The sequence below is a fragment of the Arthrobacter sp. E70 genome, assembly GCF_058266945.1.
The window spans coordinates 112,765-168,041 of sequence record NZ_JBYQFR010000004.1 but is presented as its reverse complement, the minus strand read 5'-3'; the positions used below and the strand labels follow the sequence as shown (position 1 = coordinate 168,041).

Sequence of the window (55,277 nt, the reverse complement as noted above, 5' to 3'; positions counted from 1 at the left end):
GCATGGCTGGCAAGGTCGGCGTCGGGATCCACGTCGAGAATTTTGCCGTCGTGGATGAGCAGGCTGGTCGCCGTAGGGCGGGAGGCATCCTGGGTCAGTATGTGGGCATTGCGTATCAGGAGATCGACGGGCATGAATCCTCTTTGATATGGCCCCCGGACCTCACGGCGGGGTTCGGGTCAGGAGCCTGGAAGTGGGGCTGCGATCCATTCAACGCTGTAACATTGCTGCCTTCAAGAGACATCAAACGCGGACTGCGGCCCAAGACTTAGGCGTTTGCATAAAATGGACGCATGACAGCACACGACGATGTGACCGCCCGTCCCTCTAAGGCCACACCCCGCGAGTTCCGTCCGGGGCGCCCCATGGAACCGGAGTGGACAGAGCTGCTGGAAAGCCTCTGGAAGGAACGCTCCCTGCTGGTGAGCGACTTCCTGGAGCGCTTCTCAGCCATTTCCTATGGTGAGGCACTGGTTCCACAAGAGGACGTTTACCGGACCGCCGCGGACACCATGGACATGTTCCTGTACCAGATGGCTGGGCTGGAGCTTCCCCCGGACCTGCAGACCCTTCCGCGTGAGGTGGCCGCCCGCCGCGCCCGCCAGGGCGTCCCCCTGGACGCATTCCTTGAGGCAATCCGCAATGACTTCCGCGTTCTCTGGAAGGGGCTCGAACGGGTCGCCCGGGACAAGGGGATCAGTGTCCTGGTTGCCAACATGGACCGCGTGCTCGACGCCGTCGAGGGCTATGTGAGCAGCATCCAGCAGGCCTATGCGGAGGAAGAGGCCAGGCTGACGCGCAACAAGCAGCTGTACCGGCAGCGCCTGCTGTCCCGGCTGTTCAACGCGGAACTGGGCAGCCCGGCTGAAGTCCAGGACCTTGCCGAGGCGCTCGGGGTGCAGGCAACTGGCACCTTTGAGGTGCTGGCAGTTACCTCAGACGCCATATCCCAGGCCCAGCGGCAGTTCGAGTCCGACCATAACGTTTATCTGTATGAGAACACCGGCGCCCTGTTTCTCTTCCGCCAGCAGCGCCCGGGACGGACGTGGCACCAGGAAGGGCCGGGTTTCCCTGCCGGTTACATGTCCGGCGTCGCCGGCCTGGCCGCCGTCCCGGCTGCCGCCTCGTCCGCCCTGGTGCTCGCGCAGCAGAAGCGCCGCGGCAACGGGCTGGCGACGATGGAGGATGCCTGGATGGGGATTGCCGGCAGGCTCCTCGAACAGAAGTTTCCAGGTTTTTCCGCCCCCGTGAAGGATGCCTTGGACAGGTGCACGCCCCTCGAACGCCAGCGCCTGCTGCAAGTGGCACGCAGCTACGCGCGGACGGGGTCCATCAAGGAAACGTCCGAGGAGCTCTTTTGCCACCGGAACACCGTGGTCAACCGCCTGCACAGCCTGCACGAGGTCATCGGCCTTGACCTCACCGTGCCGGCCGAGGCTGCGCGGGCCCTCGTCGCCCTCAGCCGCTATGGCGAGTTCCTGGACTGATTTTGTGAATATGCCCACTTAAAGGGCGAGAAGTGGGTGGATATTGTCATTGTTTAGGGCTTTATCACTGATCTACTCTCGAATAACCACCGCTGCAGTGCAGGCATGGCCTTTTGACCGCCGCGGGATCCGGGATGCACAACTCAACCCGCTCGAAAGGGCTCAAACCGTGACGACCTCAAATTCACTTACCCCCGCCGCAGGTGCTCCTCCGGTGATCTCCGGCAAGGACGCCGGAAAGATCGCCCGTGCCGCCTTCGTGGGGACGGCACTGGAGTGGTACGACTACTACCTCTTCGGCACGGCCGCGGCGCTTGTCTTCAACAGGCTCTTCTTCACCAACATGGACCCCACCGCCGCACTGCTGGCCTCCTTTGCCACGTTCGGCGTCGGCTTCGCCGCCCGCCCGATCGGTGCTGTGATCTTCGGCTTCGTCGGCGACCGTTACGGACGCCGTCCGGCGCTGCTGATGACCATCGTCATGATCGGCGTGGCCACGGCCCTCATCGGCCTGTTGCCCGACTTCGGCACCATCGGCCTGGCGGCACCCACCATGCTCGCGATTTTGCGGCTGGTCCAGGGCCTGGCCGTCGGCGGCGAGTGGGGCGGTGCGGTGACCATGGCGGTCGAGCACGCACCCGTCGAAAAGCGCGGCCGGTACGCGGCGCTGGTACAGGTCGGCTCGCCGGTGGCCACGCTGCTGGCCTCCGGCGCGTTCTCCCTGGTGCTGCTGTTCCCCTCCGAAGCCTTTGATGCCTGGGGCTGGCGTATCCCGTTCCTGCTGGCCTTCCCGATGCTAGGCGTCGCGCTCTGGATCCGCCTCAAGGTGGAGGAATCCCCCATCTTCAAGGATCTGCTGGCCCAGGGCGAGACTGCGAAGGTCCCCGCCTTCGAGGTCTTCCGCCACGCCGGCGGCCGCCTGCTCATTGCCGTACTCGCCGCGCTGCTCGGCGTCGGCGGCTTCTACATGATCACCACCTTCGCGGTGAGCTACGGCTCCAACACCCTGAAGGTGGACCGGAGCGTCATGGTCAACGCAACGCTGGTTGCCGCAGTGGCCCAGATCGGCGTCACCTTCCTCATGGGCCGCCTTGCCGAGAAGATCGGCCCGGGCAAGGTCACCATGTGGGGCGGCGTCGTCAGCGCCGTCATGGCCTTCCCCCTCTTCGCAATGATCGACACTAAATCCCCGCTGATGATCACCCTGGCCATCACCATCGGCATCATGCTCATTGCCGTCGCCTACGCCGTCAACGGCGCCCTCCTGACCGAGCTCTTCCCACCGAAGCTGCGCTACTCCGGCGTGGCCCTCGGCTACAACATCGCCGGTGCCACCAGCGGCTTCATGCCCCTGCTGGCCACCGCCATGCTGGGCGTCTCCGGCAACCAGTCCTGGGGTGCGGCCCTGATCCTGGCGATCATCTCCCTGCTGACCGCGGTCGGAGGGTTCTTCGGCGAGCGCCTGCGCGTCCAGGACAAGAAGCTCGTCAGCTAGGACCAGCGGCCGCGGGCCCGCGGCGCGACAGATACCAATCACCCAAGGGGAGCCGTCCGGCGGACGGCTCCCCTTCCCGTTAGGAGATCACCATGCTTAATGACGACCAAACCCGCCGCATCCTGGATGCCGTAGATGCCGCCTTCGACGCCCAGCTTTCCTTCACCCAGGACCTGGTCAAGCACCCGTCGCTGCGCACCAGGGAGGGCAGCGCCCAGGACCTGATGTACGGGGCCATGGCAGGCCGCGGCCTGGAGATGGACCGGTGGGAGCTGGACGCCGGGGACCTGTCCGCCCATCCCGGCTTCGGGCCCGTGACGGTTGACTATGACGGGGTGACCAACGTGGTGGGCACCTACCGTCCGGCCGAAGAGCGGGGGCGGTCCCTGATCCTTAACGGCCACATCGATGTGGTCCCCGAAGGGCCGTCCGAGGCATGGTCCCGCTACCCCTGGGACGCGCCGATCATCGACGGCTGGATGTACGGCCGCGGCGCCGGCGACATGAAGGCTGGCCTGGCGGCCAACCTCTTCGCTTTCGACGCCGTCCGCGCCGCAGGGTTCGAGCCGGCGGGACGCATCCACTTCCAGTCCGTCGTCGAGGAGGAGTGCACCGGCAACGGCTCGCTGTCCGCCCTGATGCGCGGCTACCGCGCCGACGCCGTGATCATCCCCGAGCCCGAGGAGGACATGCTGGTGCGCGCCAACGTCGGCGTGATCTGGTTCCGGGTCAGGGTCACCGGCAACCCCACCCATCCGCGCGAGATGGGCGCCGGCTTCAACGCCATCGACGCCGCCTACACGGCGATATCCGCGCTGCGCGAGGTCGAGGAAAAGTGGAACGCGGACCGCGGACAGCACCGCTACTTCGAGGACCTGGACCATCCCATCAACTTCAACTTCGGCGGAATCGCTGGCGGCGACTGGCCCTCCAGCGTCCCGGCCTGGTGCGAGTTCGATGTACGGGCGGCCATCTACCCCGGCACCACCGCCGAGCAGGCCTGGCAGGAACTGCAGGAGTGCCTCGAGTCCCTGGGCCGCGGGCCGGAGCCCATCACCGCCGTCGGCACGCGGACCGGCTTCTTCTCCGAAGGCTACGTGCTGGAGCCAGGGAGCGAGGCCGAAACGCTGCTGGAGCGGACCCACGCGCAGGCGTTCGGCCGCGGGCTGGAAAGCTTCACCACACCGGGCTACCTCGACGGCCGGGTCTTCGCCCTCTACGCGGACACGCCGGCGCTGGTGTACGGCCCGGTTTCCGAGGCGATCCACGGGTTCGACGAGCGGGTCTCGGTCGAATCCATCCGCCGGATCACCAAGAGCATCGCCCTGTTCATCGCCGATTGGTGTGGCGTCGACGAGCTGCCAGGAGACGCTGCGGAGCGCTAACGCACGACGGCGGAAGGGTCGCCTTAGGCGGGGAGCGCACAAAGCTGGCCCCTCCCCGGGGCTGTAACGCGGCAGTAACGCCCGCAGCGGTGTAATGCCCCTGGGGGTCTGGGCTTGGTCGTAAAGGCGTGCGCTTATGGCTGCTTCTCCCCCGGCCGCGTCGGGCCGGATCTTCATCAGTTATCGGCGCGAAGAGACCGCGTACCCTGCCGGCTGGTTGTACGACCGGCTGGCTGACCGCTACGGCGGCGGCCAGGTCTTCAAGGACGTCGACTCCATCCAGCTCGGCGATGACTTTGTGGAGGCGATCACCAGGGCAGTGGGCTCCTGCGACGTGGTGCTGGTGCTGATCGGCGATGAGTGGACAACGATCGCCGACGACGGTGGCCGGCGCCGGCTTGAGGACCCCGACGACTTTGTGCGCCTGGAGGTCCAGGCGGCCCTGACCCGCAATGTGCGGGTCATCCCGATCCTGGTGGATGGCGCGCGGATGCCGCGCACCGACGAACTGCCGGAAAGCATGGCGAAACTGGTGCGCCGGCAGGCCCTGGAGTTCAGTCCGGCCCGCTTTGAGTTTGATACCAGCCGGCTGTTCAAAGTGCTGGACGGGACCCTCGCCGAGATGCGGAGGAGCCAAGACACCGAGGAAGAACAGGACAACGCGGAGGAGCAGGCCCCGACGGCGGTCGCAACGGGACCGGGCGGCACCTCACGGGAGAGCCGGGAGACGCTGCCCCGGGAACGTGGGCGGTTTTCCCGCCGGGCGCTCATCCTGGGCGGGACGGCCGCCGTCGTTCTTCTGATCCTGCTGGTGGTCCTTCTTGTCACCAGCCTGCAGAAACCCTCCCCCAGCGCCAACCCTGCCGACGGGCAGGCTCCGGTCCAGGCCGGGGGCGGCGGCATCGACGTCGATAGTTCCCCGGTCACGAGCGGGGACGGGATCCGCCTGACCGGGCTGCAGGCCACCAGCCGGCGCGATCCCGGCACTCCCCGGGTGGGAGACACGGTCACCGTGAGCTATGCGCTGACGAACACCACTGACCAGCCAGTGCAACTGGAGTACACGTTCGTGGGAGTGCGGGATGCGTCGGGAGCCCATCACGATACCGAGGACATGAATGAAGGCCGGACCCTCGCGCCGGGGGAAACCGTCAACGCGCAGGGCCGGGTGCTGCTCAACAGTTCCGGCAGCTGGGAGCTGTGGCCCTGCTACGTGCTGACCGGAGAACGCTTCTGCCCGGATAAATGGCAGGTGTTCTTCGTCCTGGCCCAGTAGCAAGCTGCAGTGGAAGGGGAAGCCGATGGTGCGCCGCCAGGATGATCCAGGACCGGCACAGCCGATCGCGGCCGTGCCCCAGCCTGCCCCTAAAGACCCCACGTGGGACCGCCTGGAGGACCAGATCCACTGGTACGACAGCAAGAGCAGCGACAACCAGCGCCGGTACAAGTGGCTCAAGCTGCTGGAGCTGGCGGTGGCAGCGGCGCTGCCGGTTGTGGCCGGTGTAGGGGGCCCTGTCCTGGTGACCGGCGGGCTGGCCGCCGTCATCGTGGTCCTCGAGGGCGCCCAGCACCTCTACCAGTTCCAGGAGCGCTGGATCACGTACCGTTCCACCGCCGAGGCGCTCAAGCATGAGCGGTACCTGTACCTGGCCAAGGCGGGGCCCTACCTGCGTGCGGACCGGCACCAGCAGCTGGCCGAGCGGATCGAGGGCCTGATCTCGCAGGAGCACGCCAAGTGGACCAGCAGCCAGCAGCAGGTTCCAGGCCGCTCGGAAGGGCGGTAAGGCCAGGCGGCAACGGGTTACCGGCCAGCATCCTGGTGGCTTTGCGCTGCCGGTTCCCCCTCGGCCAGCGGCTTCAGGCGGATGTCCGGAACCGTAATGGTCCTGGGGCCGTCAAAGCCCTGGACAAAGACCGTGGCGAAGCTCAGCGACACCACTGTTGCGCCTTCGGGCAGCTGGCTTTCGAAGTTGAGGGTTCCCTTGCGCTGGCTGCCGGGCGGTATCTGGGGCTGCCAGTTGCTGCGGAACGAATCCGCGTCATACGTGGTGCCGTCCGGTCCCGTGAGCATCGCGTTCTGGAACAGCGGCAGGGTGATGGTGCTGGTGGTCCCGTTGTTCACCAGGATCTCGGCCCGGGTGAAGTGCGCCGTGCTCTGGACGCCCAGGATGGTCGCCCTGACCCCCTGCGCGTCAGCCACTACCTGGCGCTCCAGGCGCTGCACGCCGCTTTCGTTGCCGGAGAAGTAGCCGACGGCGTAGCTCGCCCCCGCGGTGACCAGCCAGCCGCCGCCGCCGAGCAGCAACAGTAACAACAGCACCGTGGCGGCCAGCGGCCGCCGGTGCTCTGCCTGGGGCACGGGCCGGGGGCCGTATTGGACCTCCGCCCGCGGCCCGGCCTGGGACGCGTGGCCGTGGCCGCCGGGCTGCTGCCTGGCGGCGGCCTGGCCCTTCCGGTAAAACCCGAGCATTTCGATGGCCAGGGCAACCAGCAGGCCGACGAGCGGGGTCAGGAACCAAGTCCAGGTGGGCGTCAGTTCGGTGAGGAAGGAGGTGAGGCTGTTCCCCAGGAGCCCGACGACGTTGATACCCGCGGCGAACATCAGCGCCGTTCCCAGCCGCTCCTTGGGCTGCTGCGGGCCCGGCTTCGCGGCGTCCTTGCCGGCGCCCTCCCGGGGCTGACCGCCGCCCTGCCCGGACGGACCGCCGTCGGCATTCCTGTCGATGAACCGCAAGCTGACCTCGCCGAACTGGACCAGGTCCCCGTGAGCAAGTTCCGTGGGCGAGGTGATGCGGTGCCCGTTCACCCAGCTGCCGTTCCGGGACTGCTGGTCCGTGAGGATGGTGCGGCCATCGACGGAACTCAGGAGGGCATGATGGCGGCTGACACCGTAGGCCGGCAGGCGGAGCCGGGAGCCGTCCTGGCTGCCCACGGTGACCTCACCATGCGGAATCACAAGCCTGTTCCCCGCCGCCTCCCCGCTGACGACGATGAACTCATTCCTGGCACCAGGCCCGTCCATGGCTTCCCGCCCTGCCACGCCCCAAGGATTCCGTAGGCCTAGTTTGCTCCCGGGGGAAATTCCTGACAAGGACGTGGCCACGCCTCATCCCGTGCGGCCCGGAGTCGAGCGCGTGGCCGCGGACGCTCTCCCCCGCGTTGGTGTCAGGCCTGGAGGTTCCGCAAGGTCTGCACGGCGCCGTGCTGGTGCAGGTCGGCGAGGGCGTCGGAGTAGGCGGCAACAAATCGGGCGTCGTCGATGAGGTCGCCGAAAACATCCCGGTTTGAAATGAAGGACAGCGGCTCCTGGCGCTGGCGCGCGGCGGCGGTCATCACGGTGTCCTTGAGCCTGTCCACCACCTCGATCGGGCTGCCCTGCTCGTCCGCCCCTTCCGCATAACGGGCCCAGCTGGCAACGATCGCCGCAGACCGGCGGATCTCTCCGCCGTTCTCGAGGTTGATGCGGACCAAGGGCAGGAGCCACTTGGGGATCCGGTCGGAGCTCTCGGCACAGAGGCGGGCCAAGGTGTCACGGACATATTCGTTGGAGAACCGCTCAATAAGGGTGCGCTTGTAGGTGTCGAGGTCGATTCCCGGCACCGGGTGCAGCGTAGGCGTTGCTTCCTTGTCCATGTAGTCCAGCAGGAACTGTGCGAACACCGGGTCCTGCGCCACTTCATGGGCGTAGCGGTAGCCGGCCAGGTAGCCGAAGTAGCACATGCCCTGATGGCTTGCGTTGAGGAGCCGCAGCTTCATCAGCTCATAGGGTTCCACGTCGTCCACGAGCTGGACGCCCGCCTTTTCGAACGGCGGCCGGCCCAGGCTGAAATTGTCTTCGAGGACCCACTGCTCGAAGGGCTCGCAGACCACGGGCCACCCGTCCTGCACACCAAATTCCGCGGCGATGGCCTCCCGGTCCTCGTCGGTGGTGACGGGGGTGATGCGGTCCACCATACTGTTGGGGAAGGACACGTTGCTGGCCACCCAGGGGCCGAACTCCGGGTCCTTGAGCTCGGCAAAAGCGGTGAACATCCTGCGCGCGACGTCGCCGTTGCCCTGGATGTTGTCGCAGGACATGATGGTGAAGGGCTCCAGTCCGCGTTCACGACGACGGCGCAGGGCTTCGGTGATGAGCCCAAAGGTGGTGCGCGGCGCGGCACCCGGCTGGAGGTCGTGGACCACGTCCGGGTTGTCGGCGTCGAAGTCGCCGGTGACGTGGTGGAAGTTGTACCCGCCCTCCGTGACGGTCAGGGATACGATCCGGACGGCGTCGGACGCCATCTTCTCGATGACTTCCTCGGGGCCGTCCGGGGCGAAGAGGTACTCGATGATTGATCCGATGACCCGGCCCTCCCGCGTACCGTCCGGGTTCTTCACCACCAGCGTGTACAGGCAGTCCTGCTGGTCCATGACCTGCTTCATGCGGGCATCGCCGGGCAGCACACCCACCCCGCAGATTGCCCAGTCGTGCGCCATGCCGGCGTTCATCAGCTGGTCCAGGTACATGGCCTGGTGGGCGCGGTGGAAGCCGCCGACGCCGAAATGGACGATCCCCGCGGTCAGGGCCGAGCGGTCGTAGGATGGCGTGCCCAAGTTTGCCGGGAGTTCTGCCAGTGTTGAAGTGCTGAGCGGTTGCATGTGCTTTTTCCTTTCAGGGCGGACCGTCAGCGGCCCGGGTAGACAATGGCTTTGAGCTGGCCGGGTTGTTTGCCGGCCTTGAGCGCTTCCTCTGCTTCGGCGAGTGCGAACCTGCCGGTGACCAGGACGTCCAGGTCCACCTTTCCGTCCGCGATGAGCTTGATCGCCAGCGGCCAGGTGTTGGTGTAGCGGAACACGCCGGAAAGCCAGATTTCGCGGTTCTGGATGTACGAGACGGGGAGTTCGACGTCGTCCGCACCGAGACCGACGAGGATCACCCGGCCGGCGGGCGCGACGGCTTTGATGCCGGAACGGACAGCCTGCGGTGCGCCGGAAGCGTCAATGAAGGCATCGACGTCGAGCCCTTCCACCCTGTCTGTCCGTGCGTTCAGGGCGTGCGTGGCCCCGTGCTCGAGTGCGAACCCGAGCCGGTCCTCGGAGATGTCGCTGATGTGGATTTCGGTGGCGCCGAACGCACGGGCAGCCTGGGCGGCGATGATGCCGATGGGACCGGCGCCGGCAATCAGGACCCGGCTGCCGGGCTTGATCCCGGCGCGCTCACAGGCCCAGAGGCCTACGGAGAGGGGTTCGATCAGCGCGGCGGCCTCGTCGCTGACGCTGTCCGGGATGTCGTAGGCGAAGTCGGACTGGATGGTGACGTACTCGGCGAAGGCACCATCCACCGGGGGCGTTGCGTAGAACTCGATGTCCGGGCAGAGGTTGTAGCGGCCGGCTTTGCACTGGTTGCACTTGCGGCAGGGACGCTGCGGCTCGATGGCGACCCGCTTGCCGATGCGGGCAGGGTCAACGGCGCTGCCCACGGCAGCGATCCGGCCGGAGAGTTCGTGGCCCAGGATGAGCGGATGGTCCACCACGTAGTCGCCGATCCGGCCGTGGTCGTAGTAGTGGACATCGCTGCCGCAAACGCCGACGGCGGCCACCTGCACCAGGACCTGGTCGGGCTCCAGCCGGGGAACGGGCAGGGTTTCCATTGCCATGTCGCCTTGGCTCCTCAAGACAGCTGCCCGCATGGTGGGTGGCAGGTGCCGCTGTCCGGGCGCGGAATATTGCGTGGTTGATGTTGTCATCGTTGGTGATCCTCAGGAATCGAAGGAGAAGGTGCCGGTGGGGTGGCGGAGCCGGCTATTTCACTGCGCCGAGCGAGAGCCCCTGGACGAGTTTGTCCTGGGCGGCGAAGCCGGCGAACAGCACAGGCAGCGAAATGACGACGGCGGCCGCGCAGACTTTGGCGAGGAACAGACCCTGGCCTGAGACGAAGCCGGTGAGGAACACCGGGGCGGTGCCCGCCACCACGCCCGTGAGGACCCGGGCAAGGAGCAGTTCGTTCCAGCTGAAGATGAAGCAGATCAGGGCCGTCGCGGCGATGCCGGGCATCGCGACCGGAGCGATGATCTTGCGGAGGATCAGCAGGAGCTTGGCGCCGTCGATCTGGGCTGCCTCCAGCATTTCCTCCGGCACTTCGGCGAGGAAGGAGCGCATCATCCACACCGCGATGGGCAGGTTCATCGAGGTGTACATGAGGATCAGGAACCAGATGTTGTCCAGGGCACCCACGGTCCTGGCGAAGAGGTAGAGCGGCAGGATCGCAGCCACCACGGGCATCATCTTGGTGGAGAGGAAGAAGAACATCACGTCCGTCCACTTCTTCACCGGCCGGATGGACAGCGCGTACGCGGCGGGGATGGCCAGGACCAGCACCAGGACGGTGGACAGGACGGAGGCGGTGGCGGAGTTGATCAGGGCGGGCCAGGGGCTGACGCCGGAGGTTTCCCCGAAGAATTCCTTGTAGGCGTCCAGGGTGAGGTCCGCCGCGATCGACGGCGGGTTGGTGGCGGCGTCGGTTTCGGAGTGGAAGGAGGTCAGGATCATCCACAGGACCGGCGCGGCGAAGAGCAGGGCGAGGAGCCAGGCGCCCACACCGGCAGCGGTGTTGTTCCGGGTGGGATCCATGCGTGCCTTGCCCCGGAACCTTCCGGAACGGCGGCGGGAAGCGCCGTCGTGTCCGGCCGTGGTGTGGTGGTGGGCGTTGCGGGGCGCCGTAAGGGTGCTCATCGTGTTGCCTCCTTCTTGAAGAGTGAAAAGACGGTGCGGAGCGCGAACGTGGCCACCAGGATGGTGCCGATGACCACCACGACGCCGGCGGCCGACGCCAGTCCGTATTCGTTGGCGAAGTAGAAGGTCTGGTACACGGCGTAGGGAAGATTGGCCGTCCCAAGTCCACCCGCGGTGAGGGTGAACACTGCGTCGAAGTTCTGCACGATGTAGATCGCTCCCAGCAGGCCACCCAGTTCCAGGTACTGGCGCAGGTGCGGCAGCGTCAGATGCCGGAAGATGGCCCACGGGGTGGCTCCGTCCATCTGGGCCGCTTCCACGGTGTCCATGGGGCGGGACTGCAGGCCCGCCAGCAGGATGAGCATCATGAACGGCGTCCACTGCCAGACCAGCGAGACGATGACTGCCAACAGTGGTGTCTGGGACAGGAGGTCCAGCTGCGGCGGCGTGGCGCTGCCGAAGAGGGACCAGGCCCACGTCAGGGTGCCGTTGACCAGTCCGTACACGGGGTTGAGAAGGGCGTGCTTCCAGATGAGGGCGGCGGCGACGGGAACCACCAGGAACGGTGCGATCAGCAGGGTCCGTGCCAAACCACGACCGATGAATTTCTTATCCAGCAGCAGGGCCAGGCCCAGGCCAACGAGCAGGCTGGCCAGGACCACGGAGACCGTGAGCAGGATGGTCGTGAAGATCGCCTGCCGCAGGTCCGGATCCGAGAGGACCGTGACGTAGTTCTCGACGCCGGCGAAGGCTGTCTTGTTCGGGCTCAGGCTGTTCCAGTTCATGAACGAGATGATCAGCGTCACCACGAACGGAAGCTGGGTGACAACAATGAGGAAGACCAGGGCAGGCAGCAGCGGTGCACGCCTTGCCCAGGCCAGGGCGCGTTCCCGCTGCCGGCTGCTTCGCGGCCGGGTGCTTCGTGAGGGGGTGGCTGCATTGCGTCCCGGGCGGGAGATGCGCGCCGTTGCGGTAGTCATGATGTTCTCCTGCAGTTCTGTTAGGGCTGCTTGTACTTGTTGCCGACTTTTTGCGCGGCTTCCTGGCCCTTTGCCAGCGCTTCGGCCACGGTGCCCTGGCCAGCGATGGCGGAGCTGATGCCCTGGGAGACATTTGTGCCCAGGGCAGCGAACTCGGGGATGCCTACAAACTGGATGCCGACGGCGGGGCGTTCCTGCGCTCCCGGGTTTTTCGGGTCTGCGTTTTCGATGGCGAAGCGTTCGGCCTCGAAGAACGGTGCGGCCTTCTGGAACTCGGTGTTCTCGTAGGTGGAGATGCGCTTTCCGGAGGGAACTTTCGCCCAGCCGAGCTTGGCGGCGACCAGTTCCTCGTAGTCCTTGGAGCTGGCCCAAGCGATGAACTTCCCCGCGGCTTCCTGTTTCTTGGAGGCAGCCTGCATGGCCCAGGACCATGTCCACAGCCAGCCGGAGGATTTGGTTTCCTTGATCGGGGCCTGCGCGTAACCGATCTTTCCCTTCACCGGCGAGGCCTCGGATTCCAGGGCTCCTGCCGCCGAAGTGGCGTCGTACCACATTGCCACCTTGCCCTGGCCCATGTTGTTCAGGCACTCGGTAAAGCCGGCCTGGGCTGCACCGAGTTCGCCATGCTCACGGACCAGCTTGGTGTAGAACTCCACGGCCTCGGTGAATTCAGGGGAGCTGACCTGGCCGTTCCAGTCCTTGTCGAACCAGGTGCCGCCGAACGTGTTCACCACGGTGGTCAGCGGGGCGAAAACCTGGCCCCAGCCTGGCTGGCCGCGCAGGCAGATTCCCTTCATACCCGGGGCCGCGCCGTCCACCTTGGCAGCTACGTCCGCCACCTCGTCCCATGTGGGCTTCTCCGGCATGGTCAGGCCCTTGGCCTCCAGGATGTCCTTCCGGTACATCAGGAAGGAGGACTCCCCATAGAACGGTTCGCCATACAACTTGCCGTCCTCGCCGGTGAGGGAGGCCGTATAGGCCGGCAGGATGTCGGCCTGGTCAAACTTCGGGTCCTTCGCCACGCTGTCCAGCGGTGCAAGCCAGCCGTTGGCCGCGAAGAAGGGGATCTCGTAGTTGGACAGCGACGCGACGTCGTACTGGCCGGCCTGGCTGGAGAACTCCTGGCTAATCTTGGCCCGGACGTCGTTCTCGGGCAGCACAGTGTAGTTGACCTTGATGCCCGTCTTCCGGGTGAAATTCTCCGCGGTCAGCCGCTGCAGGTCCTCCATCTGGGGGTTGTTCACCATCAGGACGTTGATGCTGTCCGGGTCGTTAGCAGCGGATCCTCCGCCGGCACCGGCGCAGGCCGAGGCAGCAAGTGCAATGCACAGGACGCCGGCAGCCATCGAGGCCGCGCGCATCGTGGGACGCATAAGAACTCCTTTGTGCTCAAAAGTCGGGATGAAGCGGACGCTCATATGAGCGCGTCTACTTGCTCATCTGCATTGTGACTCTAGTCATATATACTCGTTTGAGCAAGACGAGGGACTCAAATGATCGACGGAGAAGAGGTGAGCACCATGTCCGAGCATTCCCATGAGGAACTTCTGGCCCGCGTGAGCAGCGAGTATTACCTGGAGAACCGGTCCAAGGTAGAAATTGCGGTGAGTCATGACATTTCGCGATTCCAGGTGGCACGGCTGCTCACCGAAGCCCGTGAGCGCGGCATTGTGGAAATCAAGGTGCACTATCCGTCCCACATCTCGGCCACGGAGATCCGCAGACTGGAATCCTGGCTGGGGATCCGCGAAGTGATCGTGGCAGACTCCACCTCGGGCGATGAGAACCAAGCCCGCGGCATCCTGGCCAAAGCAGCCGCCGCCGAGGTTACGCGGCAGGCTCCCGCGGGCGGGACGCTCGGGATGTCGTGGTCGCGCATCCTGGACGTGGCTTCGATGCTCGTCAGGGAGCTCCCCCGGTGCGACATCGTCCAGCTCGCGGGGGCACTGCCCACAGAAGGGGACAGCAATCCGCTCGAGCTGATCCAGCGGCTGGGGCACCTGAGCGGCGGGCTCACCTGGCCGCTATGGTCGCCGCTGGTAGTGGAAGACCCGACGACGGCGGCCGGCCTCCGGCGCCAGCCGGAGATCGCAGGCGCCCTGGCGAAGGCGGATTCGCTCGACCTGGCGGTGGTGGCCATCGGCGCCTGGAAGAGCGGGAGCTCCACAGTTTGGGACCGGGCCGAAGCGGAGATGCGCGAGGCAGCCGTGGACGCCGGCGCCGTCGCGGAATGCTCGGGCCGGCTGCTCAACGCAGCGGGCGTCCCGGTCGAAACGGGGCTGGATGAACAAATCATCGCCGTCACGGTCAAGCAGTTGCAGCGTACCCCCAAGGTCATCGCGGTCTCGCACGGAACAGCACGCGCAAATGCGGTGCGGGCGGTGGCCAGGGCCGGTTTCGTGACCACGCTGATCGTTGATATCCCGCTGGCCCGGGCCCTTGCTGACCTAATGGATGAGGAGAACAGTCAATGAGCATTGTGGTCGGGGTAGACTCCTCCACACAGTCCTGCAAGGTCCTCGCGGTGGACGCACACAGCGGCGGTGTTGTTGCTTCCGGCGCGGCGGCCCACCCCGACCGGACCGCCGTCGACCCCCGCATCTGGACGTCCGCGTTGCACGAGGCCTGGCATGCCGCCGGCGTTGAGCGCTTGGGCGGTTCCGTTGCCGGGGTGGGCGTCGGCGCGCAGCAACACGGGATGGTGGCGCTCGACAACACGGACACCCCCGTCCACGATGCGCTGCTGTGGAATGACACCCGCAGCGCAGCGGACGCGGAAAGACTCCGGGACGAGCTGGGCCAGGAAGCATGGGTTGACGCCGTCAACCTGGTTCCTGTGGCGTCCTTCACCATCTCCAAACTCGCTTGGCTCGCGCAGAACAAGCCGGAGCTGGCGGACCGCGTAGACCAGGTTGTCCTCCCCCACGACTGGCTGAACGGAACCCTGGGCGGCGAATTCACCACTGACCGCAGCGACGCGTCCGGCACCGGCTATTTCTCTCCGCTTACGGACAGCTACCGGACAGACCTGCTTGAGCGCTTCTTCGGGCGCGTTCCACACCTTCCGCGGGTTGTCGCATCGCATGAGCGGGCAGGAACGGTACGGAACGGATGGGGCATTGACGGCGCCGTGCTCGCCGCCGGCGCCGGCGACAATGCGGCGGCAGCTTTGGGACTGGGCCTTCGTCCTGGAGAGGTGGTGGTTTCCATTGGTACATCCGGAACCGTCTTCAGCACCACGCACTCACCCATCCCGGACCAGAGCGGCACAATCGCTGGATTCGCGGACGCCGCCGGCGGCCACCTGCCCTTGCTTGCCATGCTTAATTCCGCCCGGGTCATGGCTGCAACCGCGTCCATGCTTGGCGTCAGCCTGGCACAACTGGATGCGCTGGCGCTCGATGCAGGTAGCGACGCCGGCGGCCTCACGTTCCTTCCGTATCTCGACGGCGAACGGAGTCCCAACCTCCCGCATGCAAGCGGAAGCCTGGCCGGCCTTACCAGAAGCAACATGACGCCGGAGAACCTTGCCCGCGCCTCGGTGCTTGGCGTACTCAATTCATTGGCCGACGCCATCGACGTCATGAAGCAGTCCGGCGGCACCCCGGACAAGGTCCTCCTCATTGGCGGAGGTTCCAAATCGCAGGCCCTCCGACAAGCGGCGGCGAGCATTTTCAACCTGCCTGTCGAGGTCCCGGCGAGCAGGGAGTACGTCGCACTCGGCGCAGCGAAGCAGGCCGCATGGGCAGCCACGGGAGAGCTTCCGGACTGGAAGCGCGGCATCGAAGCCTCCTACGAGCCAGAAGGCGACTGGGGCATCGGAGTCCGGGAGCGCTACGCTGAGGCGCGCAAGAACTTCTACGGCGTGTGAACGGCTGCCCGCGCGGGGCAACAATGAGCCGAGGCTACTCGGCGATGTCCTCAGCCCACAGGCCGGCGTTGTCGGCCTGGAACGTGCGCATCATGTCCACGCAGCGCTGATCATCCAGGACCACCACCTCAACCCCGCGTGACCGCAGAAGCTCCAGCTCGCCGTCGAACGTGCGTGCCTCCCCCACCACCACGCGGGGGATTTTGAACTGGATAATGGTTCCCGCACACATGGCACAGGGGGCGAGGGTGGTGTAGAGCGTGGTGACCCGGTAACTCTTCTGCCGTCCGGCTGCGCGTAGCGCGGACATCTCCCCGTGCGGGCGAGCGCCAGCCGCTCCGCGCTTAGGCGGGTTTCCGCTGGAAGGTGTGTCCCATTCGGTGGGGCCAGGTCGACCCATCGGATGCCGCTTGTCCAACAAACAAGTGCTACTTGTTCTAGGCTGGAAGTCCAAAACTAGCCACTAATAGAGCGAGGCCAATCGTGCACCAGGACGCCGCCCGGTTCCTGTCCCAACCGGTGGCAGCCCAGCCCGGCTCGCCCTTACGCGTGGCGGTTTATTCGCGCATCGCCGAGGCCATCCGCAATGGCCTTCTCACCCCCGGTTCCATGATCCCCACCGAAACCGAGCTCGGTGCCGACATGAAGGTCAGCCGCACGGTGGTCCGCGAAGCCCTCATGCTCCTTGAGGAGGACGGCCTGATCAGGGCCCGCCGCGGCGTGGGACGCTTCGTCTCGGATACGCTCCCCCGCATAGGCATCGAACGTATCCGGCCGTTCGAGGAAGTCCTCGGCGGCCCCGGGAAGACCCTCGAGGTAAAGCGCACGCAGGCGCTTCGGCAGGCGGCCTCCGAATTCGTCGCCCCCGGCATCGGCGTGGACCCCGGCACTGAATGCTGGCTCTGGGAATCGGTGCTGATCCGGGACGGTGAGGCCATCGCCCACCTGCAGGAGAACGTCACCGCCCAGCCGGTCAGCTTCGGCAAGGGCGCCGCCGCGCCTCTTGAGATCGAGGACGACGGCGGCGCCACCTTGCTTGCCACGCTGAACAACCAGCTGGGCCGGCTGGCCGGACCGGGAGAGTGCCAGATCAGCCTCAGCCAGGTTGGCCCCAGCCGCGCGAAGCTGCTGGACCTCCGCCCATCGGACCCGGTCCTGGTGCTGACGCAGTACGTCCGGCACGGCAACCGGCCGTTCTACCTGGCCAAATGCCTGGTGTCGGCCCGTGCCGGCCACCTCTCCGTGATGCAGCAGTTCCAGTCCTGACTCACACATCGTGCAGGGCTGCCGGCGACCAATGGGAGGGACGGTTCCTTACCGCCCCTCCCCCGAAGATCAACCCGTGATCTGAGGAACTTCCACCCACGATTCTTTGGCAGCAGATTCGACAATCGCGTCGTCGATGAGGGCCGTCTGGTAGCCGTCTGCGAAATTGGGGCTGACACTTCCGCCTTCAGCAATGGCTTTGAAGAAGTCGTAGGCTTCGATGATTTTGGTTTCCCCGTATCCGACGCCGAGAGCAGGGATGGGCCAGAGGCCTTCGCCGTAGGGATGCGCCGGCCCGGTGTAAACGGTGCGGAATCCGCGGCGGTCTCCTTGGTCGGAGGCGAAGCAGACCTGGAGCTCATCGCGTCGTTCGTAATTGAAGACGATGCTCCCTTCGGTTCCGTGGATTTCGAAGGTGATGTAGTTGTTCCGTCCGTACGCGTTGCGCGTCGCCTCAAGGGATCCCACGGCCCCATTGGCGAAGCGGATCATCGTCATCACCTCGTCGTCCACATCAACTTCGCCACGCGGGCCCTCGCCGCCCCGTACGTTGCCGAGTGCGTCGGCCCCGCCGGTCTGCAGCGGGCGCTCCGGGATCCAGGTGGACAGGACGGAATTGACGGCACTGAACTCACCGACGAGGTAACGGGCCATGTCGATGACGTGGGTTGCAATGTCGCCCAGGGCGCCGGAACCTGCGATGGACTTCTGGAACCGCCAGGACAGCGGGGAGTTGGGGTCTGCGCTCCAGTCCTGCAGGTAGGTGCCCCGGAAGTTCAGGACGCGGCCGATGGCGCCTTCTTCGATGTACTTTTTTGCCAGTGCGACGGCGGGGGTGCGGCGGTAGTTGAAGGCAACCATGTGGACGAGGTTCTTGTCCTTGACGGCGTCGTACATGGCCTTGGATTCCTCGCCCGTGCGGGCCAGGGGCTTTTCGCAGATGATGTGCTTGCCCGCTTCTGCGGCGGCGATGGCGATCTCGGCGTGGAGGTGGTTGGGCGTGGCGATGTCCACGACGTGGATGTCCGGGTCGTCGATGATGCTGCGCCAGTCCGAGGTGGAGTTCTCGAAGCCGAAGCGGCGGGCCGCCTCGGCAGCGAGGTCCGGGTTGGCCTCGGCTATGACCTTGCGGACCGGGAGCGCCGGTGCCGGCCAGAAGAACATGGGCATCGCTGCGTATGCCAGGGAGTGGGCCTTGCCCATGAAGCCGCCTCCGATGAGGCCGACGTTGAGGTTCTGCATGTGAATCTTGTTCCTTCCGGAATGTTCGGGCGGCGCCTGGTGCGGCGTCCCGTGGTTCAAAGGGTCAGAGGAGTTTTTCGAGGTACTTTTTGCTGATTTCGGCAGCGGCCTTCGGGTCACCGTCGTAGCCGTCGAGTTCGACCATGAGCCAGCTGTCGTATCCGCTTTCCCGGATGGCGGCGATGATGTCCGGGAAATCGAGTTCGCCTTCGCCGAGGGGAAGGAAGTTGAACGGGTCGTGCTGGAAGTCCTTGAGGTGGACATGCTGGATCCGGTCCGGGTACTTCCGGATGACTGCGGCCGGGTCTGCTCCGCCTGCTGCCAGGTGGGCGGTGTCCGGGCAGAAGCCGATGCGGGTCAGCGGCATGAGCTTGTCCAGCTCCTCCGGGCTTTCGACGATCGTGCTCAGGTGGGGGTGGTAGCTCGCCGACAGCCCGAAGCTTTCGGCAATGTCCGTGACGCTGTCGAGGGCCTTGCCGAGGCGGAGGTAGTCCTCTTCAGTGGTTCCGGCCGCGCGCCGTGCACCACCGCCCACTACAAGCCGCTCCGCGCCGAAGCCCGCAGCAAGTTCCGCGGCCCGGTGGATCCGGTGCAGCTCGTCGGGGAGGATGTCGGCGTAGATGAAGTTCGCACCGGTGTAGACGCTCGTCAGGGATACCCCCGCGGTACTGAGGATTTCCCTGAGCTCATCCGGCTTCTCCGCGTATTCGGCGAGGTTGCCGTCGAACATCTCAACACCCTCGTAGCCCACGGACGCGATGTCCCGGACGGCATTTTTCATGGACCCGTGCGTCAGGTAAAAGAGGTCCTTGACGCTCGTTACGCCCTGGGCGTGGCCCACCACGCCGCCCCAGGTGATGGAACAGTAACCAAGTTTCATTGCTTCCGCCTTTCAAGTGCCGAAGAAGGGTTCAGAGTTTTTGGTGCTATTTCTTCCGGGCCAGGGCGACGGCCAGGATGATGATGGCGCCGCGGACCACCTGCTGTTGGCTGCTGTCGAGTCCGGCAAGGATCAGTCCGTTGTTGATCAGGCCAATCAGCAGGGCGCCGAAGAGGGTGCCGATGATGGAGCCGAATCCTCCGAAGAGGCTGGTTCCGCCCAGGATGACGGCGGCGATGGCGGAGAGTTCGTCTCCCGATCCCCACTGGAACCGGCCGGACTGGAGGCGGCCGGCGTAGAGCATCCCGGCCACGCTTGCCACCATGCCCGAGATGAGCAGGACCTGGAATTTGATGCGCTTGGTGTTGATTCCGGTGAACTCCGCGGCGTTGCGGTTGCCTCCCGTAGCCAGGACCTGGCGGCCGAACCTGGTGCGGTTCAGTACGACGGCGCCGATGGCAACAAAGATGGCACTCCAGACAACCAGTCCTGGAACCGGGCCGAAGTTGCCGGATCCGAACAGCATGTTGAAGGTGTCGTTCAGGATCGGCTGGGGCGCCGAGGCGGTGATCCATTGGGCGACACCAACGGCTATGCCCAGCATGCCGAGCGTCACCAGGAAGGATGGGATGCCGAGGAGGCTGACAAGGGCGCCATTGATTGATCCGACCACGAGCCCGACGGCGAGGCCTGCGAGGATGCCCGGTACCAGGCCCCACTGGGACAGCGCCATCGCAGTGCAGACACTGGAGAGGCCAGCCACGGATCCGACGCTCAGGTCGATCTCCGCGCACGCGATCACGTAGGTCATGCCCACGGCGATGACGGTGATGGTGGCGGTCTGCCGGAAGATGTTCAGCAGGTTGTTCGGCGACAGGAAGCCCTGGTCGCGCAGCAGGATGGCGAAGAAAAGGAAGACGACGACGAAGCCGATGTAGATGACGTAGCGTCGCCAGTCGAGTTCTTTCAGGACGGTGCCGAAATTGCGGGCCGCGGTGTCCCGGGGCGCGATGGTGTTTGCCTTGCTCACTGTTCAGACTCCCTGGACTGCAAGTTGGAGATATTCCTCATCAGCGATCTCGCTGCGGGGAATGTCGCGGATGATGGAGCCGTCCTTGAGGACGAGGACGCGGTCGCTGACCGCGAGTAGTTCGGGGTACTCGGAGGAGATGACGATGACTGCTTTGCCGGCACTTGCCAGATCACGGATCATGTCCAGGATTTCGCTTTTGGTGCCGACGTCCACGCCGGCCGTTGGCTCGTCCAGGATCAGGATGTCCGGGTCGGTGCCCAGCCACTTGGCGATGACCACCTTCTGCTGGTTGCCGCCTGAGAGGAGCCGCACCGGCCGGTGCGGGTGGGCGACCTTCACGGCGAACTTCCGGATCAAAGAAGAGGACAACTCCTTGCCTTTGGCTCCGTCCAGGAGTGGTCCCCGCTGGATCTGGCCGAGCAGTGGCAGCAGAAGGTTGTCCTGGACGGAGTGCTCAAGGACGAGGCCTTGGGCCCTGCGGTCCTCCGGAATAAGGGCCACGCCGGCATCGATGGCCTGCTGTGGCGAGGCTAGGTTGACTTTCTTGCCCCGCAAGAGGACTTCCCCGCTGTCCACTTTGTCGATGCCGAAGAGGGCCCGGGCCAGCTCGGTGCGTCCGCTTCCCATCAGCCCCGCCAGGCCGAGGATTTCGCCGGGCCGCAGCGTGAAGGAAACGTCCCGCACCCGGTTCCCGGCACTAAGCCCGCGGACTTCCAGCAGGGGCGCGCCGTCGTGGGCCACATGGTCCCGCGCACGGTAGGACAGCTGGCCCTCGATCTTCTTGCCGACGATGCCTTCAACGATCTGCTCGGGAGTGACGTCCGTCAGTGGCGCGGTGAGGAGGTGGCGGCCGTCGCGGAGGATGGTGATACGGTCCGCGAGCCTGTACACCTCGTCCATCCGGTGGGAGATGTAGATGATCGAGATGCCGCGCTGCTTGAGGCGGTCGATCAGTTCGAACAGTGCCTCTGACTCGTGCCGCGCCAGGCTGGCCGTGGGTTCGTCCATGATCAGGACCTGGGCGTTCTGGGCCAGGGCCTTGGCAATCTCGGTCAGCTGCCAGTAGGCGGTGCCGAGCCGTGAGACCTGGGCGCGGGGGTCGACGTCGACCTCCATCTCGGAGAAGACTTCCCTGGCCCGCTTCACCGCCTCACGGTCGTCGATGAGCCGTCCCGCCCCCAGCGGTTCCGCCGCAAGGAAGATGTTCTGTGCAACGGTCAGGCTCGGCACCAGGCTGAATTCCTGGAAGACCATTCCAATCCCGGCTGCCTTCGCGTCCTGGATCGAGTTGATGGCGGCCGGCTTGCCTCCAATGCGGATCTCGCCGGCATCTGCCTGGTAGACGCCCTGGAGGATCTTCATGAGCGTGGACTTCCCGGCCCCGTTGCCGCCCGCGAGCGCGTGGACCTCGCCTTTGCGGACGTCGAAGGCGACGTCCTTCAGCACGGAAACGCCGTTGAAGCCCTTGGAGATCGAGCGCATCTCGACAACGTTGTCTGAGGTGTTCATTGTTGCCCTTTCGGAGCGGCGCGGGGGTGGGACCCCCGCGCCGTCGGGTCTGGCTACTTCTTGTAGGAGTCCTGGATGTCCTTGGGGGCGTCCTCGTGGTAGACCTGCTTCCAGGCTTCCAGGACGTTGGAGTGGTCAACCGGGAGGGCACTCAGGGCCACGTAGGCGGGGGCCTGCTTGCCGATAAGCGCGCCGGCAGCGAGCCGTGCCTCTGTAACACCCTGGTCGAACGGAACCTGCGCTCCGAGGCCGACGACGAGTTCGTCCTTGGCCAAGGCGATGGCGACATTCTTGCCGAGGTCCTCCGTGGCGATTTTCAGATCGGGGCGGCCGGCGGCACGGGCCGCAGCCATGACACCCTCTGCGGGAACGTCCCACACCGCCCAGATGCCGGACAGATCGGCGTACTTGCTCAGCATGGCGTTCGCAGCAGCCTGGGCGTCTCCCGCGAAGTCCGGACCGGCAATGCCCTTTTCCTCGACGATTTGGATGTCCGGGTATTCCTTCTTAATCGTTTCCTTGAAACCGTCGTAGCGCTGCTTGGTCACGAAGAAGTCAGCCTGGTGGAAGACAATCCCGATCTTCCCCTTGCCACCGAGCGCTTTGGCCATCTGGTGGGCAGAGACCACGCCGTTGCCATAGTTGTCAGCGGAAACAACAGAGACGTAGTCTTTGCCGGCGGTAAGCCCCTGGGGGATGTTGTCCATGAAGACGAGCTTCGTGCCGGCGTCCGCCGCTTTCTTGTACGCGGAGGCGGTGGCCACAGGATCCGTGGGGATGGAGACGATGATGTCCGGATCCTGCGTCATGACGGTCTCGATGTCCGAGACCTGCTTGTCCGGCTTGAAGTTCGCGTCGGTTGTGGCGATGACCTTGATGCCCAGCTTCTCAAGTTCGCTCTTCAGACCATTTACCTGGGCCGTGGCCCAGTCGTTGCCGCCATAGTGCATCACGATTGCCGCTTTGGCGTTGAGTCCCTTGACCTTCTGGATCTCGTCGGGGGTCAGATCAGCGACGGAAGCTGGTGAGGGCGACTCGCCGTTGGGGCCCTTGCTCAGGACCTGCCCCTTGATCTTGTCCAGGGCCTGCTGGGCCTTTTCGGAAACGCCGGCGTCGGGGGCGTTTGACGAGGCCGTAGTTGAACTGCTGCAGGACGCGACGGAAAGTGACAAGGCTGCGGCCAGGGCCACGATGGGAAGCCTGCGGATCATCATTGTTCTCCAGTGCTTTTGGGTGGATGGATGGGGTGGAGCGTGGGGTGTTTCAGGCGAGCGCTACTGCCAGGGCAGGGGGAACCGGTGAGAGGACGAGTCCGCCGGCGGCCGAGGCTGTGCGTAGAGCGGCGGCTTTGTCTGAAGCTTTCAGGAGCGCCTCTGCATGCACTTTGTCGACGAAAAGGCCCAGGGAACAGGGCCCTTGGTGGGCTTGGAGCCACCGCACCGCTTCGCCCGCGGCTTTGGCCATGTCCCCGCCCGTTTGGGTTGCCGGGCCGTCAAGGGTGGACACGGACGCGGGTGCGCCGGAGGTGTCCACGGAAACAACCAGGCTGGCCCAGAGGAGGTTGCCATCGAAGATTCCCACGACTGCCGAGGAGCCGGCAGAAACGAAGGTGCGGACAGCGGCTGCGAGTTCGTTGGGCGCGGTATCCCTCAGGAGCTCTTCCAGATGTGACCACTGGGCCTCGTCGACATTTCGAAGCCCCGCGCTGGGATCGAGCGCGAGTGCGTGGACGATGCTGTCAGCCATCCCGCTCCTTTCCTCGTTGAATGGATTAACCTCCGTAAGCGTTTACGACCGTATCGTGAACGTTTACGGAGATCATCGTAAACGTTTACGGACGCGGGTGTCAAACATCACACGGCCGGATGGTTCGGGCTCTTCGGGTCGTCCGCCGACGTAAGATTGAAAACGCACGGAACCCATTGGTTCGGTCCGGGAGGTGCAAGACAGGAGAGAACGTGGCAGGCACGGCGGTTCCCCGCGAGGCGAACGAGAAGCTACGGGATGCCCCGGTGCGCCGGAAGCCCACTATCAATGATGTGGCCCAGGTGGCCGGGGTCTCTTTCGGAACAGTCTCGCGGGTACTCAATGACGCACCGGACGTGAGCGCAGCCACGCGCCAGCGGGTTTTGCAGGTCATCAAGGACATCGGGTACCGCCGGAACCGGGCAGCCACCGCGCTGGTCACCAGCCGGTCAACCTCCATCGGCATCCTCTCCGACGGCTCCCCGCGGTTCGGCCCGGTGGGGACACTCATGGCCCTCGAGAACGTCGCCCGCAAGAAGGGCTACGCCACCACCGTCATCAGTGTCGAGAAACCCGACGAAGAGTCCGTGCAGGCAGCCTTGGACACCTTGGACGATACCGGCGTGGGGGGAATCATTGTCATTGCCCCTCTCGTGGAGATGGCAGCGGCCGTCTGGAATGCGTCTTTCCGCGTGCCGGTGGAGATGATCGCGGCCGGAGCATCATCCACCCCGAACGTCTTCACATACTCCGAAAACCAGGAACTCGGGGCACGGCTGGCCACCCAGCACCTCATCGACCTGGGCCACACGGACATCGCCCACCTCGCCGGCTCCATGGACTGGTTCGACGGACGGGTGCGCAAGCGCGGCTGGGAGGCCACGCTCCGCGACGCCGGGCTCAAGCCCGGCCTGTGCCTTGAGGGTGACTGGAGCCCCCGGTGGGCCTACGAGACCGGCCTCCGGCTCGTCCGGGAGAACAAGATCCCCCAGGCCATCTTCGCCGCCAGCGACCACACGGCCCTGGGGGTCATACGCGCCTTCGCCGAAAACGGCATTCGCGTCCCGGACGATGTCAGCATCGTGGGCTTCGACGACATCGAAGGGTCGGACTACTTCCTGCCGCCCCTGACCACCGTGCGCCAGGACTTTAACGCCCTGGCGCTGATGAGCATGGAAGTGCTTCTCGGTGCGATGGAAGGACGGGACGTGGACCGCACGCCCATCCCGCCGACCCTCGTTGTGCGCAACAGCGCCACCCGCGCCAGCTGAGCACAGCTAGCGCCCATGGCAGCAGCTGCCGCATCTGCCCGACTGCTGCTATGCGTGTGCCGGCTGTAGATCCAGCCCCCGTCACAGACCGGCGGCTTGGCTGCTGTCGTACCCCAGTGCACGGCTGGCCTCCAGCCCCGCCCGGGCTACCACCGGCCCCAGCCGCTCAACATCTGCCGGCCCGATCCGCTGGGTAGGGAACCCCAGGCCAATGGCGCATGCAAGCCGTCCCGCGTGGTCGAAGACCGGCGCGCTGATGGAGCCCACGTCCTGGTTGCGCTCCCCGAAGGCTGCGAAATACCCCTGTTCGCGGGCAACGGCAGCCTGCTCCCGCAGCGTCTCCAGGGACACCGGCGTATCGGGCGTGAAGCCCTCGAGCCCCTGCTCGTCCAAGGCATCCCAAGCGCCCGGGTCGAAGGCCAGGAATACCTTGCCGGGGGCGCCGGCGTGCAGCGGCATGACCATGCCCACCATGAACGGCCGCATCACCACATGCCGCGTCTCGGCCACCGCAACGATGGTCCGGAACGCCCCGTCGCGCACATACAGGCAGGCAGTTTCACCAGTTTCGTCCCGCAACTGCTGCAGGACCGGCTTCACCAACCGGACCACGTCCAGTCCGAACGTCCCCGGGGTAGCCCATCGGACCAGCCCGATCCCGATCCGGTACCGGTCGCCGTCGCGGTCCAGGAATCCTTCACGGAGCATGTTCTGAACCAGCCTCTGGCAGGTGCTGGACGGCAGGCCTGTCTTGCGGATGATCTGCTGCAGCGTCGGCTCGGGCTCCTCCACGGAGAAACAGTCCAGGATCTCCGCCACCTTGTGCAGGACCAACAGGGGGGAAGCCCCAGCTCCCGGTTCCTTCGCCACTGTCCAAACGCCCCTTTACTCTTTTTCGCCAGCCTCCAGCTTAGTGACGCCACAGGCGCTGCCCGAACGTGATGCATTTGACATCCTACTCCAGTGACCCACATCATGGGACGCGAACCCACTTTATGGGTTTACTCGCACCCCACCCCCCCATCACAACGACGTGGAGAATCCATGAGCACCCCCGCAGCAACCTGTGAAACCGCCCCCGAGCCCAAGCGCCCCGGGATGAGCCGCGTGGGACTGATCGTCCCCAGCTCCAACACCACCATGGAGACCGAACTACCGGAACTGTTCCGGCGCCAGGCCGAGGCAACCGGCCACAAGTACACCTTCCACTCCGCCCGCGCCGGCATGAAGAAGGTCACCAAGGAAGAACTGCTGGCCATGGTGGGCAAGGCAGCCCAGTGCGCCGAAGCAGTGTCCGACGCCGACGTGGACGTCATTGCCTACGCCTGCCTCGTTGCCGTCATGGCCCAGGGCCCGGAAGCCCACGAGGGCTCCGAAAAGGTCATTGCGGACGCCGCTGCCGGCAACGGACACCCGGCCCCGGTCACCAGCAGCGCCGGCGCCCTGGTCCGCACCCTCCACGAAATCGGCGCCCGCAAGGTGGCCATGATCACCCCCTACATGAGGTCGCTGACCAAGATGGTGGTGGACTACATCGAAGGATCGGGCATCACGGTGCTGGATGCCATCAGCCTCGAAGTAGCGGACAACCTCGAAGTCGGCTGCCTTGACCCGCAGAACCTGCCCGCGCTGGCCCGCAGCCTGCGGCGCGAAGGCGCTGACGCCGTCGTGCTGTCCGCCTGTGTCCAGATGCCGTCACTCGCCGCCGTCCAGGCAGTGGAGGACGAACTGGGCCTCCCGGTCATCACGGCTGCCACGGCCACCACCTACGAGATCCTCAAGGCCCTGGGCCACAAACCCGCCATTACCGGCGCGGGCAGCCTGCTGTCCGGCGCCGGCGTCCTGGCCGCGGCGAACGCGTAGGCGGCGGGCACCATGTCGCTTTCACTCATCGCGTTCCTGGTGCTGGTGGCGGCCTTCGCCGTCGGCTCCTTCACCAAGATCAACGCCGGACTGCTGGCCACGGTCGCCGCGTTCGGCGTGGGCACCCTCCTGGCCGGGATGTCCATCAAGGATGTCATCGGGCAGTTCCCGGCCGGACTGTTCTTCATCCTGGTGGGCGCCACCCTGCTCTTCGCCATTGTGCGGATCAACGGCACCATCGACCTGCTGGCGTACTGGGCTGAACGGCTCGCCGGCGACCGGAAGATCCTGGTCCCCATCCTGATGTTCCTGCTGACGGCGGCCCTGGCCTCCGCCGGTGCCTTCACCCCCGCCGCCATCGCCATCGTCGCCCCGGTGGGCCTGGCGCTGGGCACCCGGTTCGGCATCAGCACCCTGGCCATGGGCCTGGTCATCGTCCAGGGCGCCAATGCCGGCGCCTTCTCCCCCGTCAACCCCTTCGGCGTCCTCGGCAACAAGATGCTGGACGGCGCCGGCGCCGCGGACGATTCGTTCAAGCTCTACGCGTACTGCTTCATCTTCAACGCCATACTCGCCGCGATCGCCTATGTCCTGGTGCAGGCCATCATGAAGCGCCGGGAAGCCAAGGCGGACGCAGGTCACGCGGACGCCGGCAATGCCATTAAGAACGACGGCGACGCTGCCGCACCCGAAGGGGGCCGCGTTTCAGGTTCCGGCGGCACCGGAACGGCCGTACTCACCGCACCGGCACCGACTTCCGTGACCGCCCGGACCAGGACCCGCCCGGAGAAGGTGGCCGCAACCCCCATGCGTATCCTCACGCTGGTGGGCATCGCCTCCCTGCTGGTGCTCACCACCGTCCTGGGACTGGATGTGGGAGTCGCCTCGCTGGTCATCGCCGCGGTCCTGATCGTCCTGGACTCCAACGTGCAGAAGCCGGCGGTGGACAGCATGCCGTGGTCGGCCATCATCCTGGTCACTGGCATCGTCACCTACGTGGGCATGCTGGAGAAAATGGGTGCGCTGAAGGAACTCCAGGAAGGCATCGAGGGCCTGGGCAACAGCTCCCTCGCCGCCCTGATCGCCAGCTACGTGGTGGCCATCGTTTCGGCCTTCGCCTCCACGACCGGAACCCTGGGCGTCATCAGCCCCGTGGTCGTGCCGATCGCCATGGACCCCCTGCTCACGCCTGTGGGTGTGGTGACGGCCATCGCCATCAGCTCCTCAGTGGTTGACGTCAGCCCCATGTCCACCAGCGGCGCCCTGCTGATGGCCAGCGCCCAGCCCAAGGACGAGCGGATGTTCTTCCGTGCACTGCTGCTGTGGGCCATCGCGATGATCGGCGTGGTGCCGCTTCTGGTCTGGTTCCTGTTCGTCCAGCTCGGCCTCGGCTAAGCGGCCCCGCTGCAGGGAAGGGACGTCCATGCCGGGCGTCCCTTCCCTATTCTCGTTCCCACGCAGTTCGGGTTTGCCAGCCCCTACGCCTTCGGCCGGAAATCGCCCGGCCAGTCCTTGAGCCGTATCCGGCCGAGGTCCTGGATTTCGCCGAGAGTGCCCCACTCGTCCAGGCCGAGACGGGCCAGCGGCTCCAGCAGGTCGATCCGCGGATGGCTGCCATCCAGCACGGCATCGCTCACGGCGGCATGCGTCACTTCGCCGAAAACAAGCGTGGAGTCCCCTATCGGCAGCACGGAATGGAGGCGGCATTCGAGCACTGCCGGTGATTCCTTGACGCGGGGCGCGGCCACGGTGAGGCTCGGTTCCCGGGTCAGGCCGGCGGCGTCGAACTCGCTGACATGAGGCGGGAAATTGGTTCCGGTGGCATTGACCTCCTCCAAAAGTGCAGCCGGGGCAAGGTTGACCACGAATTCTCCGGACGCGGTGATGTTGCGCAGCGAATCCTTCTCGCCCACTGAGGTGAACTGCACGATGGGCGGATTGGTAGAAGCCACGGTGAAGAAAGAGTGGGGGGCCACATTGTCAGCACCCTCCGGGGAAACGCTCGACACCCATGCGATGGGCCGGGGCACCACTACCGCAGTGAGCAGCCGGTAGAAATCGCGGGCGGACGTCGCCGTGGGACTGAAATCGGTTCGCATGCTGCCAGACTAACGGTCAGGGCAGCCAGGAAGGAGACAGCTCATGGAATTCCAGCCGTACCGTTCACCATCAACCGGAGGGCCGGTGCGGGCCGTCCTCTTCGACACCTTCGGGACGGTGGTGGACTGGCGCACCGGCGTGGCAAGGGAAGTGGCAGCTTTCGCCACGGAACACGGGCAGGACCTTGACGCGGAGGCCTTCGCCGACCACTGGCGGGCCCTCTACCAGCCGGCCATGGACGCCATCCGCTCCGGACACCGCAGCTTCACGAAGCTGGACACCCTCCACCGCGAAAACCTGGATCAGGCGCTCCGCCACTGCGGCGTGAATCCGGACGGGCTGCCACGGCAGAGGCTGGAGGAGCTGAACAAATCCTGGCACCGGCTGCCGCCCTGGCCGGACAGTGTGGAGGGCCTGGCCAGGATCCGCCGCCGGTACATCGTGGGGCCGCTGTCCAATGGCAACACCTCGCTGCTGCTGGACATGGCAAAGAACGCTGGCCTGCCGTGGGATGTGATCATCGGTTCGGACATGACGGGCACGTACAAGCCCTTGCCCCAGGCCTATCTCCGCACGGCGGAGTTCCTGGACCTCGAGCCCGGCGAAGTGATGCTCGCGGCGGCCCACAACAATGACCTGCAGGCGGCCAGGGAGTCCGGGCTGGCCACGGCGTTCGTGGCCCGCCCCACCGAATACGGCCCCGACCAGGTGGCGGACCTGGCCCCGGAAGGCGACTGGGACCTCGTGGCGTCAAGCATCACTGAACTGGCGGACCAGCTCGGAGCCTGACCCGCAGGTCGCGAGCCGAAGCCGGTCCGCCGGTCTGATTGATGAGCTAGAGGCAGACGGGCTGGTAGGCAGGGTCTGCGGGACCCGATGGCTGGGCCAGGGCGTTGCCGACGAACTGGTGCACCACGGGATCGTTCGGTGTCTGGTCGTGCTCGAAGACGTCGGCCGGGCACTTGTCCTGGATGGTGATGTTGGTGACCTGCCGCGCGGAGCCGTTGAGGAACTGGCTGTTGTACGGGATGACCACCTCGTCATACTTGGTGGAGATGACGGTGTAGGACGGGCCGGCGACCGTGTCGCCGATGGAGTTGAGCTCCTGCATGAAGGCCGAGCCGGCCTGCTGGTCCGCGCAGGCGGCACAGCCCGCGGCAGTGTAGTCGGGCGTGGGCACCAGGTCTGGTGGCGGGAGGATCAGCCCTTCGGTTCCGTGGTTGGAAGGCGCGATGCCGACGAGGTGGTGGACATTTTTCGCGCCGCCCAGGAAGCCCATGTAGTACCGGGGCATCATGCCGCCCTGGCTGTGGCCCACCAGGTCCACCTGCCGGGAGCCCGTGGCGGAGCGGACGGCATCAACGAATGGAGCGAGCTCCTTGGCGGACTCTGCCACCGGAGCCGTGGCATAGACGCCGTTGGTCTGGCCATAGTTGAGGGCGAAGACGCAGTACCCCTGGCTCTTGAGATATGGCGAGAGGGTGGACCAGTTCTTCTCCATGCTCTCGAACGTTCCCGGAACCAGGACCACCGGATACGGGTGTGCAGCTGATGGTTTGCAGGACCAGTCGTTGGCCCCCGGCGGGGAGATATCGACGGCTTGGGCGGGAACTGCAACCAGGGAGGAAGCAAGGACCGCAGCAGCGGCAACGGACAGGGCGCGGCTAAGGAATGACATGGAAACCTCTTTGTTCGTCTGTCTGGGGACGGCCGGAGTTGATGGTCTTGGGGGGTGTCCATCAGTTCCGGCCGCGGGTTTCCATGCTGGCAAAGTTGCCGTGCCTCCGCAGCGGATCTGAACAAACGTGCGGCCAATTTCAAGGCCCGGATCTGGTCATCGTCCTGCCGCTGTGACCAAGGGACATAGCGCGTTGTTACTGGCGAGTAGCCATTTTGGGCCTGTGGACTGCATGGGAGCACGCGCAGGGGCTCCTGCACAAACGTGCAACTTCGCTGAAGACGCCGGAACGGTGCCAGATCGCCGGTCCGTTCCGGCGTCCCGGCAGCGTTCCGGCGATTCGAGTGCTGGTGTCAGAGGGAGGCACCGCCGCAGATCACATAGTTCTGGCCGGTGATCGACTTGCCGTGCGGGCCCAGGAGGAACGCGGCCAGGGCGGCCACGTCCTCCGGGTCCACCAGCGCACCGAGGGCCGGCAGCTTCACAGGGGTGGCGGCGCGGCCGGGGTCGTTCAGCATCGGAGTGTCGGTGGGTCCCGGGGAGAGGACGTTCACCGTGATCCCGCGCGGCGCCAGCTCCTGCGCCCACGTCCGGCCGAGCCCCATCAGCGCAGCCTTGGTGGCGGCATAGTGGCTCTTTCCCGGCATCCCTGTAGAGGTGCGGCTGCCCAGCAGGACGATCCGGCCGCCGTCGGGCATGGACGGCACCAAGGCATTCGCCAGCACCGACGCCGCTGCCACGTGGACGGTGAACATCCCCGCCAGGGCCGCCGGGTCCAGGGAACCCAAGTGCGCCGTCCGCTGGAACCCCGCGGCGTGCACCAAGGCATCCGCCGGCTCCAGCGAAGAGACCGCGGAAGCCAGGGACTCGGGCTCGGACAGGTCAGCCTGCAGCCACTCGAACTTCCCGTCCAGGGCGGACTCGGTCCGGCTCAGCCCCGTCACTTTCCAGCCGTCGGCCAGCAGTTTCGCAGCGATGGCCTTGCCGATGCCCGAGCTGGTGCCCGTGACCACCGCGTGCCTGGTCACGAATCCCCGCCCGGAGTGGTGGTGCCCTCGTACGCCCACTGCGGGTCCACCCGGACGAACTTGATGGCCTGCCGGAAGTACGTGTACGCGATGTTCAGCGCACCGTCCGGGCCCTGGTGGATGGACGGGTAGGAGTACTCGCGGTTCAGCCCGTCACGGGAGTTGTTGGACAGGCAGTACCCGTCCCCCACGTCCAGGTTCCGGCGGATGGGCCAGGTGCGGCCGGAGTCCTCGGAGATGGCCAGGGTCATCGGCGAGCGCGGCGTCCCCCAGAAGGCGCGCTTGATGCCGTCGTCCTCGACGAATGCCGAGGCATCCGGTTCGGCGACCTGCCCCTGTTCCTCGGCCAGGCCGTCGTCGTCAATTTCGTCATACAGTGAGAGGCGCCGCTCCGTAGAAGCCTCAGCCCGGCTGTGGTTGTACACCAGGGCCAGGCGGCCGTCGGCGAGCGCGGTGAACTGGATGGAGGAGTTGTTGTTGGGCAGCTCGGTGGGGACGGGCTCGCTCCACGTGGTGCCATCGTCGGTGGAGCGGGATTCGTAGATGGAGTCGGCCCAGCGGCTGCGGAACAGGGCCAGCAGCGAGCCGTCGGCCACGGGCTGGATGTTCATGTGGACGCAGCCCAGGCTGCCGGGCAGGACGTGCTCGGTCCAGGTGGCGCCGGCGTCGTCGGAGATCATCACCGCGCTGTCGTCGCTGTTGCCCACCCACTTCTCCCCCGGCGTGGTGATGCAGCGGAAGATCGGGATGATCAGGCGGCCGGACGGCAGCACCACGGGCAGCTGGCGGACGAACACGCCCCCGGTTTCGTTGGCCGGGAACAGGGTCTCCACCTCGCCCCACGTGCGTCCGCTGTCCAGGGAGATACGACGGCGGACCTCGGCCGTGTCCTGGTTGCCCGCCTTCTGCGCGGTGTAGAGCAGCCAGAGCGCGCCGTCCGTGTTGGTGAAGAGGATGGGGTTCTGCTCGGAGCGGGTGGAGTCTTCCGACAGCTGCTGCGGCTCGGACCACTGGCTGCTGCCCGGTTCCAGGGTGGAGAACCAGATGGAGATGTCCGGCACGCCTTCCTGGGTGCCGCCGAACCAGACGCAGCCCAGCCGGCCGTCCGGGAGGGTCAGCAGGTTGGCCGCGTGGCTCTGCACCGTGGGCGCGGGCAGGTAGGCGAAGTCGGCGCCGTCGGCTGTTTTAACAACGCCGTCCGGGGTGATGGTGCTGTACTCGTCGGTGGTGGTGGTCATGGTTACTGGCCTTCCTTGGTTCCGGCGGTGGAGCGGGCGGCGTCGAGGTGGGACTTGGCGATCTGTTCCAGGTGCGTCAGGTCCGAGGCGATGGTGGCGAAGCTGTAGCCCTGCGCCAGGCGCTGGTTGGCCACGGTGCCGGCGGGAGTGTGGATGCCTGCGGCAATCCCGGCGGACGCTGCGGCCTCGGCGATGGTCTCCAGCGCGGCATTGAATTCGGTGTCGACGGCGGGATCCCCGGGGAAGGCCCCGCCCACCGCGATGCAGAGGTCGGAGGGGCCCACGTAGATGCCGTCCAGGCCGGGGGTGGCGCAGATTTCCTTGACGTTGGCCAGGCCCTCGGGGGTCTCGATCATGGCGAACACCAGGGTGGTGGCGTTGGCGTCAGCGGGCTTCGGCCCGATCCGCAGGGCGGAGCGCATGGGGCCGTAGGAGCGGCCGCCCAGCGGCGGGTACTTGGCGGCGGCCACGGCGGCGGCGGCGTCGGCGGCGTTGTTGACGAGCGGGACGATGACCCCCACGGCGCCGGCGTCGAGCGCCTTGCCGATCGCGGTGAAGTCGTTGGCCTCCACCCGGACCATGCCGACGGCGGTGTGCCCGGCGTCGATGGCCATCAGCCCGTTGAGCACGCCCGAGTAGCCCAGCATGCCGTGCTGCGCGTCCAGGGCAACGTAGTCGTAGCCCAGCCGGCCGACGCGTTCGGTGGCCACGGGCGCGTCCAGCACGGCCCAGTAGCCCACCGCCTGCTCACGGGCGCGGATCTTGCGGGCGAATTCGAGGGCCAGTTGGGAGGTCATCACAGTCCTTCAGGTGTCGGTTCAGTCAGAGAAAATCAGCGGTTGTAGGCGGGCATCGGGCCGCGGAGCGAGGTGCCCACGGCGTCGCAGGCTTCCACGACGTCGGCCGGCAGCGGTCCGTTGGCCACGGCGGCGATGTTGGCGCGCAGCTGCTCCACCTTGGATCCGCCCAGCAGCATCGAGCCCACACCCGGCCGGTAGGCAAGCCAGCGCAGCGACAGTTCCGCCAGGGAAACACCAGCGTCGGAGGCGATGCGGGACAGTTCGCCGATCGCGTCGAACAGCTGCTTGTCCCAGTACCGCTGCGTGTACATGGCGGCGAGCTTGGAGTCGCCGTAGCGGCCCTCGGTGGGTTTGGCCTCGAAGCTGTGCTTGCCGGTGAGCAGGCCGCCGCCCAGCGGGTTGTAGACCATGGTGTGCACGTTGTGGGTGGCGGCGAACTCGAGGTATTCCTCCTCCAGCCGGCGGGCCACCAGGTTGTAGAGCTGCTGCGCGACGACGGGCCGCGGCGCCCCCACTTCACGCGCCGTGTGGATGACATCGGCGATCTGCCAGGCCGCGAAGTTGGATACGCCCAGCGCGCCGATCTTCCCCTCCGCAACCAGCTCGGCAACCGTCGAAAGAGTCGAGGCAAGGGGTGTGGCCCGGTCCGGCTGGTGCAGGTAGAACAGGTCGATGCTGTCCACGCCCAGCCGGCGCAGGCTGCCTTCCACGCTGGCCCGCAGCCCCTCCGGCGAGAGGGGCGCATTGGAGCCGTGGTCCGCGTGTGGCATGCCGGCCTTGGAAGCCAGGATGACGCCGTCGCGCTTTCCCTTCAAAAGGCGGGAGAGCATCTCCTCGGTGACCCCGCCGACGTAGGCGTTGGCGGTGTCGATGGTGGTGATGCCGGCGTCGAGCGCCTCCTCCACCATCCGGCCTGCGGTGGCTTCGTCGGCGGTGTCGCCGAAGGTCATGGTTCCCAGGACCAGCCGGGAGATGGGGAGTTTCAGGCCGTCCACCTGGGCGCCTTCGGGCTGCGTGCTCATGTGTAGATTCCTCGTGGTTGCGTTCTTGAAAAAGTTAGGAGTTGGCCAGGGCCAGCGAGCGGACGATGTGCCGCGGCTTCAGCCCGGTCATGGTGGAGGGGTCCAGTGCCGCGCGGCGGAGCTTGCGGGTGTAGTCCTCCTTGGGGGCGGTCAGGACGGACTCCGTGGTGCCAAGTTCCACCAGCTTGCCGCGCTGCATCACCATGACGGTATCGCTGATCTCCTGCACCACGCCCAGGTTGTGCGAGATGAACACGTAGGTGATGCCGGTTTCGTCCTGAATGGACTTCAGCAGCCGCAGCACCTGGGCCTGGACGGAGACGTCCAGGGCGCTGGTGGCCTCGTCGCAGACCAGCAGTTCAGGCTTGGAGGCGAGCGCCCGGGCGATGCCGATGCGCTGCCGCTGGCCGCCGGAGAATTCGGAGGGCCGCTTCTCCAGGGACCGGACGGGCAGGCCCACCTGGTCGATCAGCTTCGCCGCCGCCGCATGCCGTTCGGCCTTGGAGCGGACGCCCTGCAGCTTCAGCGGCTCGGCGACGATTTCCTGCGCGGTCATGTGCGGGTCCAACGAGCCGTAGGGGTCCTGGAACACCATCTGGAACTTGGAGCGCAGCGGCCGCAGCTTGGCTTCGCTCATGGCGGCGATGTCCGTCCCGTCCAGGGTGATGGAGCCGCTGGTGGGTGTGACTAGCCGCATCAGCGCCTTGGCCACGGTGGACTTGCCGCAGCCGGATTCGCCCACGACGGCGATCGTCTTGCCTTTGTCCACGGAGAACGAGACGTCGTCCACGGCCCTGAAGGTGCCGCCGGGCACGTGGTAGTCCACCACCAGGTTGTCGACGGCGAGGAACGGCTTCGTCATGGCTTTGCTCCGGTCTGGGTGAGGGCTGGGTCAGAAGGGGCTGGGTCAGAGATGGTTGAGGAAGCGGGCGTTTCGTCCCACGCCCCCAGCACCGGTACGGCGGCCAGCAGGGACCGGGTGTATTCGGTGGCGGGGTGGTCCACGATCTGCTGGACCTCGCCGGACTCCACGAAGGAGCCGTCCTTCATCACGTGGATGCGGTCCGAGATGAGCCGGGCCACGCCGAGGTCGTGGGTGATCATCAGGATGCCGATGCCGCGCTGTTCCTGCAGTTCCAGCAGCAGGTCCAGGATGCCGGCCTGCACGGTGACGTCCAGGGCCGACGTCGGCTCGTCCGCCACCAGCAGCTGCGGCTCGGACGCCAGCGCGATAGCGATCAGCACGCGCTGCAGCATGCCGCCGGAGAGCTGGTGCGGGTACTTCTTCAGCTGCTTCTCCGGCGTCGGAATGTGCACCTGCTCCAGCAGCCGCACGGCCCGGGCCTGCAGCGCGTCCTTGTCCTTGGCGGAGGCGGCGCCGGCGATCCGGATCGCCTCGAACAGCTGGCTGCCGATCGAGTGGACCGGGCTCAGCGCTGTCATCGGATCCTGCGGGATCAGGGCGAGGGTCCTGCCGCGCACCTTGTCGATGGCCTTGGGGTCGGCGGAGATGTCGACGCCGTCAATCACCACGGTGCCGGACAGGACCGCCAGGTCCTCGGGCAGCAGGCGGAGGATGCCCATCGCCGTCGTCGACTTCCCGGAACCGGACTCGCCGATGATGGTGACGGTCTCGCCGCGGTGGATGCTGAAGCTGACGGCGTCCACGGCCCGGATGATGGCGGTGTCCGTGATGAGCTCCACCTGGAAGTCGCGGACCTCCAGCAGCGGCTGTTCCTTGTACGTAGCCATGTCAGGCACCCTTCTTCTTGCGGCGGGGACGGTCGCGCAGGCCATCGCCCAGCAGGTTGACGCCCACCACCATGAGCACGATCACCAGGCCGGGCAGGGTGACCATCCACCAGGAAGTGGTGATGTAGTCCTGGCCGTCCGAGATGATCCGGCCCCAGGTGGCGAAGGGCCGCTGCGGGCCGGCACCCAGGAAGGACAGCGCGGATTCGAGCAGCACGGCCTGGGCCAGCAGCAGCAGGACCACCAGGGTTGCCTGCTTGATGACGTTGGGGATGATGTGCTGGACCAGGATTTGGATGCGGTGCAGGCCCAGGATCCGGGCGGCGGAGACGTACGGCTTTTCGCGTTCCACCAGCACCATGGAGCGGGTGAGGCGGGCAACTTCGGGCCATTGGGCGATGGCGATCACGAACGTGATGACCGGGATGGAGGGGCCGAACAGGGCCACCACCAGCAGCAGCATCATGAGCAGCGGCAGGGACATCTGGGCTTCGAGGAGCCGGGAGACGATGGTGTCCACCCAGCCGCCGAAGTAGCCTGCGGCCGCGCCGAGGATCACGCCGATGGCGCCGGAGACCAGCACCGCCAGGACGCCGATGGTCAGCGAGACCTGGCCGCCGTGCAGCACGCGGGAGAGCAGGTCGCGGCCCAGCTGGTCGGTGCCGAACAGGTGCCCGTCCGTCAGCGGCGGCAGGCGCCGGGCGGCGAGGTCCTGGAAGTTGGCGTCGGGCAGCGGGAGCACGTTGGCCAGGATGATCGGGATGATCACCAGCAGGGTGCAGACGGTGCCCACAATGAGCTTCCACTGGGCGGATTTACGACGCCGGGTGGCGCCTGCCCGGGCGATGTCCGCCTTGGTGACGGCGGAGGGGCTGGGCTGCCGGGCCGGGGTGCCGGCAGCGGCGGGGGTTGCGGTGTCGAGGCTCATGCTGTGGCCGCCTTTCCAAGACGAACGCGGGGATCAAGGAGCGGGTAGGCGAGGTCGATGAGCAGCTGGACAGCCACCGCCAGGAGCGCGGTGATGAGGACCGTTACCTGGATGAGGGGGTAGTCGCGGGTTTCGAGGGCCCGCACAATGAGGGAGCCGACCCCGGGCCAGGCGAACACCACCTCCACCACCACCACGCCGTTGAGCATCGCGGCGAACCGGGTGCCCAGGGCGGTGAAGACAGGGATGGCGGAGTTGCCCATGGCGTAGCGCCAGGTCAGTGCGGAGTTCTTCACGCCGCGGGAGCGGGCCACCGTGAGGTACGGGGCGGCCAGGTTGTTGGTCATTTCGCGCCGGACCATGCGGGAGATCAGGGCGATCTGCAGGATGGCGATGGTGACGGTGGGCAGGACCAGCCCGCCCCAAGTGGCGAAGCCGGAGGCCGGGAAGATGGGAATCAGCACGGCGAAGCCGGTGAGCAGCATGATGCCGGTCCAGAAGTCGGGCATGGACTGCCCGGCGATGGTGAGCACGTTGACGCCGAACTCGCGGCCGGTGTCCGGGCGGCGGGACATCCACACGCCCAGCGGGATGGCGACGACGGCGGTCAGCAGGATTGCCGACGTCGCCAGGGTCAGGGTGTAGGGCAGCCGTTCGAAGACCACCTGCATGGCGGGGGCCTGGAAGGAGTAGGACTGGCCCAGGTTGCCGGTGAACAGCTGCTGCAGGAAGATCCAGTACTGCTCCAGCAGGGGCTTGTCCAGGCCGAACTGCTCGCGCACCTTGGCGAGCTGTTCGCTGGTGGCCAGCGGCCCGGCGTAGGAGACGGCGGGGTCGCCGGGGGCCATGCGAATCAGGATGAACACGGTGGACACCGTGAGGAACACGGTGAGCAGGCCCTGTCCCAGGCGTTTGAGGATGTAGTTCGTCATGGCTTAGGCCTCCAGCCGGACATCAACGAGGGGGTAGGAGTTGGTGGGTGCCAGGTTGATGTTGGACACCCGCTCCCGGTGGGCGAGGACGGACTTGGGGACGAATGCCCAGGCGCAGGGCCAGGTGTCCCACACGGCCTGCTGGGCGTCGTTGAGCAACTGCGTCCTGCGGGCCGGGTCCGCTTCGGCGGAGGCGGCCTGGATCTTGGCGGTGACCTCGGGGATCACGTAGCCCTGGTAGGTGTCGCGGGTGGCTTCCTTTTCGGGGGTGCCGGCGTACATGCCCTGGAGCATGGTGATGGCCAGGCCGGTGGGGCTGGGGTAGCCGTTGGCCAGCAGGTCCCAGTCCCCCTGTTTGCCCTGGCGCCAGGCCATGATGTTGCCGCCGGGTTCGAACTGCTGCAGTTCGGCCTTCACGCCGATCTTGCCGAACATTTCCACCAGGGCTTCCATCACGGAGGTGTCTGAGGCGAACTCGCCGGTTTCCCAGATGATCTTCAGGGTGAGGTCCTTGACGCCGAGTTCGGCCAGGGTGGCCTTGGCCTTCTCGGGGTCGTACACGTATTCGCCGGTCTTGTGGTAGCCGGTGAGGCTGGACGGGGTGACGCCTTCGGCCTGGGTGACCGAGTCCACCAGGACATCCTTCACCAGGGAGTGCCCGTCGATGGCCATGCTGAGGGCCTGGCGGACGCGGGGGTCGGCGATGGGATGTCCGCCGGGCTTGCGGAAGTTGAAGAAGATCTGGTTGAGGCGCAGGCTGGACGCTTCCTGGAGCTTGACGCCGGGAAGGCCGGCCAACTGTTCGCGGGAGTCCGGGGTGATGGAGTCGATAACGTCCACCTCGCCGCTGCGCAGGGCAATGACGCGGCTGGATTCCTCGGGGAGGAACCGGACCTCCACGTTCTCGATCGCCGGGGCGGGGCCCCAGTAGTTCTTGTTGCGTTCCAGGCTGTAGGTGCCGGCGCCGCGGTTGTACTTGGTGACCACATAGGGGCCGGTGCCCAGGCCTTCCTGCAGTTCCTCCGGCTTGTTCTGCGCGGCCGGGGTGATCAGGATCATGCTCATGAGCGAGTCCAGGATGGGGACGGGCTTCTTGGTGACCATCGTGAAGGTGCGGTCATCCACGGGGACAACCTCGGGGAATTCGGGGAAGAAGCCGGCCACGAAGGAGCCCTGCACGGCCTTGTACATCTTCAGGGCGGTGGCCACGTCCTCGATCTTGACGGGGCTGTTGTCCGAGTAGCGGATGCCCTCGCGCAGGCGCACGGTCCATTCGGTGGGGCCGGTCATCTCGAAGCGTTCGGCCAGGACCAGGACGGGCTTGGTTTGGGGGCCGATGGCGGTGAGGCCCTGACGGACGGAGCGCTGCACGGTGACGGCGGCGTCGAACTGGTTGAGCTTGTTGTCCAGGCTGACCAACGAGCGGTTGAGGGCCAGGGTCAGGGTGCTGGGTCCGGGGAGGCCGGTGGGGCCTGCGCAGCCGGCGAGGCTGCCGGTGCCCAGCAGAAACCCGGCGGCCGCGCCGAACTGCAGCAGGCGGCGGCGGGAAATCTCACTTCCTTGAGGAAGAACGGTCATCGTTGACCTCTCGGTAGGTTGGGGGGGACGGCTGCTGGCCGGAAGGGGCTGCGCCGAATGTTGTGTCCATCACTTTGCCACCCCTGCGCGATTTGCGCAACCCCTCTAGCGTGAAACGCGCAAACGTGTCATGATGATGGGGAGCTTCCCGCTGCGTGGCGGGATCCCAGCCGACTACGGACGAGAGGAGCAGCGTGGCTTCCGTATTTGTGCAGGCCGACGATTTCTCCGGCGCCGCCGAGGTTGGCTACTGCTTTGTGGAACGTGGACTGACCGCGCAGGTCCTCCTGGGCGCGGGTACTACGTCGGTAACGCACGACGGCGGCACCTCCTTGGGAGGGCCTGTCGCCGATGTAGTGGTCGCCGATACGCACTCCCGCGGGCTGTCCGGGTCATCCGCCGAGGCGCTGGTGAAGGACGCCTTCTCCGGTCCTGAGGCGTCGGGCGCGCAGGTGCTGTTCAAGAAGATGGACTCCCTGTGGCGCGGCAACATCCGGAGCGAGGTTTCCGCGCTGACCAGCCGTGGTTTCCATGCTGTGGTGGCGGGGGCGCTCCCCCAACTGCGGCGTTCCGTAGTGGACGGCCGGCCCTTGGTTGCCGGCACTCCCCTGGCGGAAACGGAGCTGTGGCAGGCCGAGCTTTCGGCCCCGCCGGCTGACATTCCGTCGCTGCTGCGCCCGGCTGATCCGGCCTTGGTGCAGACCCTGGACCTGGCCATGGTCCGGTCCGGGTCGCTGACCAGCACGCTGGCCGGGCTGCTGAACTCCAACCAGCCGCAGCTCGTGGTCACGGACGGCGAAACCGTTCAGGATCTGGAGCACGTGGTGGACGCCCTGCTGGACCTAAACTTCTCCGCCGGCGGCCGCCGCATCGTGCTGGTGGGCACCGGCGGGGCGGCCGATGTCCTCGCCCAACGGCTGGCGACACAAGGTGCGCGAAATGCGCAAAGTGTGGCAGCGGCGGACGCAACCACCGCGGAGCCGCAGGAAACCGCCCGGCCGGTGCTCGCCGTCGTCGGCTCCGCCTCCACGACCGCGCAGGCGCAGCTGGCCCGGCTTGAGACCCAGGGCTTCACGGTGGTCCGGCTGCACCCGCTGTATGCCGGCGCCAAGGACGCCTATGCTTCCCAATTGGCCCAGGTCCGGCAGGAATTGCAGGCCGGCGCCAACGTTGCCGTCACCCTGGCTGCCGCGAAGGTGGACCCGGCGAAGGCGGCAGGCATCGTCCGGGCCCTGTCCGCCTTCGCGGCCGAGGCAGCCAAGGCGACCGCGGCTGACCTGATCCTCACCGGCGGTGAGACGGCCCGGGAAGTCCTGGACGCCGTCGGCCGCTCCAGCCTGGTGCCGCTCGCGGCGGTGCAGCACGGGGCCGTGCTGAGCCGCGCCGACGACGGAACGCTGGTGGGCACCAAGCCCGGCAGCTTCGGCGACGACCTGGCCCTGACCCAGCTTTACGACGCAATCCGGGAGCGCCGCGGCCAGCCCACGAACAATCCCGCCAACACCCTTCCCCGCACGACTTCCCAAGAACCTGGAGCAACCATGACTGAAGAAACCAAGAACCAGCCCCTCCCCTACGTGGCCGTGACCATGGGCGACGGCGCCGGCATCGGCCCGGAGGTAATCGTCCCGGCGGTGCTGGATGCGGGCATCCTGGCCGAGTGCCGGCCCGTGGTGGTGGGCGACGCGCTCCGCCTGCGCCAGGCGGCGAAGATCGTGGGCGTCGAGGCGGACATCGAGGTGATCGAGGACGTGGAGGACGCGGTCTTCACGCCGGGCCGGGTGAACGTGATCGACCTGAACCTGCTTCCGGAGGATCTGCCGTGGGGCGAGCTCTCCCCCGTGGCCGGGCACGCCGCCTACGAGTACATCCGGGTGGCCAGCGAGCTGGCGATGGCCGGGAAGGTGCAGGCCATCTGCACCGCGCCGCTGAACAAGGAGGCGCTGCACGCCGCCGGGCACATCTACCCCGGGCACACCGAGCTGCTGGCGCACCTGACGGGCACGGAGGAAGTGTCCATGATGCTCTCCACGCCCAAGATCCGGGTGATCCACGTGACCACGCACATCGGGCTGATGGATGCGATCCGCAAGATCAACCCGGACCTGGTGGAGCGCACCATCCGCCGCGGCCACGAGGCGCTGGTCCGGGCGGGCATCCCCAACCCGAAGATCGGCGTGTGCGCCATCAACCCGCACGCGGGCGAGAACGGCCTGTTCGGCCAGGGCGAGGAAGCGGAGAAGATCGAGCCGGGCGTGAAGGCGGCGCAGGCGGACGGGATCAACGCGGTGGGCCCGCTGCCGGCGGACACCCTGTTCTTCCTGGCCGGCCGCGGCGATTACGACCTGGTGGTGGCCATGTACCACGACCAGGGGCACGGGCCGGTGAAGGTGCTGGGCATCGAGGCCGGCGTGAACATCACGGTGGGCCTGCCGGTGATCCGCACGTCCGTGGACCACGGCACCGCGTTCGACATCGCCGGGAAGAACATCGCCGATTCCCGGTCCATGGTGGAGGCGCTGCACCAGGCGGCGGAGATGGCCACCCGGCCGGCCGTGGCCGTGTAACGCGCGGATTCAGTGGGGGCCGGAACTAGCATGGGTAGCACTGCCACCGCCATGCCCACGGGAAGGAGACCGGGAATGCTCAGCGCAAACGCGCGGCGCGAGGAGATCTACCACCTTGCCGTGACCAGCGGACTGGCCTCCGTGGAGGAGCTCTCGGCCAAGTTCGAGGTGACCGCGTCCACCATCCGCCGCGACCTGGCGCTGCTGAATTCCCAGGGCCGGCTGGCCCGGACCTATGGCGGGGCGATGGCGCTGGGCGCGCACCCGGAGGCGTCGCTGCGGCAGCGCACGGGCGAGGCGTTCGAGCAGAAGCACGCGATCGCCCGCTGGGCAGTTTCGGTGATCCAGCCCGGGGAGAACATCCTGCTCGACGCCGGTTCAACAGCGGGTGCGCTGGCGCACGAGCTGCGGGGGTTTGATCGGTTGTCTGTCACGACGCCGGGGATCAACACCCTGCAGGAGCTGGCCGATTCGGAGGGCATCGAGGTGGACTGCCTGGGCGGCCGGCTCCGGGGCGTGTCGCAGAGTTTCGTGGGGCCGCTGGCTGAGGCGGCGCTGGAGCGGATGAGCTTTGACAGGGTGTTCCTGGGCGCCGACGCCGTCACCGCCGAGGACGGCATCTGCGAGGCGGACCACGCCCAGACCCGGCTGAAAGAGCTCATGGCCCGGCGGGGGCGTTTGGTTTACGTCCTGGCCGACTCCTCGAAGCTCGGCCTGCGGCCCTTCCACGCGTGGGCGCGCCTGGCGTTGCCCTGGACTTTGGTGACGGACGACGGCGCCGACCCCGCCCAGGTGCAGAAGTTCCGGGACGCGGGGGTCCACGTTGAGGTGGCGGAGGTTGGCGGGTAGGCCGCATCACGCCGGCGAACGGCAAATAGTTTAAAAGGCGCTTCTCCTTGAGCGCCAAGTCCGTCTTCCCCGGTCGAATAAACAACCCGGGGCGCCTGAACTTCGAAGGTTTACGAGATTTCATTTGGTGCCCCCAACCAACGGCTAAGTGTTCGAACACTACAAACTGGGCGTTGAAGCTGGCCTCCCCGCTATCACATTCGCCACTGACGTCGGCGCGCCTTCATATTCGCATTTCAGATGTCACATTTGGTTTAGATTTTTGAGCGTTGATATAACTTGCATGGCAAAAGCCAATTAGAGGCAGGCCAAGCTGGTTATGGGGGTGCCAGACCTGTCATTCCCCGTGCCTTCGCGGCCGACTCTTTACCTATGGATAAAAGAAAAAATGGGGACAATGAAGAAGAGCCTTTCAATCCTGGCAGTAGCGGCAGTGGCTGGACTTTCAGCACTGACGGCAACCCCTGCCAGCGCTGTAGTCGGCACAGCATTTGCTAACTGCACTGAAGCAGCAGCTGCGGGCCAGTACAACATTCCTGCCAGCTCGCCGAACTACGCTCCGAACCTCGACAGGGACAAGGACGGCATTGGATGCGAACAGGGTGGCGAGGGGTCAGCGGTAGCCCAGGCTCCAGTGCAGGGACAGGCCCAGGTAGCAAAGAAGCCTATTGGTGCCGCCCCGACGGGTGTCGAGCAGAAGACCGACAACGGTATGGGCCTCCTGGCGCTGGCTGGTCTGGCTTCGGCCGCTGCAGCCGGGACAGTCGTGGTACGCCGCCGAATCGCGAGCTAGCCGCAGGGTTCCAGGACCTGATTGAAAATGATTAGCTCCACAAGCGCCCGCCGCAGATACCGCTGTGTGTCTGCGGCGGTCGCCCTGCTCCTGCTATCAGGCTGCGCATCCAGCGCTGGTTCGACCGAAGCCGTAAACGCCGTGAGCACCGTTGCGGCCCCGGCTTCCCCTGTACAAGCATCACCACCGCCAACCGCTGCAAAAGACGTTTTGCCTGCTTCCGTCCCCATATCTATTGACTTTCCATCCTTGGCTAAGCAGTCCAAATTGATCAGCTTGGGCCTGCGTTCCGATGGAACGCTGGAAGTACCACCGGGCGAGCCCGGAGCTCCGGCAGCATGGTTCAACGGGTCGCCGAGCCCAGGTGAACGTGGGCCCGCCGTTATCTACGGACACGTTAACGCTACGGATGGCGGTGCAGGTGTCTTCGCTAAGCTTCGCCTCCTCAAGAAGGGTGATCTAGTCAGGATCAAGCGCGATGACGGCTCTTCGGCCGAATTTAAGATTGATTACGGAGAGCAGTATGCAAAGACTGATTTCCCGACGGAGAAGGTATACGGCAACACCGCGGGATCTGAACTGCGGCTTATCACCTGCGACGGTTATGACACGAAAACAGGTGAATTCGACGACAATTACGTGGTTTACGCGCAGCTCGTTCTGAAATAACGACCTCGAGCAGAGTGAGGTGCCGCATAAGTGCGGCACCTCACTTTGTCTAATCAGACGGACGACGGCGCCGACCCCGCCCAGGTGCAGAAGTTCCGGGAGGCGGGGGTCACGGTTGAGGTGGCGGCGGTTGGCGGGTAAGCCGCATCACGTCGCGCTTTTGACCATCCCTATGCCGAAGATCCCGGGACGACCGACGCCTCAAGGACCTGCTGCAGCTCGGTGATCGGGATGTCGGGAAACTCGGCTCGCCCGGGACCAAAGTCGAAAGCGACAGCTCCGGATTCTTCCCAGACCCCGGCCCCTGCCACGCGGGCAAGGAACGGTGAGAACGGCCGGGCAGCCACGGACAGCAGCCGCAAGGCAGCGGCCGGGATCCGTTGGACCGAGCCATGGCCCACCCGGGCAAGCACAGCCTCCGCCAGCTGGTTTCCGGTGAGGGTCTGCGAGCCCCATTCGATGACGCGGTTCCGCAGTGCCGGGTCGCGGACGGCGCGGAGCACCACGGAGGCCGCGTCCTGGACCGATGTAAAAGTCACCGGGGCGGATCCGGAGCCGAAGACAGGTATCTTGCCTTTCGACGCGAACGGGGCCGTCAAGTTCTCGAGCCGCTGTTCCAGGAGTGCCCCTATCCGGATCACGGTCCAGTCCATGCCGGACAAGCGGACCGCTTCCTCGGCCGCGGCCTTGCAGCGCAGGTATTCAATGGGCCCGTCGGGCGCTGCGCCATGCATGGACATCATCACCACGTGCTGTACTCCGTCGGCTGCCGCAGCGCGGACCAGCCGGATGGCGCCGTCGCGGTCCACCTCGCGCGGGCCGGAGTCCTTGAGTCCGAACCCCGAGGCCGCGAACACCACCGCAGTGCAGCCTTCCACCGCTCTCCGGCAGTCCGGTTCGGACCCGAGGTCCCCGCGGAATAGTTCGACGCCGTCGCCCACCGCCGTGGCGAAGGGCTGGGAAGCGCCGCGGGCCATGACGCGGACCCGGTGGCCGGCCTGCACCAGCAGCGGAACCACGGCGCGGCCAAGGCGGCCCGTGCCGCCGACGACGAGGATCATGACCGGTCACCCCCGGCTGCCCCATAGGCGGCCTCGTGGACGGCCTGGTTTACGTCGCCGGAGTCCTGGTCCAGGGGTTCAAGGTAGAACTGGGCTGCTGCGATTTTGTCGTCGCGGACGGTGAGGATGGACACCCCTGCGGCGCGCTGCACGGATCCGTCCGGCCGGGTGCCGCGGTTGCTCCATTCCATCCAGACTTTGCCGTCCGGGCCGGTTGCCGCGTCGTGGACGGTGAGGGTGAGGTCCGGCAGGCCGGCGAACAGTGCCGTCCAGTTCTTCCGGACCTGGGCGGACCCGGTGAAGCTGCGGGCCGGGTGCACGGGAGTGGTGTTCCGGTAGTCCTCGGCGAACTCGGACACCATGGCCTCAAGGTCATGGCGGTTGGCCGCGGCTAGCATGCGCCGGACCGGGCCTTCGGGGACGCGCTCGATTCCTGAAGCGTCCATGATCTGCTCCTTAGTTTCCGTCGCGGGAGGCGGAGAGGCTGGTACGCTGAATTTGATACAGTTAGCTGTATTAAACTGATACAAGGAGTTTAAGCCCGATGGGACAGGCGGTCAACGGCACCCAGCCTCGCCCCCGCAGCTATGACTCGCGGCGCCGGCAGGAGGCGGCCGAGGAGTCCAGGAAGCGGGTGCTCGCCCAAGCCCGGGCGCTGTTCCTGGCCAACGGCTACGGCCGGACCACCATCGCCGCCATTGCGAGCGCGGCCGCTGTTTCCAAAGAGCTGGTGTACAAGGCGTTCGGCGGCAAGCCCGGGCTCGTCCGTGCCATTTACGAGCAGAGCCTGCTGGGAGCCGGGGGCACCCCGGCGGAGGAGCGGTCGGACCGCGCGCAGGACACGGTCACGGACCCCCGCGAACTCATGGAGCAGTTCGGCCGGTTCATTTCCGAGGTCAGCCCGCTGGGCTCGCCCATCTACCTCCTCATCAGGGATGCCGCGGCAGGCGGGGACCATGACATGGCCGCACTCCTGCGCGACGTGGACGGCGAACGGTATCAGCGGATGCTGCACAATGCGCGCCACGTGCTCGGGCGGGGATTCCTGCGGCCAGGCCTGACGCCGGAGGAGGTGGCCGATGTGTTCTTCATGAGCACCTCTGCCGAGCTCTACGAGACCCTCGTCCTCAAGCGCGGCTGGAGCGCCGATCGCTTCGGGCGCTTCACGGCGCGGACGATGGCCGCCCACCTCCTGCCGGAGGGCTGACCAGGCACGGCTGACGCAGCCAGGGGAAAAGGACGACGGCGCCGACCCGGGCAGGTGCAGAAGTTCCGCGACGCGGGGGTACAGGTTGGGGTGGCTTCGGTTTCTGGCTAAGTCCTGCCGGGTAGGCTGTTTCTACAACGAAGGAAACCCTCAATGAAACGGACGGATCCCCATGCATGCCGTGCTCGAGTACACCTACGAAGACAACTACCTCGAAACCCGCGAAAAGTACCGCGCAGACCACCTCAAGGCGGGGTGGGAAGCAGTCGAACGCGGCGAGCTCCTGCTGGGCGGGGCCATTGGCGAGGGACCGTTCAAAGGCCTGCTGATCTTCACCGGCGAGAACCCGCTCGAAGCTGCACAGGCTTTCGCGGCTGCAGACCCCTATGTGACCGCCGGCGTCGTGACGTCGTGGACCGCCCGCCCCTGGACAACCGTTTTAGGAGAAGAAGCGGCCACGCCCGTCCGCCCCTAGGCATAACCCCTCACCGGGCAGGACCGGGTCCGTGATGCAGCAGTTCCAGTCCTAGGACCGGACCTCCTGCTGCGCGGCGACGGACTCCGCGATCTCCTTGATCGCGGCGAGCGTCACCGGGATGCCGTGGAGCGCCTGCTGGGTTCGGTCAGCGATCTGTTCCGGGGCCTGGTCACCGAACTTCTCCTCGAACATGGCGATCCCGTCCGGAAGGAATTCCCACGACTCGGTGAGTATCGTCCCGGCCTCAGCCGGAGCGATGGTGAAGCTCCAGCGGACGAACTTGCCGCCCACCACCCAGGCAAACTCGCGGCCTCGCTCGGCGGCCACCACCTGCGACCGGGTCTCCCAGGTCCGGTGGGGCAGCTCGTTGCGTCCGGTGAACCAGGCACCGACCTGGCCGGCGCTGTTCTCGTCGTCCCACCAGCACGATGTACAGACCGGGCTCCACTCGCCGGTCCGGGTGATGTCGGAGACCAAGTCGTAGACCGTCTCGGCCGATGCCTGGACCGTAACGGACTCCTGGTATGTGCGGGTGCTGCTCTGGTTCATGGGTCCATCCTTACTGGGGTCACTTCTTAACTGGGGGTCACTTCTTCTGCCGCCGGCTGCCGCCGTGCCAGTCCTCCTGCCGGCCGACGGTACCGGCGGTGACTCCGAGGGCGGGCAGCTGCGGCTGCTCACGCAGGCTTCGCTTCAGTTCGGCGAATCCAGGGAAGCGTGAGAGGCCCACCACGTGGTCCCACAGCTCGCCCGCCGACTCTTCGTCCGGAAGCCGGCTGATCACCGGTCCGAAGAAGGCCACCCCGGCGGGCGGCTCGAAATGGATGATGGGCGTGCCCACATCCTTGCCCGTCAGCCCCAGCGCCTCATCCGTCTCCTGCCGGATCTCCCGGTCCCAGGACTCGTCGTCCAGGCCTTCCGCCAGCTGCAGGGGCAGGCCGGCCTCCGCGAGGATGGGCTCCACAAACCCGCGCGTCCCGCGCCGCTCACGCACCGCGAGCTCGGTGGGCAGGTTGTCGGTGCCCGGGGCAGCTTCGAAGATGTGAGTCCCGAATGCCTCATACAGCCGCGCAACCGACTCGCGACCATGCTCTGAACGGGTCCTTGCCGCCACGCGCAGAAGCCGGAGCCCGGCCGTGTGTCCGGCCTCGTATTCAGGCGGGAAATGGGCGTCATAGTCGACCGCGGCGTTAATCTGACGCAAGGAAATGAAGCGCCAGTCCACGGTGTACCCGCGCTGCGCCTGCACCATGCGCACCCACTTGCTGGTCATCCACGCAAAGGGACAGACCGGGTCGAAGTAGAAGTTGATGTCGGCATTCATCCGTCCACCTTTACACCGGTTGCGGATGCACGCCTAATCGATTCCGGACGACTCCTGCGCGTTTACCCGGCGGCTTGGCTGCTGTCGTACCCCAGTGCACGGCTGGCCTCCAGCCCCGCCCGGGCTACCACCGGCCCCAGCCGCTCAACATCTGCGGGCCCGATCCGCTGGGTAGGGAACCCCAGGCCAATGGCGCATGCAAGCCGTCCCGCGTGGTCGAAGACCGGCGCGCTGATGGAGCCCACGTCCTTGCTGCGCTCCCCGAAGGCTGCGAAATACCCCTGTTCGCGGGCAACGGCAGCCTGCTCCCGCAGCGTCTCCAGGGACACCGGCGTATCGGGCGTGAAGCCCTCGAGCCCCTGCTCGTCCAAGGCATCCCAAGCGCCCGGGTCGAAGGCCAGGAATACCTTGCCGGGGGCGCCGGCGTGCAGCGGCATGACCATGCCCACCATGAAACGGTTCCCCTTGACTGCTAAGCATGCTTAGCTTTAGGGTCGTTAATGGAAGTGCAACACAGATGTTCAACCGCGGGCCTTCCCAAGGCCTAATGCCCATCTCGACTGCAGCGACATTTGGGCGCCGATCCGGTTGAACCGCCTTCCCCCGCCGAACCGGCGGATGCCAGAAGAAGCAACCACAGAGACGCCCGTCCCCTGCGCCATGCATCAGCGCGGCATTCAGCAGCCCAAGAGCTACTAATGGACTGCCGGATAGGGGTACGAGGGCCGATATCAAGGGAGCGAAACTATGTCAGTTCTTAAGAAAGCCACCGTCGCAGCCGCTGGAAGCCTGTTCCTGATGGGCGCCGTTGCCGGACCTTCACAGGCGGCAAACAACAACACATTGAATGATGGCCTCGTGAGTGTCACTGTCGGCGACATCACCGTCGAGGATGCTGTTGACGTGAATGTGGCCGCCAGTGTCGCAGCAAATCTCTGCGATGTCGCGGACATCGGCTCGATCGCGGTTCTCGGCGAAGCAGTGGATGCCACCGGCAACGCGGTAACCGTCTGCGATGCCGCGACCGGTCCAGTTCGCATTATCAACAACTAGTCGGCGCGGGCGATGAGGAACGAGTCACAGCACACATAGCTGTCTTTCCTCTTTCCGATCCCACGAAGAGCCCTGGCCACCGGCCGGGGCTCTTTCGCGAGACCCGTGAGCCATATGCGTATCGGCGTCGGCAAGGGCGCCGCCGTGCCCCTGGAGATCAGGGGCGACGGCGGCAGCACCTTGCTTGCCACGCTCAACAAACAGCCGGGCCGGCTCCCCCGGCCGGACGAGTGCCAGATCAGCCTCAGCCAGGTTGGCCCCAGCCGGGCGAAGCTGCTGGACCTGCGCCGTCGGACCCGGTCCTGGTGCCGTCCCAGTACGTCCGGCGACGGAACGGACTGGCCCGCGTTCTAGCTGACCGACACAGGGAACCAACTGGCCCAGCCTGCCCCTTTGTCCCACCAGCAGCTGATGGCCTTTCCGTCTGCGCCGACTGCGAAGACATCCATGTGATCGCTGATGCGGGAGATGGCTGTGACCGTGCTTCCCGGCGAGGCGGTTCCTCCGGAGATCACGAACCAGGGCGCCCAGCCGGATGTATCGTGCCACCAGGTGCTGTAGATGTTGTTGTCTGTCCCCACCTTGAAGAGGTCCAGGTGGTTCCAGGACCTTGCAAGGAATCCCGGATGCGAATTGGCTGTGATCGACATCTTTCCCCAATTGTCGTGAGGTCCATGATCGAGCGGCACCCGTTCAGAGCGACAGTGCCTTAAGTCCCGCCGTTGGCGGAGTCCAAGTGGAAACAGTCCAGCAGCGACCGAAGCATCAAACGGCAACTGGTGAGGCTCAGCCCGAGGCGACCGATCCCACCGAGGCGAGGCCCGCCGTCGTGCCTTCAAAAAAGGTCAGCAGCGTCTCCACCAGGTGCGGGGCGAAGTCCTCCTCCAGCGAGAGGACCACGCGGCACCGCGCCCCCTTCACCTCCGGGTACCCCGCGTACAGGCCGCGGTAGGACTCGCATGTCGTCGAGCGGCGCCGTAGGACTTTCCGGACGTCCGTCCCAGCACACGCGACGCGTACCTTAGGGCAGTCCATTTCGCCTGCGACCACCCCTAAATGGCCGTCCTGGAAGACGTGGAACACCTTACAGAGCATGCGCAGCCGGTGGCGGCGGTGATGCGAACGTCAGCCTTTTGCTGCTCGCTTTTGTGCTCATTTCTGATGGTTCAGATACCAATCATCGCGGCTTGCAGTCCGTGAGTCGGTAGGCTTGGCTACGCAGCCAGCCTTCCCATGTGGATCGATGGCCAGAGAGGAGAGGGTCTGTGGCAGGAGTAGTGAGGCAACAAGACGGCGAGGCAAGACCGTCTAGGTCATCTTCGCCCCGCAAGCCGAAAATCACCGATGTTGCACGGCTTGCAGGCGTCTCCTACGGGACCGTGTCGCGGGTACTTAACGATGCGCCGGATGTCAATGCGGGAACCCGTGAACGCGTGCTGCAAGTCATCAAAGACGTCGGGTATCGCCGCAACCGGGCAGCTACCACCTTGGTGACCAGCCGATCGACGTCGATTGGCATTCTTACGGACGGCTCGCCGCGATTCGGACCGGTGGGCACACTGATGGCCCTCGAGAACACCGCCCGGAAGAAGGGTTACTCCACTACCGTCGTGACAGTCGAGGAGCCCTACGAGGATTCCGTGCAGAAGGCACTCGACACCTTGGATGACATCGGCGTGGACGGGATCATCGTCATTGCGCCGATCGTGTCAATGGCCTCGGCGGTCTGGAGCGCCTCCGTCCGGGTTCCGGTCGAAATGATCGCTGCTGGGGCCTCGTCGACACCAAATGTCTTCACTTACTCCGGAAACCAGGAGCTGGGGGCACGATTGGCAACCGAGCATCTTATCGAACTTGGTCACACCGACATCGCTCATCTGGCAGGCTCCATGGACTGGTTTGATGGGCGAGTCCGCAAGCGGGGTTGGGAGGCGGCTCTACGGGACGCGGGCCTACTCCCCGGACTGTGTCTTGAGGGCGACTGGAGCCCGAAATGGGCCTATGAGACAGGCTTGCGGCTGGTTCAGGAGGGCAACGTGCCCCAAGCTATTGTCGCCGCCAGCGATCACACTGCCCTGGGGGTAATCCGCGCCTTTGCTGAAAAAGGTGTGCGTGTCCCTGAGGACGTGAGCATCGTTGGATTCGACGATATCGAGGGATCGGACTACTTCCTGCCTCCGCTGACGACCGTCCGGCAGGATTTCAGCGCTCTCGCGGACGCGAGCATCGAAGTTCTGCTGGGCGCAATCGACGGCCGCGTGGTCGATCGCGCTCCAAGCCCGCCGACACTCGTGGTCAGGATGAGTTCCGCCCCTGCCGTTAAGCAGCGCAGCTAACTTCTGACTTCTTGAAACATTTCGCGGTGTGACCCTTGACACCCTCTTCGTAAACGTTCACGATAGTTACACCGTAAACGATCACGGTACAGAACCTCGATGAAGAGGAAGGAGCGCGAAATGACTGAAAACATCCTGCAGGTCCTCGCGCTCCGCTCCGACGTCGAACTCCGCAACCCGGGCGCAGAGCATTGGGCGCACGTCGAAGAACTACTCACCGAGACGGGCTGCACAAGCGAAGACGTCGCGCTTGGCATCCAGGTCTTCATCCCCCGACGCTCCACGGCAGTCGTCGGCGTCTTCGAGGCCGACGCCCTGTGGGCAAGCCTGGTTGTCTCTGTTGGCTCCTCAGGCACGCCCGTGTCGATGACGACCGTGGACAGCAGCGCGGTTGAGCTGCAGGGGGACATGGGCACAGTAGCTGGCGAGGCGGTGGAGTGGGTCAAAACCCACTACGGACCGTGCTCTCTGGGCCTCTTCCTGGACCGATTCCATGCTGACGCCGTCTTACGCGCCTCTGACAAGGCTGCCGCAATCCGCACGGCAGCAGCCACCGGCGGGCTCGTCCTGTCGCCGGTGCCACCTGCTCTGGCGACTGCCCTCGCCTGAGCCGTTTTCACCCATTCACCCAATACCCCCCAACACCACCTCCTAAAGCCGTATCCAAAAACGGGCACCATCCGGGGTCAACGTCGACCAACTGAAGGGAAATAACAAATGAGAAGGTCAGCAACAGTCTTGACCGTTGCCTTCGCCACGATGGCATCACTGCTGGCAGGGTGTGCCTCCGAGACCGGGAGTGCGCCCAATGGCGCTGAGAATCCGCTGGCCCAGGTAAAAGCAGAAAACCTGGTGCCCAAAAACATCGTCGGCCTCGGTCCTAACGGCGTAAAGTCGGGGATTCTTGACGACATCAAGCTCACCGCCGACGAAGTCAACCAAGCCAAGCAGAAGAAGTTCAGGGTCGGCATCGTCATGCAGACCATGAACATCGAGTGGTCCACCGAGCAGGTCCGCGCCATCACGGACCGGCTTAAAACATATGACGCAGAGGTCATAGGGGTTGCCGATCCGAACTTCGACGTTCAAAAGCAAGTGTCCAGCATCGAGAACATGATCCAGCTGAAGCCGGACGCAATCATCAGCATCCCTGTGGACGACACAGCGACGGCCGAGGCCTATCGCAAGATCGGCGCTGCCGGCATCAAGCTCATCATGATGGACAATGTCCCCACTGGCCTTCAGTACCCGAAGGACTATCAGGGCATGGTCTCCTCGGATAACCAGGGCAACGGCGCTGTTTGTGCGGAGGCGTTGGCCAAGTACATCCCCCAGGGCGGAACGGTGGGAGTGCTCGACTTCGGCGTTGATTTCTTTGTGACGAAGGAACGCATGAAGGGCTTCGTTGACTGGATGAAGCAGAACCGCCCGGACATCAAGATCAAGGTTGCCGAGTTCCTCGATCCGGCTAATTCCGGCAAGGACGCCGGCAACTTCCTTACCGCCAACCCGGATGTCCAGGGAATGTTCACCGAGTGGGAAGTCCCGGCAGTGGGAATTGACCAGGCGCTGCGCGCTCAGGGCAAGACGATGCCGATCACCGCGGTCAACATAGCCTCTGATGTGGCTGCCGACCTTGCCAGCGGCGGGAACATCAAAGCTCTCGGCGCCCAGGTTCCTTACGACCAGGGGCTCGCCGAGGCCGACATGGCAGTAAAGGTCCTTCTGGGCGGCACCGCTCCCAACTGGCTTGCTTTCCCGGCTGTGCCGGTTCTGCAGAACAACGTCCTCGACGCCTGGAAGCAGGTCTACCACCAGGATCCCCCCAGCCAGCTCACCGAAATCTGCAAGTCAACCGACGGCTGCTCGTAATCCCACCGCCAATCAGAAAAACCCGAAAGAACAAGGAGCTAAAGATCATGGAAATCATTCAGGACCACAACGGAGTACCTGCCAAGCACGGACGCGCTTTCGTCAATGGAGTCAGGCTTCACTACTCCATCGCGGGCGAAGGTGAACCTCTGTTCCTGCTGCATGGCGTGCCGAAGACCTCCTATCACTGGCGCCGGGTGATCCCACTGCTCACCCCCTACTACACCGTCATCGCGCCGGACCTCCGGGGCCTGGGCGACTCGGAACACCCACAGGGCGGCTTCGATATGAAGAACATGGCCGAAGACATCGCCCAGCTCGCTACACACCTGGGATATGAGACTTTCTATCTCGTCGGAGAAGACTGGGGAGCCTCCACGGCCTATCAGGTAGCCGCCCAGTACCCCCAGCGGGTAAAGAAGCTCGTTTACCAGGAGATGATCCTCCCCGGTTTTGGACTCGAAGACTACTCATTCCTGACCAAAGAAAATGTCAGCACCTACGTCTGGCTTTGGCACATCAATTTCTACAACGTGCCGGATTTCCCAGAGCTGCTGATTACCGGCAAGGAACGGGAGTACTTCAACTACTTCATCAAGCATGAAACGCACAACCCGCAGGCCATCACCCCGGACGCCTTGGATGAGTATGTTCGCTGCTACTCCTCGCCGGGGGGCCTGCGCAGCATGTTTGCCATCTACCGGGCGACACTCGAGGACGCCGAGCAGAACTTTGAGGCGGCAAAAACCAAACTCACCATGCCGGTCCTGGCTGTGGGAAGTGAGTACTTCATCGGGGCGGACAACGAGCGGCAGATGCGCGAAGTTGCTGAGGACGTACGTGGCGTCATCCTGCCGTGGGGCCACCAGTTGGCAGAAGAGGACCCAGAGGCTCTCGCAGAGGCCTACCTTCAGTTCTTCAAGGAGTAACAACACCACACCTGCGCGGGGCAGCCGCCCGGCTGCCCCGCGCACACCCGGGATCCAGACAACGATGCCCTGCCAACCGGCGACCTCTTTCCCCTTAACCCACCCCATATCCCTCAGGCTGAAGTCCGCCCACCGGCTTCCCTGGCCATCAGAAGGACCACTGTAATGACACGCAGTAAGACGCTTTACGCCACGGCCGCGTTGGTCGCCGCGGTCGCCATCTCGCTGTCCGGATGTTCCAGCGACGTCGTCAGCAGCACGACATCCAAAGACGCCGTCACAGTCGATGCCGCGTCCGTCTCACCCACAGGAATCGTTGGCAAGGGCAAGAACGGGGAGGAACC

The 55,277-nt window shown here is 65.7% G+C and carries 57 protein-coding genes and 1 pseudogene (2 of these 58 only partly in view); 25 read left to right on the top strand and 33 right to left on the bottom strand.

Annotated elements, in window-relative coordinates; genetic code table 11:
* Positions 1-134: the 5' end (the start) of an amidohydrolase gene (locus tag AC3IMC_RS06415; RefSeq protein ID WP_490917564.1), read on the bottom strand. Its footprint begins 1,561 nt before the window's first position; only the first 134 of its 1,695 coding nucleotides appear in the window; it begins with the start codon at positions 132-134; its stop codon lies off the left edge, out of view.
* A 159-nt stretch (positions 135-293) separates the two neighbouring features.
* Between AC3IMC_RS06415 and AC3IMC_RS06410 the strand changes: the two genes are divergently transcribed.
* The 5 genes from AC3IMC_RS06410 (at position 294) to AC3IMC_RS06390 (ending at position 6,151) form a co-directional block, all read left to right on the top strand.
* Positions 294-1,487, top strand: coding sequence for a helix-turn-helix domain-containing protein (locus AC3IMC_RS06410; RefSeq protein ID WP_490917563.1), 1,194 nt, complete (start codon positions 294-296; stop codon positions 1,485-1,487).
* Between the two features lie 169 nt (positions 1,488-1,656).
* Entirely contained in the window at positions 1,657-2,982 is a 1,326-nt protein-coding gene (locus tag AC3IMC_RS06405) for an MFS transporter (RefSeq protein WP_490917562.1), read from the top strand.
* Between the two features lie 92 nt (positions 2,983-3,074).
* The gene (locus AC3IMC_RS06400) at positions 3,075-4,367 is read left to right on the top strand and encodes an ArgE/DapE family deacylase (protein ID WP_490917561.1); all 1,293 of its coding nucleotides are present in this window, start codon (positions 3,075-3,077) and stop codon (positions 4,365-4,367) included.
* Positions 4,368-4,503: 136 nt separating this feature from the next.
* Positions 4,504-5,643, top strand: coding sequence for a toll/interleukin-1 receptor domain-containing protein (locus tag AC3IMC_RS06395; RefSeq protein WP_490917560.1), 1,140 nt, complete (start codon positions 4,504-4,506; stop codon positions 5,641-5,643).
* 25 nt (positions 5,644-5,668) lie between these two features.
* Complete coding sequence (locus AC3IMC_RS06390; RefSeq protein WP_490917559.1) at positions 5,669-6,151, top strand: DUF4231 domain-containing protein; 483 nt, start codon at positions 5,669-5,671, stop codon at positions 6,149-6,151.
* Positions 6,152-6,168: 17 nt separating this feature from the next.
* Here the strand turns inward: AC3IMC_RS06390 and AC3IMC_RS06385 are convergent, their stop codons facing one another.
* The 6 genes from AC3IMC_RS06385 to AC3IMC_RS06360 form a co-directional block, all read right to left on the bottom strand.
* Positions 6,169-7,407 carry an FHA domain-containing protein gene (locus AC3IMC_RS06385; RefSeq protein ID WP_490917558.1) on the bottom strand — a complete coding sequence of 413 codons (1,239 nt, stop codon included), beginning with the start codon at positions 7,405-7,407 and terminating at the stop codon, positions 6,169-6,171.
* Positions 7,408-7,532: 125 nt separating this feature from the next.
* Complete coding sequence (locus tag AC3IMC_RS06380) at positions 7,533-9,005, bottom strand: mannitol dehydrogenase family protein (protein WP_490917557.1); 1,473 nt, start codon at positions 9,003-9,005, stop codon at positions 7,533-7,535.
* A gap of 26 nt (positions 9,006-9,031) precedes the next feature.
* Entirely contained in the window at positions 9,032-10,093 is a 1,062-nt protein-coding gene (locus AC3IMC_RS06375) for an NAD(P)-dependent alcohol dehydrogenase (RefSeq protein WP_490917556.1), read from the bottom strand.
* Positions 10,094-10,148: 55 nt separating this feature from the next.
* The gene (locus tag AC3IMC_RS06370) at positions 10,149-11,078 is read right to left on the bottom strand and encodes a carbohydrate ABC transporter permease (protein ID WP_490917555.1); all 930 of its coding nucleotides are present in this window, start codon (positions 11,076-11,078) and stop codon (positions 10,149-10,151) included.
* Positions 11,075-12,058, bottom strand: coding sequence for a carbohydrate ABC transporter permease (locus tag AC3IMC_RS06365; protein ID WP_490917554.1), 984 nt, complete (start codon positions 12,056-12,058; stop codon positions 11,075-11,077). The genes AC3IMC_RS06370 and AC3IMC_RS06365 overlap by 4 nt, the downstream gene beginning before the upstream one ends.
* 20 nt (positions 12,059-12,078) lie before the next feature.
* Positions 12,079-13,431, bottom strand: coding sequence for an ABC transporter substrate-binding protein (locus tag AC3IMC_RS06360; protein ID WP_490917553.1), 1,353 nt, complete (start codon positions 13,429-13,431; stop codon positions 12,079-12,081).
* 120 nt (positions 13,432-13,551) lie between these two features.
* Between AC3IMC_RS06360 and AC3IMC_RS06355 the strand changes: the two genes are divergently transcribed.
* Complete coding sequence (locus tag AC3IMC_RS06355; protein WP_490917552.1) at positions 13,552-14,532, top strand: sugar-binding transcriptional regulator; 981 nt, start codon at positions 13,552-13,554, stop codon at positions 14,530-14,532.
* On the top strand, positions 14,529-15,929 hold the full coding sequence (xylB, locus tag AC3IMC_RS06350; protein WP_490917551.1) for a xylulokinase: 1,401 nt from the start codon (positions 14,529-14,531) through the stop codon (positions 15,927-15,929). Before AC3IMC_RS06355 ends, xylB begins: the two co-directional genes overlap by 4 nt.
* A gap of 34 nt (positions 15,930-15,963) precedes the next feature.
* Here xylB and AC3IMC_RS06345 read toward each other — a convergent pair.
* Positions 15,964-16,254 (bottom strand): annotated as a pseudogene (locus AC3IMC_RS06345) (deaminase); the annotation flags it as partial.
* Positions 16,255-16,412: 158 nt separating this feature from the next.
* Between AC3IMC_RS06345 and AC3IMC_RS06340 the strand changes: the two are divergent.
* Positions 16,413-17,195, top strand: a complete 783-nt coding sequence (locus AC3IMC_RS06340) for a GntR family transcriptional regulator (RefSeq protein WP_490917550.1) — start codon at positions 16,413-16,415, stop codon at positions 17,193-17,195.
* Between the two features lie 69 nt (positions 17,196-17,264).
* Here the strand turns inward: AC3IMC_RS06340 and AC3IMC_RS06335 are convergent, their stop codons facing one another.
* The 6 genes from AC3IMC_RS06335 to AC3IMC_RS06310 all read right to left on the bottom strand — a co-directional run bounded on the left by AC3IMC_RS06335 (position 17,265) and on the right by AC3IMC_RS06310 (position 23,605).
* Complete coding sequence (locus tag AC3IMC_RS06335; RefSeq protein WP_490917549.1) at positions 17,265-18,437, bottom strand: levoglucosan dehydrogenase; 1,173 nt, start codon at positions 18,435-18,437, stop codon at positions 17,265-17,267.
* 64 nt (positions 18,438-18,501) lie between these two features.
* On the bottom strand, positions 18,502-19,317 hold the full coding sequence (locus AC3IMC_RS06330; protein WP_490917548.1) for a sugar phosphate isomerase/epimerase family protein: 816 nt from the start codon (positions 19,315-19,317) through the stop codon (positions 18,502-18,504).
* 46 nt (positions 19,318-19,363) lie between these two features.
* Complete coding sequence (locus AC3IMC_RS06325; RefSeq protein WP_490917547.1) at positions 19,364-20,347, bottom strand: ABC transporter permease; 984 nt, start codon at positions 20,345-20,347, stop codon at positions 19,364-19,366.
* 3 nt (positions 20,348-20,350) lie between these two features.
* On the bottom strand, positions 20,351-21,859 hold the full coding sequence (locus AC3IMC_RS06320) for a sugar ABC transporter ATP-binding protein (protein WP_490917546.1): 1,509 nt from the start codon (positions 21,857-21,859) through the stop codon (positions 20,351-20,353).
* A gap of 53 nt (positions 21,860-21,912) precedes the next feature.
* Entirely contained in the window at positions 21,913-23,073 is a 1,161-nt protein-coding gene (locus AC3IMC_RS06315) for a substrate-binding domain-containing protein (protein WP_490917545.1), read from the bottom strand.
* A 49-nt stretch (positions 23,074-23,122) separates the two neighbouring features.
* Positions 23,123-23,605: a hypothetical protein gene (locus tag AC3IMC_RS06310; RefSeq protein WP_490917544.1), complete on the bottom strand. Its 483-nt coding sequence runs from the start codon at positions 23,603-23,605 to the stop codon at positions 23,123-23,125.
* A gap of 212 nt (positions 23,606-23,817) precedes the next feature.
* On the opposite strand from AC3IMC_RS06310, the gene AC3IMC_RS06305 reads away from it, so the two are divergent.
* Positions 23,818-24,876, top strand: a complete 1,059-nt coding sequence (locus AC3IMC_RS06305) for a LacI family DNA-binding transcriptional regulator (protein ID WP_490917543.1) — start codon at positions 23,818-23,820, stop codon at positions 24,874-24,876.
* An 81-nt stretch (positions 24,877-24,957) separates the two neighbouring features.
* Here the strand turns inward: AC3IMC_RS06305 and AC3IMC_RS06300 are convergent, their stop codons facing one another.
* Complete coding sequence (locus tag AC3IMC_RS06300) at positions 24,958-25,746, bottom strand: IclR family transcriptional regulator (protein WP_490917542.1); 789 nt, start codon at positions 25,744-25,746, stop codon at positions 24,958-24,960.
* A 174-nt stretch (positions 25,747-25,920) separates the two neighbouring features.
* On the opposite strand from AC3IMC_RS06300, the gene AC3IMC_RS06295 reads away from it, so the two are divergent.
* Positions 25,921-26,739: a maleate cis-trans isomerase family protein gene (locus AC3IMC_RS06295; RefSeq protein ID WP_490917541.1), complete on the top strand. Its 819-nt coding sequence runs from the start codon at positions 25,921-25,923 to the stop codon at positions 26,737-26,739.
* 12 nt (positions 26,740-26,751) lie between these two features.
* The gene (locus tag AC3IMC_RS06290) at positions 26,752-28,134 is read left to right on the top strand and encodes an SLC13 family permease (protein WP_490917540.1); all 1,383 of its coding nucleotides are present in this window, start codon (positions 26,752-26,754) and stop codon (positions 28,132-28,134) included.
* 83 nt (positions 28,135-28,217) lie between these two features.
* Here AC3IMC_RS06290 and AC3IMC_RS06285 read toward each other — a convergent pair whose 3' ends face one another.
* Entirely contained in the window at positions 28,218-28,838 is a 621-nt protein-coding gene (locus AC3IMC_RS06285; protein ID WP_490917539.1) for a flavin reductase family protein, read from the bottom strand.
* Between the two features lie 43 nt (positions 28,839-28,881).
* Here AC3IMC_RS06285 and AC3IMC_RS06280 point away from each other — a divergent pair, with 43 nt between their 5' ends.
* On the top strand, positions 28,882-29,628 hold the full coding sequence (locus AC3IMC_RS06280; protein ID WP_490917538.1) for a haloacid dehalogenase type II: 747 nt from the start codon (positions 28,882-28,884) through the stop codon (positions 29,626-29,628).
* 46 nt (positions 29,629-29,674) lie between these two features.
* On the opposite strand, the gene AC3IMC_RS06275 is transcribed toward AC3IMC_RS06280, so the two are convergent.
* From AC3IMC_RS06275 to AC3IMC_RS06230, 10 genes are all read right to left on the bottom strand, one after another.
* Positions 29,675-30,517 (bottom strand): esterase/lipase family protein, encoded by an 843-nt coding sequence (locus AC3IMC_RS06275; protein ID WP_490917537.1) that lies wholly within the window; start codon positions 30,515-30,517, stop codon positions 29,675-29,677.
* 353 nt (positions 30,518-30,870) lie between these two features.
* On the bottom strand, positions 30,871-31,545 hold the full coding sequence (locus AC3IMC_RS06270) for an SDR family NAD(P)-dependent oxidoreductase (RefSeq protein WP_490917536.1): 675 nt from the start codon (positions 31,543-31,545) through the stop codon (positions 30,871-30,873).
* Positions 31,542-32,783 carry a sialidase family protein gene (locus tag AC3IMC_RS06265; protein WP_490917535.1) on the bottom strand — a complete coding sequence of 414 codons (1,242 nt, stop codon included), beginning with the start codon at positions 32,781-32,783 and terminating at the stop codon, positions 31,542-31,544. Before AC3IMC_RS06265 ends, AC3IMC_RS06270 begins: the two co-directional genes overlap by 4 nt.
* Before the next feature lie 2 nt (positions 32,784-32,785).
* Positions 32,786-33,580, bottom strand: coding sequence for an HpcH/HpaI aldolase family protein (locus AC3IMC_RS06260; RefSeq protein WP_490917534.1), 795 nt, complete (start codon positions 33,578-33,580; stop codon positions 32,786-32,788).
* Positions 33,581-33,615: 35 nt separating this feature from the next.
* Entirely contained in the window at positions 33,616-34,605 is a 990-nt protein-coding gene (locus tag AC3IMC_RS06255; RefSeq protein ID WP_490917533.1) for an aldo/keto reductase, read from the bottom strand.
* Positions 34,606-34,639: 34 nt separating this feature from the next.
* On the bottom strand, positions 34,640-35,467 hold the full coding sequence (locus AC3IMC_RS06250; protein WP_490917532.1) for an ATP-binding cassette domain-containing protein: 828 nt from the start codon (positions 35,465-35,467) through the stop codon (positions 34,640-34,642).
* On the bottom strand, positions 35,464-36,357 hold the full coding sequence (locus tag AC3IMC_RS06245; protein ID WP_490917531.1) for an ABC transporter ATP-binding protein: 894 nt from the start codon (positions 36,355-36,357) through the stop codon (positions 35,464-35,466). The genes AC3IMC_RS06250 and AC3IMC_RS06245 overlap by 4 nt, the downstream gene beginning before the upstream one ends.
* A 1-nt stretch (position 36,358) precedes the next feature.
* Positions 36,359-37,285, bottom strand: coding sequence for an ABC transporter permease (locus tag AC3IMC_RS06240; RefSeq protein WP_490917530.1), 927 nt, complete (start codon positions 37,283-37,285; stop codon positions 36,359-36,361).
* Positions 37,282-38,217 carry an ABC transporter permease gene (locus AC3IMC_RS06235; RefSeq protein ID WP_490917529.1) on the bottom strand — a complete coding sequence of 312 codons (936 nt, stop codon included), beginning with the start codon at positions 38,215-38,217 and terminating at the stop codon, positions 37,282-37,284. Before AC3IMC_RS06235 ends, AC3IMC_RS06240 begins: the two co-directional genes overlap by 4 nt.
* Positions 38,218-38,220: 3 nt before the next feature.
* A complete protein-coding gene (locus tag AC3IMC_RS06230) occupies positions 38,221-39,795 on the bottom strand; it encodes an ABC transporter substrate-binding protein (RefSeq protein ID WP_490917528.1) in 1,575 nt (524 codons plus the stop codon).
* A gap of 194 nt (positions 39,796-39,989) precedes the next feature.
* On the opposite strand from AC3IMC_RS06230, the gene pdxA reads away from it, so the two are divergent.
* The 4 genes from pdxA to AC3IMC_RS06210 all read left to right on the top strand — a co-directional run bounded on the left by pdxA (position 39,990) and on the right by AC3IMC_RS06210 (position 44,673).
* Positions 39,990-42,362: a 4-hydroxythreonine-4-phosphate dehydrogenase PdxA gene (gene pdxA, locus AC3IMC_RS06225; protein WP_490917527.1), complete on the top strand. Its 2,373-nt coding sequence runs from the start codon at positions 39,990-39,992 to the stop codon at positions 42,360-42,362.
* A 75-nt stretch (positions 42,363-42,437) separates the two neighbouring features.
* On the top strand, positions 42,438-43,211 hold the full coding sequence (locus tag AC3IMC_RS06220; protein WP_490917526.1) for a DeoR/GlpR family DNA-binding transcription regulator: 774 nt from the start codon (positions 42,438-42,440) through the stop codon (positions 43,209-43,211).
* Between the two features lie 397 nt (positions 43,212-43,608).
* Positions 43,609-44,004 carry an excalibur calcium-binding domain-containing protein gene (locus AC3IMC_RS06215; RefSeq protein WP_490917525.1) on the top strand — a complete coding sequence of 132 codons (396 nt, stop codon included), beginning with the start codon at positions 43,609-43,611 and terminating at the stop codon, positions 44,002-44,004.
* A 141-nt stretch (positions 44,005-44,145) separates the two neighbouring features.
* Positions 44,146-44,673: a class F sortase gene (locus tag AC3IMC_RS06210; protein ID WP_490917524.1), complete on the top strand. Its 528-nt coding sequence runs from the start codon at positions 44,146-44,148 to the stop codon at positions 44,671-44,673.
* Positions 44,674-44,843: 170 nt separating this feature from the next.
* Here the strand turns inward: AC3IMC_RS06210 and AC3IMC_RS06205 are convergent, their stop codons facing one another.
* Both AC3IMC_RS06205 and AC3IMC_RS06200 read right to left on the bottom strand, forming a co-directional pair.
* Positions 44,844-45,734: an SDR family oxidoreductase gene (locus AC3IMC_RS06205; RefSeq protein ID WP_490917523.1), complete on the bottom strand. Its 891-nt coding sequence runs from the start codon at positions 45,732-45,734 to the stop codon at positions 44,844-44,846.
* Positions 45,731-46,180: a nuclear transport factor 2 family protein gene (locus AC3IMC_RS06200; RefSeq protein ID WP_490917522.1), complete on the bottom strand. Its 450-nt coding sequence runs from the start codon at positions 46,178-46,180 to the stop codon at positions 45,731-45,733. The genes AC3IMC_RS06205 and AC3IMC_RS06200 overlap by 4 nt, the downstream gene beginning before the upstream one ends.
* Positions 46,181-46,278: 98 nt before the next feature.
* Here AC3IMC_RS06200 and AC3IMC_RS06195 point away from each other — a divergent pair, with 98 nt between their 5' ends.
* Entirely contained in the window at positions 46,279-46,941 is a 663-nt protein-coding gene (locus AC3IMC_RS06195) for a TetR/AcrR family transcriptional regulator (protein ID WP_490917521.1), read from the top strand.
* Between the two features lie 172 nt (positions 46,942-47,113).
* Positions 47,114-47,416, top strand: coding sequence for a YciI-like protein (locus AC3IMC_RS06190; RefSeq protein ID WP_490917520.1), 303 nt, complete (start codon positions 47,114-47,116; stop codon positions 47,414-47,416).
* Between the two features lie 51 nt (positions 47,417-47,467).
* On the opposite strand, the gene AC3IMC_RS06185 is transcribed toward AC3IMC_RS06190, so the two are convergent.
* The 3 genes from AC3IMC_RS06185 to AC3IMC_RS06175 form a co-directional block, all read right to left on the bottom strand.
* Positions 47,468-47,968: an SRPBCC family protein gene (locus AC3IMC_RS06185; RefSeq protein WP_490917519.1), complete on the bottom strand. Its 501-nt coding sequence runs from the start codon at positions 47,966-47,968 to the stop codon at positions 47,468-47,470.
* A 37-nt stretch (positions 47,969-48,005) separates the two neighbouring features.
* Positions 48,006-48,743, bottom strand: a complete 738-nt coding sequence (locus AC3IMC_RS06180; protein ID WP_490917518.1) for a mycothiol-dependent nitroreductase Rv2466c family protein — start codon at positions 48,741-48,743, stop codon at positions 48,006-48,008.
* A 62-nt stretch (positions 48,744-48,805) separates the two neighbouring features.
* On the bottom strand, positions 48,806-49,195 hold the full coding sequence (locus AC3IMC_RS06175) for an IclR family transcriptional regulator (protein WP_490917517.1): 390 nt from the start codon (positions 49,193-49,195) through the stop codon (positions 48,806-48,808).
* Between the two features lie 295 nt (positions 49,196-49,490).
* On the opposite strand from AC3IMC_RS06175, the gene AC3IMC_RS06170 reads away from it, so the two are divergent.
* Positions 49,491-49,796, top strand: coding sequence for a hypothetical protein (locus tag AC3IMC_RS06170; protein ID WP_142031125.1), 306 nt, complete (start codon positions 49,491-49,493; stop codon positions 49,794-49,796).
* Between the two features lie 105 nt (positions 49,797-49,901).
* Complete coding sequence (locus tag AC3IMC_RS06165; protein WP_490917516.1) at positions 49,902-50,150, top strand: hypothetical protein; 249 nt, start codon at positions 49,902-49,904, stop codon at positions 50,148-50,150.
* On the opposite strand, the gene AC3IMC_RS06160 is transcribed toward AC3IMC_RS06165, so the two are convergent.
* Together AC3IMC_RS06160 and AC3IMC_RS06155 are read right to left on the bottom strand one after the other, a co-directional pair.
* Positions 50,147-50,485 carry a DUF8189 domain-containing protein gene (locus AC3IMC_RS06160; protein WP_490917515.1) on the bottom strand — a complete coding sequence of 113 codons (339 nt, stop codon included), beginning with the start codon at positions 50,483-50,485 and terminating at the stop codon, positions 50,147-50,149. The genes AC3IMC_RS06165 and AC3IMC_RS06160 overlap by 4 nt on opposite strands.
* Positions 50,486-50,582: 97 nt before the next feature.
* Positions 50,583-50,879 (bottom strand): hypothetical protein, encoded by a 297-nt coding sequence (locus tag AC3IMC_RS06155; RefSeq protein WP_490917514.1) that lies wholly within the window; start codon positions 50,877-50,879, stop codon positions 50,583-50,585.
* A gap of 194 nt (positions 50,880-51,073) precedes the next feature.
* Here AC3IMC_RS06155 and AC3IMC_RS06150 point away from each other — a divergent pair, with 194 nt between their 5' ends.
* The 5 genes from AC3IMC_RS06150 to AC3IMC_RS06130 form a co-directional block, all read left to right on the top strand.
* Positions 51,074-52,132: a LacI family DNA-binding transcriptional regulator gene (locus AC3IMC_RS06150; protein WP_490917513.1), complete on the top strand. Its 1,059-nt coding sequence runs from the start codon at positions 51,074-51,076 to the stop codon at positions 52,130-52,132.
* A gap of 120 nt (positions 52,133-52,252) precedes the next feature.
* Entirely contained in the window at positions 52,253-52,741 is a 489-nt protein-coding gene (locus AC3IMC_RS06145; RefSeq protein WP_490917512.1) for a hypothetical protein, read from the top strand.
* Positions 52,742-52,849: 108 nt separating this feature from the next.
* On the top strand, positions 52,850-54,004 hold the full coding sequence (locus tag AC3IMC_RS06140) for a substrate-binding domain-containing protein (protein ID WP_490917511.1): 1,155 nt from the start codon (positions 52,850-52,852) through the stop codon (positions 54,002-54,004).
* A gap of 47 nt (positions 54,005-54,051) precedes the next feature.
* Positions 54,052-54,933 carry an alpha/beta fold hydrolase gene (locus tag AC3IMC_RS06135; protein WP_461855532.1) on the top strand — a complete coding sequence of 294 codons (882 nt, stop codon included), beginning with the start codon at positions 54,052-54,054 and terminating at the stop codon, positions 54,931-54,933.
* Between the two features lie 165 nt (positions 54,934-55,098).
* Positions 55,099-55,277, top strand: partial view of a substrate-binding domain-containing protein gene (locus AC3IMC_RS06130; protein ID WP_490917510.1) — the 5' end (the start) only. Its footprint extends 982 nt past the window's final position; only the first 179 of its 1,161 coding nucleotides appear in the window; it begins with the start codon at positions 55,099-55,101; its stop codon lies beyond the right edge, outside the window.

Excerpts from the sequence above, each read along its gene's own strand:
- AC3IMC_RS06365 (WP_490917554.1), bottom strand. The coding sequence starts at position 12,058 with ATGACTACCGCAACGGCGCGCATCTCCCGCCCGGGACGCAATGCAGCC.
- AC3IMC_RS06370 (WP_490917555.1), bottom strand. The coding sequence starts at position 11,078 with ATGAGCACCCTTACGGCGCCCCGCAACGCCCACCACCACACCACGGCC.
- AC3IMC_RS06260 (WP_490917534.1), bottom strand. The coding sequence starts at position 33,580 with ATGACCTCCCAACTGGCCCTCGAATTCGCCCGCAAGATCCGCGCCCGT.
- AC3IMC_RS06145 (WP_490917512.1), top strand. The coding sequence starts at position 52,253 with ATGACTGAAAACATCCTGCAGGTCCTCGCGCTCCGCTCCGACGTCGAA.
- AC3IMC_RS06410 (WP_490917563.1), top strand. The coding sequence starts at position 294 with ATGACAGCACACGACGATGTGACCGCCCGTCCCTCTAAGGCCACACCC.
- AC3IMC_RS06185 (WP_490917519.1), bottom strand. The coding sequence starts at position 47,968 with ATGAACCAGAGCAGCACCCGCACATACCAGGAGTCCGTTACGGTCCAG.
- AC3IMC_RS06175 (WP_490917517.1), bottom strand. The coding sequence starts at position 49,195 with ATGGTGGGCATGGTCATGCCGCTGCACGCCGGCGCCCCCGGCAAGGTA.
- AC3IMC_RS06265 (WP_490917535.1), bottom strand. The coding sequence starts at position 32,783 with ATGACCACCACCACCGACGAGTACAGCACCATCACCCCGGACGGCGTT.
- AC3IMC_RS06170 (WP_142031125.1), top strand. The coding sequence starts at position 49,491 with ATGTCAGTTCTTAAGAAAGCCACCGTCGCAGCCGCTGGAAGCCTGTTC.
- AC3IMC_RS06140 (WP_490917511.1), top strand. The coding sequence starts at position 52,850 with ATGAGAAGGTCAGCAACAGTCTTGACCGTTGCCTTCGCCACGATGGCA.
- AC3IMC_RS06290 (WP_490917540.1), top strand. The coding sequence starts at position 26,752 with ATGTCGCTTTCACTCATCGCGTTCCTGGTGCTGGTGGCGGCCTTCGCC.
- AC3IMC_RS06360 (WP_490917553.1), bottom strand. The coding sequence starts at position 13,431 with ATGCGTCCCACGATGCGCGCGGCCTCGATGGCTGCCGGCGTCCTGTGC.
- AC3IMC_RS06245 (WP_490917531.1), bottom strand. The coding sequence starts at position 36,357 with ATGGCTACGTACAAGGAACAGCCGCTGCTGGAGGTCCGCGACTTCCAG.
- AC3IMC_RS06355 (WP_490917552.1), top strand. The coding sequence starts at position 13,552 with ATGATCGACGGAGAAGAGGTGAGCACCATGTCCGAGCATTCCCATGAG.
- AC3IMC_RS06395 (WP_490917560.1), top strand. The coding sequence starts at position 4,504 with ATGGCTGCTTCTCCCCCGGCCGCGTCGGGCCGGATCTTCATCAGTTAT.
- AC3IMC_RS06375 (WP_490917556.1), bottom strand. The coding sequence starts at position 10,093 with ATGACAACATCAACCACGCAATATTCCGCGCCCGGACAGCGGCACCTG.
- AC3IMC_RS06250 (WP_490917532.1), bottom strand. The coding sequence starts at position 35,467 with ATGACGAAGCCGTTCCTCGCCGTCGACAACCTGGTGGTGGACTACCAC.
- AC3IMC_RS06205 (WP_490917523.1), bottom strand. The coding sequence starts at position 45,734 with ATGATCCTCGTCGTCGGCGGCACGGGCCGCCTTGGCCGCGCCGTGGTT.
- AC3IMC_RS06310 (WP_490917544.1), bottom strand. The coding sequence starts at position 23,605 with ATGGCTGACAGCATCGTCCACGCACTCGCGCTCGATCCCAGCGCGGGG.
- AC3IMC_RS06380 (WP_490917557.1), bottom strand. The coding sequence starts at position 9,005 with ATGCAACCGCTCAGCACTTCAACACTGGCAGAACTCCCGGCAAACTTG.
- AC3IMC_RS06330 (WP_490917548.1), bottom strand. The coding sequence starts at position 19,317 with ATGAAACTTGGTTACTGTTCCATCACCTGGGGCGGCGTGGTGGGCCAC.
- AC3IMC_RS06295 (WP_490917541.1), top strand. The coding sequence starts at position 25,921 with ATGAGCACCCCCGCAGCAACCTGTGAAACCGCCCCCGAGCCCAAGCGC.
- AC3IMC_RS06400 (WP_490917561.1), top strand. The coding sequence starts at position 3,075 with ATGCTTAATGACGACCAAACCCGCCGCATCCTGGATGCCGTAGATGCC.
- AC3IMC_RS06195 (WP_490917521.1), top strand. The coding sequence starts at position 46,279 with ATGGGACAGGCGGTCAACGGCACCCAGCCTCGCCCCCGCAGCTATGAC.
- AC3IMC_RS06240 (WP_490917530.1), bottom strand. The coding sequence starts at position 37,285 with ATGAGCCTCGACACCGCAACCCCCGCCGCTGCCGGCACCCCGGCCCGG.
- AC3IMC_RS06320 (WP_490917546.1), bottom strand. The coding sequence starts at position 21,859 with ATGAACACCTCAGACAACGTTGTCGAGATGCGCTCGATCTCCAAGGGC.
- AC3IMC_RS06390 (WP_490917559.1), top strand. The coding sequence starts at position 5,669 with ATGGTGCGCCGCCAGGATGATCCAGGACCGGCACAGCCGATCGCGGCC.
- AC3IMC_RS06215 (WP_490917525.1), top strand. The coding sequence starts at position 43,609 with ATGAAGAAGAGCCTTTCAATCCTGGCAGTAGCGGCAGTGGCTGGACTT.
- AC3IMC_RS06275 (WP_490917537.1), bottom strand. The coding sequence starts at position 30,517 with ATGTCATTCCTTAGCCGCGCCCTGTCCGTTGCCGCTGCTGCGGTCCTT.
- AC3IMC_RS06315 (WP_490917545.1), bottom strand. The coding sequence starts at position 23,073 with ATGATGATCCGCAGGCTTCCCATCGTGGCCCTGGCCGCAGCCTTGTCA.
- AC3IMC_RS06220 (WP_490917526.1), top strand. The coding sequence starts at position 42,438 with ATGCTCAGCGCAAACGCGCGGCGCGAGGAGATCTACCACCTTGCCGTG.
- AC3IMC_RS06190 (WP_490917520.1), top strand. The coding sequence starts at position 47,114 with ATGCATGCCGTGCTCGAGTACACCTACGAAGACAACTACCTCGAAACC.
- AC3IMC_RS06230 (WP_490917528.1), bottom strand. The coding sequence starts at position 39,795 with ATGACCGTTCTTCCTCAAGGAAGTGAGATTTCCCGCCGCCGCCTGCTG.
- AC3IMC_RS06255 (WP_490917533.1), bottom strand. The coding sequence starts at position 34,605 with ATGAGCACGCAGCCCGAAGGCGCCCAGGTGGACGGCCTGAAACTCCCC.
- AC3IMC_RS06180 (WP_490917518.1), bottom strand. The coding sequence starts at position 48,743 with ATGAATGCCGACATCAACTTCTACTTCGACCCGGTCTGTCCCTTTGCG.
- AC3IMC_RS06135 (WP_461855532.1), top strand. The coding sequence starts at position 54,052 with ATGGAAATCATTCAGGACCACAACGGAGTACCTGCCAAGCACGGACGC.
- AC3IMC_RS06280 (WP_490917538.1), top strand. The coding sequence starts at position 28,882 with ATGGAATTCCAGCCGTACCGTTCACCATCAACCGGAGGGCCGGTGCGG.
- AC3IMC_RS06285 (WP_490917539.1), bottom strand. The coding sequence starts at position 28,838 with ATGCGAACCGATTTCAGTCCCACGGCGACGTCCGCCCGCGATTTCTAC.
- AC3IMC_RS06200 (WP_490917522.1), bottom strand. The coding sequence starts at position 46,180 with ATGGACGCTTCAGGAATCGAGCGCGTCCCCGAAGGCCCGGTCCGGCGC.
- AC3IMC_RS06235 (WP_490917529.1), bottom strand. The coding sequence starts at position 38,217 with ATGACGAACTACATCCTCAAACGCCTGGGACAGGGCCTGCTCACCGTG.
- AC3IMC_RS06335 (WP_490917549.1), bottom strand. The coding sequence starts at position 18,437 with ATGCAGAACCTCAACGTCGGCCTCATCGGAGGCGGCTTCATGGGCAAG.
- xylB (WP_490917551.1), top strand. The coding sequence starts at position 14,529 with ATGAGCATTGTGGTCGGGGTAGACTCCTCCACACAGTCCTGCAAGGTC.